At 71.8% G+C, this 55,943-nt stretch carries 55 protein-coding genes (2 of these 55 cut by a window edge); 22 read left to right on the forward strand and 33 right to left on the reverse strand.

The genetic code is table 11. The annotated features are described in order from the left end of the window. From I2501_RS14675 to I2501_RS14725, 11 genes are all read right to left on the reverse strand, one after another. Positions 1 to 784 carry the 5' portion of an MCE family protein gene (locus I2501_RS14675; RefSeq protein ID WP_196194424.1) on the reverse strand. 455 nt of this gene lie to the left of the window's left edge, so 784 of the gene's 1,239 nt are visible here — the first part of the coding sequence; its start codon is at positions 782 to 784; its stop codon lies beyond the left edge, outside the window. Further along, positions 784 to 1,848: an MCE family protein gene (locus tag I2501_RS14680; RefSeq protein ID WP_196194425.1), complete on the reverse strand. Its 1,065-nt coding sequence runs from the start codon at positions 1,846 to 1,848 to the stop codon at positions 784 to 786. Before I2501_RS14680 ends, I2501_RS14675 begins: the two co-directional genes overlap by 1 nt. After that, entirely contained in the window at positions 1,845 to 2,873 is a 1,029-nt protein-coding gene (locus tag I2501_RS14685; RefSeq protein WP_196194426.1) for an MCE family protein, read from the reverse strand. Before I2501_RS14685 ends, I2501_RS14680 begins: the two co-directional genes overlap by 4 nt. Continuing rightward, complete coding sequence (locus tag I2501_RS14690; RefSeq protein ID WP_196194427.1) at positions 2,870 to 3,988, reverse strand: MCE family protein; 1,119 nt, start codon at positions 3,986 to 3,988, stop codon at positions 2,870 to 2,872. Before I2501_RS14690 ends, I2501_RS14685 begins: the two co-directional genes overlap by 4 nt. Next, on the reverse strand, positions 3,985 to 5,016 hold the full coding sequence (locus I2501_RS14695; protein ID WP_196194428.1) for an MCE family protein: 1,032 nt from the start codon (positions 5,014 to 5,016) through the stop codon (positions 3,985 to 3,987). Before I2501_RS14695 ends, I2501_RS14690 begins: the two co-directional genes overlap by 4 nt. Further along, positions 5,013 to 6,269: an MCE family protein gene (locus tag I2501_RS14700; RefSeq protein ID WP_196194429.1), complete on the reverse strand. Its 1,257-nt coding sequence runs from the start codon at positions 6,267 to 6,269 to the stop codon at positions 5,013 to 5,015. Before I2501_RS14700 ends, I2501_RS14695 begins: the two co-directional genes overlap by 4 nt. Then, positions 6,266 to 7,141 (reverse strand): MlaE family ABC transporter permease, encoded by an 876-nt coding sequence (locus I2501_RS14705; RefSeq protein WP_196194430.1) that lies wholly within the window; start codon positions 7,139 to 7,141, stop codon positions 6,266 to 6,268. Before I2501_RS14705 ends, I2501_RS14700 begins: the two co-directional genes overlap by 4 nt. Positions 7,142 to 7,144: 3 nt before the next feature. After that, complete coding sequence (locus I2501_RS14710; protein WP_196194431.1) at positions 7,145 to 7,945, reverse strand: MlaE family ABC transporter permease; 801 nt, start codon at positions 7,943 to 7,945, stop codon at positions 7,145 to 7,147. Next, positions 7,942 to 8,907 (reverse strand): ABC transporter ATP-binding protein, encoded by a 966-nt coding sequence (locus I2501_RS14715; RefSeq protein ID WP_196194432.1) that lies wholly within the window; start codon positions 8,905 to 8,907, stop codon positions 7,942 to 7,944. The genes I2501_RS14710 and I2501_RS14715 overlap by 4 nt, the downstream gene beginning before the upstream one ends. A gap of 1 nt (position 8,908) precedes the next feature. Then, positions 8,909 to 10,618, reverse strand: a complete 1,710-nt coding sequence (locus I2501_RS14720; protein WP_328806370.1) for a DUF6801 domain-containing protein — start codon at positions 10,616 to 10,618, stop codon at positions 8,909 to 8,911. A gap of 208 nt (positions 10,619 to 10,826) precedes the next feature. After that, on the reverse strand, positions 10,827 to 11,444 hold the full coding sequence (locus tag I2501_RS14725; protein WP_196194434.1) for a hypothetical protein: 618 nt from the start codon (positions 11,442 to 11,444) through the stop codon (positions 10,827 to 10,829). A 428-nt stretch (positions 11,445 to 11,872) separates the two neighbouring features. Here I2501_RS14725 and I2501_RS14730 point away from each other — a divergent pair, with 428 nt between their 5' ends. Together I2501_RS14730 and I2501_RS14735 are read left to right on the forward strand one after the other, a co-directional pair. After that, entirely contained in the window at positions 11,873 to 13,093 is a 1,221-nt protein-coding gene (locus I2501_RS14730; protein WP_196194435.1) for a helix-turn-helix domain-containing protein, read from the forward strand. Positions 13,094 to 13,538: 445 nt separating this feature from the next. Further along, entirely contained in the window at positions 13,539 to 14,705 is a 1,167-nt protein-coding gene (locus I2501_RS14735; protein WP_215909626.1) for a hypothetical protein, read from the forward strand. 21 nt (positions 14,706 to 14,726) lie between these two features. Here I2501_RS14735 and I2501_RS14740 read toward each other — a convergent pair whose 3' ends face one another. Further along, entirely contained in the window at positions 14,727 to 15,374 is a 648-nt protein-coding gene (locus I2501_RS14740; RefSeq protein WP_196194436.1) for a TetR/AcrR family transcriptional regulator, read from the reverse strand. Between the two features lie 179 nt (positions 15,375 to 15,553). Here I2501_RS14740 and I2501_RS14745 point away from each other — a divergent pair, with 179 nt between their 5' ends. The 4 genes from I2501_RS14745 to I2501_RS14760 all read left to right on the forward strand — a co-directional run bounded on the left by I2501_RS14745 (position 15,554) and on the right by I2501_RS14760 (position 18,262). After that, positions 15,554 to 16,081 (forward strand): cupin domain-containing protein, encoded by a 528-nt coding sequence (locus tag I2501_RS14745; protein WP_196194437.1) that lies wholly within the window; start codon positions 15,554 to 15,556, stop codon positions 16,079 to 16,081. 138 nt (positions 16,082 to 16,219) lie between these two features. Then, positions 16,220 to 16,507, forward strand: coding sequence for a hypothetical protein (locus I2501_RS14750; RefSeq protein ID WP_196194438.1), 288 nt, complete (start codon positions 16,220 to 16,222; stop codon positions 16,505 to 16,507). 136 nt (positions 16,508 to 16,643) lie between these two features. Then, positions 16,644 to 17,015: a YciI family protein gene (locus I2501_RS14755; protein ID WP_196194439.1), complete on the forward strand. Its 372-nt coding sequence runs from the start codon at positions 16,644 to 16,646 to the stop codon at positions 17,013 to 17,015. Beyond that, positions 17,012 to 18,262, forward strand: a complete 1,251-nt coding sequence (locus tag I2501_RS14760; protein ID WP_196194440.1) for an RNA polymerase sigma factor — start codon at positions 17,012 to 17,014, stop codon at positions 18,260 to 18,262. Before I2501_RS14755 ends, I2501_RS14760 begins: the two co-directional genes overlap by 4 nt. Here the strand turns inward: I2501_RS14760 and I2501_RS14765 are convergent. Continuing rightward, positions 18,220 to 19,110 (reverse strand): MerR family transcriptional regulator, encoded by an 891-nt coding sequence (locus I2501_RS14765; RefSeq protein ID WP_196194441.1) that lies wholly within the window; start codon positions 19,108 to 19,110, stop codon positions 18,220 to 18,222. The two genes, I2501_RS14760 and I2501_RS14765, sit on opposite strands and share 43 nt — an antisense overlap. A 139-nt stretch (positions 19,111 to 19,249) precedes the next feature. Between I2501_RS14765 and I2501_RS14770 the strand changes: the two genes are divergently transcribed. Then, positions 19,250 to 19,696, forward strand: a complete 447-nt coding sequence (locus tag I2501_RS14770) for a nuclear transport factor 2 family protein (RefSeq protein ID WP_196194442.1) — start codon at positions 19,250 to 19,252, stop codon at positions 19,694 to 19,696. Positions 19,697 to 19,752: 56 nt separating this feature from the next. On the opposite strand, the gene I2501_RS14775 is transcribed toward I2501_RS14770, so the two are convergent. Continuing rightward, positions 19,753 to 21,171 (reverse strand): purine-cytosine permease family protein, encoded by a 1,419-nt coding sequence (locus I2501_RS14775; RefSeq protein WP_196194443.1) that lies wholly within the window; start codon positions 21,169 to 21,171, stop codon positions 19,753 to 19,755. Positions 21,172 to 21,269: 98 nt separating this feature from the next. Next, the gene (locus I2501_RS14780) at positions 21,270 to 22,508 is read right to left on the reverse strand and encodes a M20 metallopeptidase family protein (RefSeq protein WP_196194444.1); all 1,239 of its coding nucleotides are present in this window, start codon (positions 22,506 to 22,508) and stop codon (positions 21,270 to 21,272) included. A 128-nt stretch (positions 22,509 to 22,636) separates the two neighbouring features. Here I2501_RS14780 and I2501_RS14785 point away from each other — a divergent pair, with 128 nt between their 5' ends. Continuing rightward, positions 22,637 to 23,686: an Lrp/AsnC family transcriptional regulator gene (locus tag I2501_RS14785; protein WP_196194445.1), complete on the forward strand. Its 1,050-nt coding sequence runs from the start codon at positions 22,637 to 22,639 to the stop codon at positions 23,684 to 23,686. A 7-nt stretch (positions 23,687 to 23,693) separates the two neighbouring features. On the opposite strand, the gene I2501_RS14790 is transcribed toward I2501_RS14785, so the two are convergent. Next, the gene (locus tag I2501_RS14790; RefSeq protein WP_196194446.1) at positions 23,694 to 25,553 is read right to left on the reverse strand and encodes an alkyl/aryl-sulfatase; all 1,860 of its coding nucleotides are present in this window, start codon (positions 25,551 to 25,553) and stop codon (positions 23,694 to 23,696) included. A gap of 160 nt (positions 25,554 to 25,713) precedes the next feature. Between I2501_RS14790 and atpF the strand changes: the two genes are divergently transcribed. After that, a complete protein-coding gene (gene atpF / locus I2501_RS14795) occupies positions 25,714 to 26,220 on the forward strand; it encodes a F0F1 ATP synthase subunit B (protein ID WP_196194447.1) in 507 nt (168 codons plus the stop codon). Positions 26,221 to 26,387: 167 nt separating this feature from the next. Beyond that, positions 26,388 to 27,221 (forward strand): ArsR/SmtB family transcription factor, encoded by an 834-nt coding sequence (locus I2501_RS14800; protein ID WP_215909664.1) that lies wholly within the window; start codon positions 26,388 to 26,390, stop codon positions 27,219 to 27,221. A 24-nt stretch (positions 27,222 to 27,245) separates the two neighbouring features. Here I2501_RS14800 and I2501_RS14805 read toward each other — a convergent pair whose 3' ends face one another. From I2501_RS14805 to I2501_RS14815, 3 genes are all read right to left on the reverse strand, one after another. Then, a complete protein-coding gene (locus tag I2501_RS14805) occupies positions 27,246 to 27,659 on the reverse strand; it encodes an HIT family protein (RefSeq protein WP_196194648.1) in 414 nt (137 codons plus the stop codon). Positions 27,660 to 27,741: 82 nt separating this feature from the next. Beyond that, on the reverse strand, positions 27,742 to 30,498 hold the full coding sequence (locus tag I2501_RS40595; protein ID WP_196194449.1) for a choice-of-anchor P family protein: 2,757 nt from the start codon (positions 30,496 to 30,498) through the stop codon (positions 27,742 to 27,744). Between the two features lie 186 nt (positions 30,499 to 30,684). After that, positions 30,685 to 31,035 (reverse strand): hypothetical protein, encoded by a 351-nt coding sequence (locus I2501_RS14815; protein ID WP_196194450.1) that lies wholly within the window; start codon positions 31,033 to 31,035, stop codon positions 30,685 to 30,687. Position 31,036: 1 nt separating this feature from the next. On the opposite strand from I2501_RS14815, the gene I2501_RS14820 reads away from it, so the two are divergent. Continuing rightward, positions 31,037 to 31,363: a hypothetical protein gene (locus I2501_RS14820; RefSeq protein ID WP_196194451.1), complete on the forward strand. Its 327-nt coding sequence runs from the start codon at positions 31,037 to 31,039 to the stop codon at positions 31,361 to 31,363. Positions 31,364 to 31,562: 199 nt separating this feature from the next. Next, a complete protein-coding gene (locus I2501_RS14825) occupies positions 31,563 to 32,531 on the forward strand; it encodes a hypothetical protein (protein WP_196194452.1) in 969 nt (322 codons plus the stop codon). Positions 32,532 to 32,649: 118 nt separating this feature from the next. On the opposite strand, the gene I2501_RS14830 is transcribed toward I2501_RS14825, so the two are convergent. The 3 genes from I2501_RS14830 to I2501_RS14840 all read right to left on the reverse strand — a co-directional run bounded on the left by I2501_RS14830 (position 32,650) and on the right by I2501_RS14840 (position 35,423). Next, on the reverse strand, positions 32,650 to 33,951 hold the full coding sequence (locus I2501_RS14830; protein ID WP_196194649.1) for an RNA polymerase sigma factor: 1,302 nt from the start codon (positions 33,949 to 33,951) through the stop codon (positions 32,650 to 32,652). A 43-nt stretch (positions 33,952 to 33,994) separates the two neighbouring features. Beyond that, positions 33,995 to 34,387 carry a YciI family protein gene (locus I2501_RS14835; protein ID WP_196194650.1) on the reverse strand — a complete coding sequence of 131 codons (393 nt, stop codon included), beginning with the start codon at positions 34,385 to 34,387 and terminating at the stop codon, positions 33,995 to 33,997. A 175-nt stretch (positions 34,388 to 34,562) separates the two neighbouring features. Continuing rightward, on the reverse strand, positions 34,563 to 35,423 hold the full coding sequence (locus tag I2501_RS14840) for an SAM-dependent methyltransferase (RefSeq protein WP_328806371.1): 861 nt from the start codon (positions 35,421 to 35,423) through the stop codon (positions 34,563 to 34,565). 154 nt (positions 35,424 to 35,577) lie between these two features. On the opposite strand from I2501_RS14840, the gene I2501_RS14845 reads away from it, so the two are divergent. Next, on the forward strand, positions 35,578 to 36,861 hold the full coding sequence (locus I2501_RS14845) for a M48 family metallopeptidase (RefSeq protein WP_196194454.1): 1,284 nt from the start codon (positions 35,578 to 35,580) through the stop codon (positions 36,859 to 36,861). A gap of 42 nt (positions 36,862 to 36,903) precedes the next feature. Here the strand turns inward: I2501_RS14845 and I2501_RS14850 are convergent, their stop codons facing one another. From I2501_RS14850 to I2501_RS14870, 5 genes are all read right to left on the reverse strand, one after another. Further along, positions 36,904 to 38,172 (reverse strand): nitric oxide synthase oxygenase, encoded by a 1,269-nt coding sequence (locus I2501_RS14850; protein WP_328806372.1) that lies wholly within the window; start codon positions 38,170 to 38,172, stop codon positions 36,904 to 36,906. Further along, positions 38,169 to 39,407: a globin domain-containing protein gene (locus I2501_RS14855; protein ID WP_328806373.1), complete on the reverse strand. Its 1,239-nt coding sequence runs from the start codon at positions 39,405 to 39,407 to the stop codon at positions 38,169 to 38,171. Before I2501_RS14855 ends, I2501_RS14850 begins: the two co-directional genes overlap by 4 nt. A gap of 477 nt (positions 39,408 to 39,884) precedes the next feature. Next, the gene (locus I2501_RS14860; protein WP_196194455.1) at positions 39,885 to 40,952 is read right to left on the reverse strand and encodes an NAD(P)H-dependent flavin oxidoreductase; all 1,068 of its coding nucleotides are present in this window, start codon (positions 40,950 to 40,952) and stop codon (positions 39,885 to 39,887) included. A 79-nt stretch (positions 40,953 to 41,031) separates the two neighbouring features. Continuing rightward, positions 41,032 to 42,081, reverse strand: a complete 1,050-nt coding sequence (locus tag I2501_RS14865) for an alcohol dehydrogenase catalytic domain-containing protein (protein WP_196194456.1) — start codon at positions 42,079 to 42,081, stop codon at positions 41,032 to 41,034. Positions 42,082 to 42,146: 65 nt separating this feature from the next. Continuing rightward, complete coding sequence (locus I2501_RS14870) at positions 42,147 to 42,716, reverse strand: redoxin domain-containing protein (protein ID WP_196194457.1); 570 nt, start codon at positions 42,714 to 42,716, stop codon at positions 42,147 to 42,149. Between the two features lie 132 nt (positions 42,717 to 42,848). On the opposite strand from I2501_RS14870, the gene I2501_RS14875 reads away from it, so the two are divergent. After that, complete coding sequence (locus I2501_RS14875; protein ID WP_236046342.1) at positions 42,849 to 43,796, forward strand: aminoglycoside phosphotransferase family protein; 948 nt, start codon at positions 42,849 to 42,851, stop codon at positions 43,794 to 43,796. Here I2501_RS14875 and I2501_RS14880 read toward each other — a convergent pair. Beyond that, on the reverse strand, positions 43,771 to 46,041 hold the full coding sequence (locus I2501_RS14880; protein WP_196194458.1) for a DUF4185 domain-containing protein: 2,271 nt from the start codon (positions 46,039 to 46,041) through the stop codon (positions 43,771 to 43,773). The two genes, I2501_RS14875 and I2501_RS14880, sit on opposite strands and share 26 nt — an antisense overlap. A gap of 252 nt (positions 46,042 to 46,293) precedes the next feature. Between I2501_RS14880 and I2501_RS14885 the strand changes: the two genes are divergently transcribed. Genes I2501_RS14885 through I2501_RS38805 form a run of 4 tightly spaced genes read left to right on the forward strand, consistent with a single transcriptional unit; the run spans position 46,294 to position 49,311 of the window. After that, on the forward strand, positions 46,294 to 46,659 hold the full coding sequence (locus tag I2501_RS14885) for an antibiotic biosynthesis monooxygenase family protein (RefSeq protein ID WP_196194459.1): 366 nt from the start codon (positions 46,294 to 46,296) through the stop codon (positions 46,657 to 46,659). A 37-nt stretch (positions 46,660 to 46,696) separates the two neighbouring features. Continuing rightward, positions 46,697 to 47,512, forward strand: a complete 816-nt coding sequence (locus tag I2501_RS14890) for an alpha/beta fold hydrolase (protein ID WP_196194460.1) — start codon at positions 46,697 to 46,699, stop codon at positions 47,510 to 47,512. 39 nt (positions 47,513 to 47,551) lie between these two features. Beyond that, entirely contained in the window at positions 47,552 to 48,490 is a 939-nt protein-coding gene (locus I2501_RS14895; RefSeq protein WP_196194461.1) for a hypothetical protein, read from the forward strand. After that, a complete protein-coding gene (locus I2501_RS38805) occupies positions 48,487 to 49,311 on the forward strand; it encodes a hypothetical protein (RefSeq protein ID WP_215909627.1) in 825 nt (274 codons plus the stop codon). Before I2501_RS14895 ends, I2501_RS38805 begins: the two co-directional genes overlap by 4 nt. Before the next feature lie 34 nt (positions 49,312 to 49,345). On the opposite strand, the gene I2501_RS14905 is transcribed toward I2501_RS38805, so the two are convergent. The 5 genes from I2501_RS14905 to I2501_RS14925 form a co-directional block, all read right to left on the reverse strand. Further along, positions 49,346 to 49,774: a TlpA family protein disulfide reductase gene (locus tag I2501_RS14905; protein WP_196194462.1), complete on the reverse strand. Its 429-nt coding sequence runs from the start codon at positions 49,772 to 49,774 to the stop codon at positions 49,346 to 49,348. Beyond that, complete coding sequence (locus I2501_RS14910; RefSeq protein WP_196194463.1) at positions 49,771 to 50,226, reverse strand: DUF4395 domain-containing protein; 456 nt, start codon at positions 50,224 to 50,226, stop codon at positions 49,771 to 49,773. The genes I2501_RS14905 and I2501_RS14910 overlap by 4 nt, the downstream gene beginning before the upstream one ends. Positions 50,227 to 50,418: 192 nt before the next feature. After that, a complete protein-coding gene (locus I2501_RS14915) occupies positions 50,419 to 50,832 on the reverse strand; it encodes an ACT domain-containing protein (protein ID WP_196194464.1) in 414 nt (137 codons plus the stop codon). Between the two features lie 84 nt (positions 50,833 to 50,916). Next, positions 50,917 to 51,987: a sigma 54 modulation/S30EA ribosomal C-terminal domain-containing protein gene (locus I2501_RS14920; protein WP_196194465.1), complete on the reverse strand. Its 1,071-nt coding sequence runs from the start codon at positions 51,985 to 51,987 to the stop codon at positions 50,917 to 50,919. A gap of 134 nt (positions 51,988 to 52,121) precedes the next feature. Next, on the reverse strand, positions 52,122 to 52,436 hold the full coding sequence (locus I2501_RS14925) for a hypothetical protein (RefSeq protein ID WP_196194466.1): 315 nt from the start codon (positions 52,434 to 52,436) through the stop codon (positions 52,122 to 52,124). 145 nt (positions 52,437 to 52,581) lie between these two features. On the opposite strand from I2501_RS14925, the gene I2501_RS14930 reads away from it, so the two are divergent. From I2501_RS14930 to I2501_RS14945, 4 genes are all read left to right on the forward strand, one after another. Then, positions 52,582 to 53,349 (forward strand): response regulator transcription factor, encoded by a 768-nt coding sequence (locus I2501_RS14930; RefSeq protein ID WP_196194467.1) that lies wholly within the window; start codon positions 52,582 to 52,584, stop codon positions 53,347 to 53,349. Further along, positions 53,346 to 54,821, forward strand: a complete 1,476-nt coding sequence (locus I2501_RS14935; protein WP_196194468.1) for a HAMP domain-containing sensor histidine kinase — start codon at positions 53,346 to 53,348, stop codon at positions 54,819 to 54,821. The genes I2501_RS14930 and I2501_RS14935 overlap by 4 nt, the downstream gene beginning before the upstream one ends. A gap of 147 nt (positions 54,822 to 54,968) precedes the next feature. After that, entirely contained in the window at positions 54,969 to 55,454 is a 486-nt protein-coding gene (locus I2501_RS14940; RefSeq protein WP_196194469.1) for a hypothetical protein, read from the forward strand. Beyond that, positions 55,451 to 55,943, forward strand: the 5' portion of a protein-coding gene (locus tag I2501_RS14945) for an FAD:protein FMN transferase (RefSeq protein WP_215909628.1). It continues 458 nt past the right edge of the window; the window shows 493 of its 951 coding nt (coding positions 1-493); it begins with the start codon at positions 55,451 to 55,453; the stop codon falls past the right edge of the window. Before I2501_RS14940 ends, I2501_RS14945 begins: the two co-directional genes overlap by 4 nt.

Genomic DNA, 55,943 nt, shown 5'->3' on the forward strand with positions numbered 1-55,943 from the left:
CGAGGTCCTGCAACAGCCCGGTGATCTGGGTGTCGGCCTCCGGCACGGCGGTGATCAGCCGCCGCAGATCGGTGTCGGACGCGTCGAGCTGCGCGGCGAGCTGGTCGGCGGAGGTGGCGAAGCTGGTGATCGCGCCGCTCTCGGCCTGCTGCGTGGCCAGCACGCTCGAACCGTCCGTGATCAGCTGGGTGGTGGCCGGAGCGGCGCGCTGGGCGGCGGTGAGGAACTGGTGGCTGGTGTCCAGCAGCGCCTGGAGGTTCGATCCCTGCCCGGAGAAGCCCTTGCCCAGCTCGTCGACGACGGTCTGCAGGGACTGCAGCGGCACGGACTGGGCCAGGGCGTTGACGCTGGTCAGCATGGTGGAGACCGGGGGCGGGGTCTGGGTCACGCTCTGCGGGACGACGGAGCCGTTGTGCAGGTAGGGGCCGGAGCTCGTGTTCGGCTGCAGGTCCAGGTACTGCTCCCCCACCGCCGACAGGCTGGCGACGACGGCGTGCAGCTGGTCGGGGATGTGCGGGGCGGAGTCGTTGATCCGCAGGTCCGCGTCCACGCCCTGCGGCGTGAGCGTGATCGGGCCGACCCGGCCGACCGAGACGCCCCGGTAGGTGACGTCCGCGTCCTGGAACAGCCCGCCGGTCTGGGCGAGTTGGACGTGGACATCGTATGTGCCGCTCAGCCCCACGTCGTGGCCGAGGTCGGCGTAGCGGATGCCGATGTCGCCGAGCGCGAGGACCGCGACGGCGAGGAAGGCAAGGTTCTTGATCTTCGTGGCTGCGGTCAGCATCACTGGCCTCCCGGGGACGACGCGGTTCCGGGCGCACCGCTCGGCACCGGCACGATCGGACTGACCTGCGTGCCGTTCGCGGCGGTGACGCTGAGGTAGGCGTTGAGGTAGTCGCCCTTGATGCCTTGCAGCACCTGGTCGGTGAACGGATACGTCGCCAGCACCTGGAGCGAGTTGGGCAGCGCGCTGCCCGCGTCCGCCAGCTGTTGCAGCGTCGGCGCGAGCGACTTCAGGTCGGCGACGATCGCGTCCTTGCTGCGGTTGACGGTGTCGTCGGCGACGGTGGAGAGCGTATCCAGGGACTGGAGCATGGTGACGAGCTGGCCGCGCTGCTGGCTCAGCACCTGGAGGCCGGGGGCAAGGTCGTTGAGCACGGTGCCGATCTGCTGGTCGCGGGCGGCGAGGGTGGTGGAGAGCCGGTCGACGCCGTCGAGGGCGTTGGTGAGGTCCTGCCGGTGGGCGTTCAGGGTGGAGACGAGGGTGTCGAGTTGCGGCAGCAGGTCGCGGATCTGCGTGGTGTTGCCGGCCAGCGCCTTGTTCAGCTCGACGGCGATGCTGTGGATCTGGTTCAGGCCACCGCCGTTGAGCAGCAGCGACAGCGCCCCGAAGATCTCCTCGACCTCCGGCGCCCGGTCGGTGCGGGAGAGCGGGATCTGCGCGCCGGGCTGGAGCGTGCCGGTGGCGGGGACGTCGGCGGGCGGGTCGGTGAGCTGGACGAACTTCTCGCCGAGCAGGCTGGACTGCGCGAGCTCGGCGTAGGCGTCCGCCGGCAGGTGGACGTCGCCGTTGACCTCCATGGTGACCTCGGCGGTCCAGCCGTCGGGGGCCAGCGCGATCGAGGTGACACGTCCGACCGGCACGTCGTTGACCCTGACGTCCGCCTGGGCGACCAGGTTGAGCGCGTCGGCGAACTGGGCGCGGACCTGGTACGGGTGGCTGCCGAGGGCCGCCCCGCCGGGCAGCGGCAGGTCCTGGATGGTCGTCATCGGCGCGGAGCAGCCCGCCAGCAGCAAGGACGCGGTACCGAGGGCCCCGAACAGAGCGAGGCGCGAGGGCTGTCTCATCCGGCGCCTCCGGTGTTGGGCAGCGGCAGCGGTGGGGCGACGCTGCCGCCGAGGCTCAGTTCGTTGAGGTCGCCGCGGCCGTCGAGGGTGCCGTGCTGCGGGTCGTAGGCGTTCAGCAGGTTGCCCGCGGCCAGGGGCGCGGTGTCCAGCAGTTCGGCCAGCGAGGTGCGCTGGTTGACCAGGGTCTGGGTGATCGGCACCAGCGAGTCGACGGCTTTCTTGAGCTGGGCGCGGTTGTCCTGGATGAACTGCTGCACCTGCGTGAGCGCGGTGGCCAACTGCTGCAACGCCGACCCCAGGTCCTGCCGGTCGGCGGCCAGAAAGCCGCTGACGCTGGAGAGTTGGCTGAGCGCGGTGCGGACGCCGCTGTCGTTGGTCTTCAGCATGGCGGTGAAGGACTCCAGCGACGTCAGCGTCGAGAACAGGTCGTTGCTGTCGCCGCCCAACGTCTTGGAGGCCTGGCCCAGCTGGTTGATGGTGTTGCCGAGGTCCGCGCCGTTCCCGGCGAGGTTGGCCGCGCCGACGTTGAGCAGGTCCGACAGCGCGCCGCTGGAGTTGGCGCCGTTCGGGCCGAGATCCTGGCTGAGCTGGGTGATGCTCTGGTAGAGCTGGTCGATCTCGGTGGGCGTGGCGGTGCGGGCGAGCGGGATCGTGGCGCCGTCCGCGAGCTGCGGCCCGCTCGTCCAGGCGGGGGTGAGCTGCACGTAGCGGTCGGCGACCAGCGTCGGCGCGACGACGACGGCCCCGGCGTTCGCCGGGATCCTGACGTTGCCGTCGACGCTGAGGCCGGCCACCACCATGGTGCCGTCGGGTCGGACGGAGTCGACCGTGCCGACCTTGACGCCGAGGATCCGCACGTCCGAGCCGGGGTAGACGCCGACGGCACGGGTGAAGTCGACGCTCAGGTGCTGCTGCGGCGGACCGGCCGCCTGGCTCACGCCCACGGTGACGCCCGCGGCGACCAGGACGAGCACGGCTCCCCAGGCGACGGCGAGGGAACCCCGTCGGTGACGCGGAAGGTTCATCGTCGGCTCCCGCTCTGTGTCGTCGAGGGCGTCGAGGGCGTCGAGGGGCTCGCGGTCGAGGTCGTCGGAGTCGCACCGGCCTTGGGCGGCATGCAGCCGGTGGCGGGCGGCGTCCCCGGCGGCAGGTAGCCCCTCGGGACCAGCCCGCACAGGTAGGCGTCGAACCAGGGGCCGTTGCCGAGCGTGTTGGTGACCAGCCGGTAGTAGGGCCCGGCCAGGGCCAGCACCTGGTTCAGCTGACCGAGGTTGGCCTGGAGCACGCTCACCACTTTGTTCAGCGCCGTCAGCGTCGGGGCGAGCTGCGCCTGGTTGTCCTGGACGAGCCCGGTGAGCTGGGTGCCGAGCGCCGTCGTCCCGACCAGCAGCTGGTGGATCGCGTCGCGGCGCTGCTGGATCTCGCCGAGCAGCAGGTTGCCGTCGCTCAGCAGCGTCTGGAGGCGGGAGTTCTGGTCGGCCAGGGTTCCGGTCAACGCGCTGGTGCCCTGGAGCAGTTGGGAGAGCTCCGCGTCACGGCTGGAGATGGTCTGCGACAGTGATGACAGCCCGGTCAGCGCGGTGCGCACGGACGCGGGGGTGTTGCGGAACGTGTCGGAGAGCGCCTGGAAGCTCTGCGCCAACTGCTTCTCGTCCAACTGGCCCAGCGTCTGGCCGAGCCCGTTCAGCGCCACCGCGACGTCGTAGGGCGAGGTGGTGCGACTGCTCGGGATGGTGTCGGCCGGGTTCTGCGCGGCCGTGCCGAGCGGGTCGACGGCCAGGTACTTGGCACCCAACAGCGTCTTGATGGCGATGGAGAGCCTGCTGGCGTTGCCCACCCACGCGCCGCTGACCTGGAAGTCGACCCGCACCTTGGCCCCGTCCAGCGCCACGCCGGTGACCTTGCCGACGGTGACCCCGGCGACGCGGACCTCGTCCCCCGAGGTCAGCCCGGCGGCCTCGGTGAAGTCGGCGGTGTAGTGGGTGCCTCCGCCGACGAACGGCAGCGCGTCGGCGTTGTACGCCAGCAGCCCGACCAGCAGCAGCACCACCAGCCCGACCACGCCCACGACCACGGGATTGCGTTCACGCAGCGGCCGGAACAACGGTCCCCGACGGCGCGACATCTGACGGATAGTCATGATCTGCACCTGGCCTCGTCGACGCTGACCCCGGTCGGCGCCTTGCTGCCGTCGGTGGTGGTGACGCCGCTGACGGTGGCCTGGCACAGATAGAGGTTGAGCCAGGACCCGTACGAGGCGGTGCGGCCGATCGCCGTCATCTTGGCGGGCGTCTGTTGCAGGAAGTCCTCCAACTGCGGTGTCCCGTTCGCGAGGTTGGTGGAGAGCCGGCCGAGCTGGGCGATCGAGGCCGCAAGCGGCGCCCGGCCGTCGGTGAGCAACCCGGCGGTGCTGGTGGTCAGTTGCGAGAGCGCGGAGACCGAGTCGCCGATGGCGGTCCGGTCCTGGGCGAAGCCGCTGACCAGCTCCTGGAGGGTGGCGACCAGGGTGGTGAAGCCGCTGGTGTTGTCGTTGACGGTGCCGACGACCTGGTTCAGGTTGTCGATCACCTGGCCGATGACCTGGTCCTTGGCGGCCAACGTGGTGGTCAGCGAGCCGATGGTGGACACCAGTTGGTCGACCGTGCCGCCCTCGCCCTGGAGCACCTGGACGATCTCGCCGGTCAGCTGGTTGATCTCGTCCGGGGCCAGGCCCTGCAACAGCGGCTGGAAGCCGTTGAACAGCTCGGTCAGGTCGACGGCGGGGGTGGTGTCCTGCTCCGGAATCGTGCCGCCGGGCGGGAGGCTCCGGTCGACCGGGCCGGTGCCCTGGCTGAGCTCCACGTAGCGCTGGCCGACCAGGTTCTCGTACTTGATGGTGGCCTGCACCGACGCGGGCAGGGTCTTGCCCCGCTCCACGCTGAAGTGCACCTGCGCGACCCGGCGTTGGACCAGGGTGACATCCTGCACCTGGCCGACCTGGACGCCCGCGATCCTGACGGCGTCGCCGGGCGCGACGCCGGTGGCGTCGGTGAAGTCGGCGTAGTAGCTGACCGTGTTGCCCACCGTGGTGTCAGCGATGCTGAGCGCCAGTCCGGTGGTCGCCAGCGCGGTGACGGTGACGAAGACGAAGGACTTGGCCAGCGGTCCGGCCAGACTGCGTCGGCTCATCGCAGCGTCACCTCCGTCCCGCGCAGCAGCGGCCCGGCCAGCAGGCTGCTCCAGTCGGGCAGGCCGGTGTGCTGCGCCGTGGCCGGCAGGCCCGGGGTGAGCAGCTCGCCGACCAGCTCGTTCTCCTGCGGGGAGTTGGCCGGGCCGAGGGTCGCGGCGCTCTGCGCGGTCGCGGAGACGGTGTGACCGGTGTAGGGCGCGCCGTAGCAGGAGGGTCCGCTGTTCGCGTTGTACACGGGCGTGTCCTTGCCCGCCACGTAATCGGCGCGCGCGGGGACGACGGTGAACTGGACGTGCAGGCCGGGCTGGTCGGTGCCCTTGCCGAGCGCCTTGTCCATCACCGGCACGAAGTCCGCCAACGCCCTGAGCGTGCACGGGAACTCGGGCGCGTAGCGGCTCAGCACGCCCAGCGTGCCGGTGCTGTCGACGGCCAGGCTGATCAGGTTCTGCCGGTTGGCCTGCAGCCACGAGGTCAGCTGGGCAGAGGTTGCCGTCGTGGTGCCGTAGAGGGTGTCGAGTTGGCTCTGCTCCTGGGCGATGGTGCTGCTTGTCCTGGTGAACTCGGTGAGCGCCTGCACGAGGTCGGGCGCGGCCTGGTTGTAGGTCGCGCTGACCTGCACCAGCTGCTGCACGTCGTCGACGAGGGCGGGCAGCTGCGGGTCGAGGGTGTGCAGGTACGAGTCGAGCTGACGCAGCGTGGACCCGAGCTCGGTGCCACGTCCGCTGAGCGCGTCGGCCACGGCGTTCAGCGTCGCCGCGAGCTTCTGCGGCTGGACGGCGGTCAGCAGCGGCATCAGGTTGCTGAAGACCTGCTCCAGCTCGACCGCGCTGGCCGACCGGTCCTGCGGGATCGTGGTGTCGTCGGCCAACGCCGTGGCCGACGCGTCGGCGGGCGCGACCAGGTCGACGTAGCGCTCACCGAAGAGCGTGGTCGGCAGCATCTGCGCGCTGACGTTCGCCGGGATCTGCGCCATCCGCGTCGGGTCGATCGCCAGCGTGAGCCGCGCGCCCTGCCCGTCGGCGGTGATCTGCCGGACCTGGCCGATCACCACGCCGCGCAGTTTGACGTCCGCGCCCAGGTGCATCTCGTTGCCCACGCTGTCGGTCATCACCGTGACGGTGTCGTCGTGGCTGAAGTCCTTGTCGTAGACGGCGATCGCCAGCCAGGCAAGCAACGCGGGCACCAGCACGAAGACCAGTCCTGCGGTGCGCCGCAGCAGCGGGGAGGCGGACGCCGTCCGGCGGGGGCTCATCCGGTCACCCGCACGGTCGTCGTCGCGCCCCAGAGCGCCAGGCTGATGAAGAAGTCGGTGACGCTGATGACCACAATGGCGTTGCGCACCGACCGTCCCACCGCGATGCCGACACCCGCCGGGCCGCCCTTGGCGTGGAAGCCGTAGTAGCAGTGGGCCAGGATCACCGCCACGCTGAAGATCAGCACCTTGAGCGTGGAGAGCAGCACGTCCGTGGGCGACAGGAAGAGGTTGAAGTAGTGGTCGTAGGTGCCCGCGGACTGGCCCTTGAAGTAGACGGTGACGACGCGTGAGGCGAAGTAGGAGCTGAGCAGTCCGACGCCGTAGAGGGGGATGATGGCGACCACGCCCGCCACGATCCGGGTGGTGACCAGGTAGGGCACGCTGCGGATGCCCATCCCCTCCAGCGCGTCGACCTCCTCGTTGATCCGCATCGCGCCCAGCTGCGCGGTGAAGCCCGCGCCGACGGTGGCGGAGAGCGCGAGGCCCGCGACCAGCGGGGCGATCTCGCGGGTGTTGAAGTAGGCGGAGATGAAGCCGGTGAAGGCGGTGGTGCCGATCTGGTTCATCGCCGCGTAGCCCTGGAGGCCGACGACGGTGCCGGTGGCCAGCGTCATGCCGATCATCACGCCGACGGTGCCGCCGATGACGCTGAGTCCGCCGCTGCCGAAGGAGACCTCGGCGAGCAGTCGCAGGATCTCCTTGAAGTAGCGGCGTATCGCGCGCGGCAGCCAGAGCAGGACGCTGAGGTGGAAGATCAGCTGCTCGCCGGAGCGGTCCAGCCAGCGCAGCGGCGCTACGGCGCGGCGCGGATGTGAGCGCTTCACCTGCGGCTCAGCCTGCGCAGCGGGGTCCTTCTCGGTCAGTGCCATCGGTCAGACCCCCTTCGGCGGCACGAGCTGCAGGTAGAGAGCGGTGAGTACGACATTGGTGACGAAGAGCAGCAGGAAGGTGATGACCACCGACTGGTTGACCGCGTCGCCGACGCCCTTCGGTCCGCCGCGCGGGTGCAGGCCCCGGTAGGCGGCGACGATCCCCGCGATGAAGCCGAAGATCACCGCCTTGATCTCGCTGATGTACAGGTCGGGCAGCTGGGCGAGCGTCGAGAAGCTGGAGAGGTAGGAGCCGGGCGTCCCGTGCTGCATCACGACGTTGAAGTAGTAGCCGCCGAGCACCCCGACCACCGACACCAGCCCGTTCAGCAGCACCGCGACCGACATGGTGGCCAGCACCCGGGGCACGATCAGCCGCTGCACCGGGGAGATGCCCATCACCTCCATCGCGTCCAGCTCCTCGCGGATCTTGCGCGAGCCCAGGTCCGCGCAGATGGCCGAGCCGCCGGCGCCGGCGATCAGCAGCGCCACGATCAGCGGGCTGGCCTGCTGGATCACGGCCAGCACACTGGCCCCGCCGGTGAACGACTGCGCGCCCAACTGCTGGGTCAGCGAACCGACCTGAAGCGCGATCACCGCGCCGAAGGGGATCGAGACCAGCGCCGCCGGAAGGATGGTGACGCTCGCGACGAACCAGAACTGCTCGACGAACTCCCGCAGTTGGAACGGCCGCCGGAAGGTGTCCCGGACCGTCTGCGCGCCGAGTGCGAAGAGCTGCCCGCTCTCCCGCAGCGCCGCGACGGGCGCCTGCGCGATCCGGTCGCGCGTTCTGACGGCCGTCACGACGGCTCCCCGGCTGCTCCGGCCGGGAGGTGGACGACCGGCAGCGTCGCGGTGGTCGCCGTCGCCAGGCGAGGGTCGGCCGCGGTTTCCGAGGCGCGACGCGGCGGCAGTCCGGCCGAGGGCTGGAGCAGCGGCGGCAGCTCGGGCGGAGGCGGCAGCACAGCGCCCTCGGCGGCCTCACCGGCCAGGTCGGCGGCGTCCTTCTCCTCCGACATGCCGATGGGACCCGTCACGCGGCCGGAGAGGAACTGCCGCACGGCCGGGTCCCGGCTGCCGAACAGCTGCTCTCTCGGCCCGAAGCCGACCAACTCGCCCCGGTAGAGCATGCCGACGTGGTCGGGCACGGTCGAGGCGATGTCGAGGTTGTGAGTGACGATCAGCATCGTCGCGTCGATCTGCGCGTTGAGGTCGACGAGCAGCTGGGAGAGGAACGAGGTGCGGACCGGGTCGAGTCCGGAGTCCGGCTCGTCGCAGAGGATGATCTGCGGGTCCAGCACCAGTGCGCGCGCCAGCCCGGCGCGCTTGCGCATGCCGCCGGATATCTCCCCGGGCAGCTTGTCCCCGGCCCCGCCCAGCCCGACGCGCTCCATCTGGTCCGTGACGATCCCTCGGATGTCGCGCTCGCTGCGCCGGGTGTGCTCGCGCAGCGGGAAGGCAATGTTGTCGTAGAGGTTCATCGACCCGAACAGCGCGCCGTCCTGGAACATCACGCCGAACAGCTTCCGGGCCCGGAACACGTCCCGGTCCGGGCTGTTGACCATGTCGACCCCGTCGACCATCACCCGCCCGCGCTCGGGGCGGACCAGCCCGATGACGGACTTGAGGAACACGGTCTTCCCGGTCCCCGACGGCCCGAGCAGCACGCTGATCCGCCCGGCGGGCAGAGTCAGACTGACGTCGTGCCAGACCATCTGGGACCCGAAGGACTTGGTCAGTCCTTCGACGACGACTTCGATGCCCATGTCACCTCCTGGCCTTGGGCGTGATGGCGGGCTTGGAACTGGTGGCGCTGGGCAGCGACGGAAGACCGATCTCCGGCAGGCACTGGTAGTGGGCCTGCGGGAGGCAGGCCGGCCCCTGCTCGAAGTAGAGGGAGTTGTCCGAGCCGGAGACCGCCGCTGTGAAGAGCGAGTCGTAGTTCTGGCCGTTGGAACCGCAGCCCGTGAACGGCGGGATGTAGAAGCCTGTCTCGTAGAGCGGGCCACCCGCGGTCACGACATAGTCGGGCAGACCGTCACCACCGCCGGGCAGATAGCTGTCCGCACGGCCATGCAGCTCCAGATGCACCGGAGTTGAGGTCCGGCAGTCCGGGCCGACGTCCAGCGGTACGCCGTTGACCTTCACATTCGAGATGGTCATCTCCTGGTATCCGCTGATGGTGGTGATCGACGGCTGCTTCAAGGACGACCATCCGGTGGTGACGACCGTCAGCGGGCTGAGGGACTGGAAGGCGAGGGTCGCCGACGTCGGCATGAAGCCGAAGGTCAGGAAGGTCGTCTGGGACGGCGGCAGGTTCAGGTTGCCGAGCGAGTCCAGTTCGAGATACGGGTTCGGCTTGCTCGGCAGCACCTCAACGACTCGGACCGTGGAGAGGGACGCCAACGTCGGGTGCTGGTTCGGATCATTGACCGCGGTCGCCTCGCCCTGCTTGCCGATGTTCGCCCACCCGACCGCGAACGCACACTCCTCCTGCTCCGGGAAAGTGTGGACCAGCGCGCCAGGAGGCACCGGGGGCAACTGCCGGGGGTCCAGCGACCCCGTCGGCAGCGGCGGGCAGGTGCTGACATGGGAGTCGACCCCGGGAACGGTCAACTGCCCGACCCGGCCAACTCCCCCTCCGACGACCGGGACGGCACCGATGGTGCCTTGCTGACCCGGGTCGAGCGTGCAGCCCACCTGGGTAGTCACCGGCCCGGTCGGCGGCGTCGAAGCAGGAGGCGAAGCGGGCGGCGAACCCGGAGTGGACCCGGGTGCCGACACCGTCGCCGAGGGCGTCCCGGACGGCGAGGCCGACGCACTCGTCGCGGCACTCGCCGACAGCGAAGGCGTCCCAGCAGCAGCCGACGAAGCCTCAGCCGGGGCGGGCAGCGTCGAGGCAGCGGGAACCGGTGCCTTGGCGGGTGTCGCCCCCGTACCGGCCGAGGTCGATGCGGGCGCACTGGTCACGTCGAGGCTGAGGGTCCCCGCGGTGAACAGCACGGTGCCGCCTTCCCCTGCGGTCACCGTGGGCGGACGACCGGACACCCCGAGCGTCACCTCGCTGCCGCTGCCCGCACCGACGTTCGCGGCCGGGCCGGTCAGCCCGCTCCACTGCGTCTGGCTGCTGTCGCTCCCCTGGACCACGCCCACCGCGAGGTCCGCGTCGACAGCCACCGCAGCGGCACCGCTCCCCGGCACGACCGCCGACCGGGGCAGCGTCAACTCGACGTCGACGCTGTCCGGTTGCACCGCAGTACCCGGATGTCCCTGCTCCGGAAATTGCGGCCGAACGACGGCGGTGACCGGAACAACCCCTGTCGGAAAGCGACACGAATAACGCAAGGAAGTCACGTAATTCGGGGATCCGGCCGAGGAATTCACACTGGGCACGAGTCCGGCGAGGAGCGCCGCCGCGGCGACCCCCGAGAGGCGCAGCACCCTCCGACCGCTCCCGCGTCCCGGTCGCCCTCGCATGCCGCCTCCCTCTCCGGTGCACTGGCTGTTGAGGTGGTCGTTGACGGGTGATCAGCTCGGTGGCGCGGGACACTATGTCCCGCGCGCACCTCGCGACAAGGGAGGGGAGCAGGAGACTCCGCGCGACGTCCCCCGCGTCCCGCCCCTTGTCATCGGGTGACAAGCGCCGTCACCGGCGTTTGTCACGACCTGCGTCGTGCGGTGGTGATCACGGCGAGGTGACCTGCAGGGTGGCCGGCGAGAGTGCGTAGTCGCCGGTGAAGGTGTTGGAGTCGCCGTTGTTGATCAGGCCGAGGCAGAGACCGCTGACGTTCTCGGCGATGAGGGTGCCGCCGGTGATGCTCAGCGTGTGGGTGGAGTTGGTGTAGGTCCCGGTGAGGGTGGCCGGTCCGCCACTGGTGGTGCCGCCGAAGGTCGCGTTGCACGCCCCGGAGATGCTGGCCTCGACGCCGGTCAGCGTGCCGGTGGTGACCCCGTTCGCGTAGCTGGTGGCGTTGAACTTCCACGGCAGGTTGCTCGCGCTGACGGTGAAGGTGATCCCCGCCGGTCCGGTGCAGCTGGTGAACGTCGCGCCGCTGACGGTGGCGAGGGCGGTGCCGGACAGGCCGGTGCCGTTCGCCGCGCTGCCGCTCGCCGATGCGGTCGTACAGGTCAGCACGGTGCCCGTGGTGGTGTCCGTCAGCAGCGTGTCGGTGGAGGTGCCGGTGAAGCTGCCACCGCCGGACACGGTGTAGGTGCCGGCCGCGCTCGCCTCGGTGGTTCCCAGACCCACGACGGCAGCCGCCATGGTCGCCGCAACGATGGTCGCCTTGGTAAATCTGTACACGTTCTCTTCCTTCCCGAGCCTGCGGAAAAGACAAACGGATGCATACGCCGCCATGGTGCGGGACGGCGCGAACCAATTCCCGGAATTCTCCTGACAATTCGTCGGGCGATTCCTCGTGCCGAGTGACGCTACGCACGGGTAACCGACACCGCAACCGTCCGCGTCGAGATCTGCTCAGTCATCTCGCCCCGAGGCCCCGTTCTTGTGCCCGGCAGCAGGGGGACCGTCACAGAATTTGTCGGCAAGTGAGCATGACCGGCCGGTAAGCATCGCTCCACACGAACTTCCGGGTTCCGAGGTGCTGCGCCGCACACACACGGTGGTCTATGTTTCAAGGGCCAACGAAGTCACCGGCGTTCTGCCTGCTCCCGCCCACCACATCCGGCGCGGCGGAACTGCGGCGCGCCCTGCCCACGCGAGGGAGAGGCATGACGGCGCCGGGTCAGCACTCCGCTCCACGCGTCTCCGCGCTCAGCGCGATCCCGCGCGAGCTCACCACCATCATGCGTCCCGAACTCCCCAGCCTGCTCAAGGAGATGCTGGAGGAGATCGTCGGCGCGATACCGGAGTACGCCGACCTGCTGGACGGTCAGGGCGCCCGGGTGATCCGGCGCGGCATCGAGCAGAACGTCGTCGCCTTCGTCGAACAGGTCGGCCTGCCGCCGCAGCGCACCACCGGGACCATGCCGAGCCGGGACGAGATCTGCCGGCAGTTCGGCCGCTTCGAGGCCTACGAAGGCCGCAATCTGGACCGGCTGTTGGAGGCCTACCGGATCGCCTGCCAGGTCGCGCTGCGCCGGGTCCGGGTGGTCGGCCGCCGCTACAACCTGTCCGCGGCGCTGCTGATGACCTTCGCGGACGCGCTCTTCGCCTATATGGGCGAGATCGCCGAACTCTCCCGCGAGGGCTACCGGCAGGCCCTGGTCGAGCTCGGCGAGGAGCCCGACAACCGCAGACGCCGCCTGCTGCGCCGCATCCTGGCCGGCGCGCCGATGAGCCGCGCCACGCTCAAGGAGCTTGCGCAGCAGGCGAACTGGACGCTCCCCGAGGAAGTCACCATGGTCGCGCTGCATCCGGGCAGCCGACCCAAGCGCTCCGAGCTGGACGGCGAGATCCTCGCCGACCTGTCCGACCCCGAGCCGCACCTGCTGGTCCCCGGCCACCTCGACGACATGCGCCGGATCTCGCTCAGCCTGGCGCTGACCGGCTGCCGCGCCGCCGTCGGGCTGACCACGACGCTCAGCGAGGCGCCCGACTCGCTGCGCTGGGCGCGGCAGGCGCTGGCGCTCTCGGAGACCGGCGTGCTCACGGACCTGCCCGTGGTCTTCTGCGAGGACCACCTGCTGCAGCTCTGGCTGCTGGGCGACCCGGCGCTGCTACGACAGTTCGGCAAGCGCTACCTGCGCCCGCTCGAAGGCCTGACGCCTACTCAGCGTTCGCGCCTGAGCGACACGTTGCGCAGTTGGCTGTCCACCCGCGACACCGCGCCGCAGATGGCCGAGGAACTCGGCGTCCACCCGCAGACGATCCGCTATCGCCTGCGCGTTCTGGAGCGGATTTTCGGCCCGCGCCTCAGCGATCCCGACGAGCGATTCGGTATTGAGATCGCCCTTCGCGCACTGCGCCTTCAATCGCGCAACCGGATCTGACCCTGTAAGGGGCAGGACCGAATCGGCGTAACATTTCAGCAGGCGTTTCCCCGACGCGGAACGCATCAGTCCGATTTTGTTTTCACCCTTCGCGACGTCAGACGTTCCGGGCAGGCATCGAGAACATCTGCTTCTGCCCAGGTGCGCGCGCTGACATATTGCCCCGCGGAACATGACGGGACATCATCACCCCGCCGGTTGCCGACGAGAGGGGAATTCCGTCGCGGGCTCCTGATCACGTCTCCTGCGGGCCGTTACGCCCTGGTTCCGCCAGGTTCCGCGTTACGTGTCGTTACGTGTTACGCCGGACCCATTGACCTGACACGAACACGTCTGGTTCGCTACCACCACGACCAGTGGTGCACCGGTCGTTCACACTCCGGACACTTCCCCACGCACCGTTCCCTACACGCCATTTGGCGAGCGAAGAGAGGATCGGACTCCCATGGGTCTCTCCAACCAGCGCGGCTCGCGCCGCAAGATCGTCACCGGGGTCGCTTCGTTGACCCTGATCACCGCCGGTGCGCTTGTCGCGGCGCAGTCCACCACGGCGGTGGCGGCGAGCGGCGCGCACCCGGCGCCGATGGCGAACCCGTACAACCCGCAGACCGGCCACACCTACCGGCACGGCGTGATACCCACGCGTACCGAGACCACCGAGATGCGCGCCTGGGCGAAGACCCACTCCGCCGCCACCACCGGCCCGGAGACGCTGTCCTACGGCGGCGGCATCGACGGCATCGGCGTGCTGAGCGGCCACGCCAAGGTCTACCTGGTGTTCTACGGCACCCAGTGGGGGACCAAGACCACCGCCTCCAACGGCGACGCCGCCTTCTCCAAGGACCCCGACAAGGCCGCGGGCGCCGCGCAGCAGATGTTCAAGGGCATCGGCACCAACGGCGAGAAGTGGTCGGCCGACCTGACCCAGTGGTGTGACGGCCCGAACGTCAAGGCCGGGGCCACCAGCTGCCCGAGCAACGCCGCCTTCATCCCCTACCAGACCGGTGGCGTGCTGTCCGGCGTCTGGTACGACAACTCCAAGGCGGAGCCGACCAACGCCACCGGCCACCAGCTCGGCGTCGAGGCGGTCGCCGCCGCGGCCCACTTCGGCAACAAGACGGCCGCCGCCAACCGCGACGCCTACTACATCATCCTGTCGCCCCACGGCACCGACCCGGACGGCTACCAGAACCCCAGCACCGGGTACTGCGCCTGGCACGACTACAACGGCGACACCACCCTGACCGGCGGCCCGGTCTCCTCGCCCTACGGCGACATCGCCTTCTCCAACCAGCCGTACAACATGGACCTCGGCGCGAGCTGCGGTGTCGGCTTCATCAACTCCCCCGGAACGCTTGACGGGTACACCATGACCCTCGGCCACGAGTGGCACGAGATGATGTCCGACAAGAACCCGGCGGGCGGCTGGACCAACAACACCGGCAGCTCCTACAACGGCGAGGAGAACTCCGACGAGTGCGCCTGGCTGAACCCGGGCACCGCGGGCGGCGCGGCGAACATCAAGTTCGGCTCCTTCGGCACCTTCGCCGAGCAGGCCAGCTGGTCCAACGACACCAACTCCTGCGCCATCTCCCACGCGATCCTGCACTGACGCCTGATCGCTGACGGAACGTCAACCGGGGGTGGGCCGAGTGCCCGCCCCCGGTTCGCGGTACCGGTAGTACGCCAGGAACATCTCCACGCCGCTGCGGATCAGATCCTCCGTGGTCCTCGCGCCGATCTCGGCGCCACAGGAGCCCTGCACCAGGTGCGGGTAGAGCACCAGCGCGAAGAGCTGCGTCGCCCCCAGTTCGGGATCGGGCATCTCCAGGCGGCCCTCGGCGGCCAGCCGACGGAACGCGGCCGCCAGCGCGGGGTGGGCACGGTCCGGGCCGCTGCGCCGCCAGGCCGCGCCGAGCTCGGGGAACGTGCGCACCTCGTCGGCGACGAGCCGACGCAGACCGGCCACCTTCGGCGCGGTCAACCCCTCGACCCACGCGCGCGAGGCGAGCACCAGCGCCTCCCGCAGGTCCGCCGACGCGGCCAGCCGGGCCTCGGCGCGCGCGACGGCTGCGCCCAGGGCATCCTCCAGCGCCTCGGTCACCACCTCGACGAACAGGGCTTCCTTGCTGCCGAAGTGGTTGTAGACGGTCACCTTCGAGACGCCCGCCTCGGCGGCGATCCGGTCCACCCCGGCGGCGTAGCCGTCCTCCACGAAGACCTCCGCGGCGGCGCGCACGATCGCCGCGCGCTTGCGCTCGGCCCGGTCACCCGCGGGCATCGTCGTTCCCTTCCCCAGCGGTTTCAGGGCATCAGCCGGTTTCAGGTCATCATCAGGCGGTTTCAGGCTAGCAGTGACTGAACTGAACGGTTGAGTTCACCTGAACGCGTCGGTACAGTTCCTTTCGCTTTCGCTCGTGAACGACCGATCCGTCCTGCGCCTCCCAGAAGGGCTGCACGATGTCCCTGCCGAACGACGCCGAGCTCAACGCCGTGACCTCCTACCCGCCGATCCGCTACACGGGCGAGGGCGAGGTGTCCGCCGTGCACCGCCCCGGCGCGGAGACCCCCGAGCTGACCTACCCGAACGGCAACCAGGTCAGCTACCTGGCCAAGGGCACGCTCACCGAGGGCAAGTTCGGCCTCTACCGCTGGGACTTCAGCGGCTCGCCGAGCGGTCCCGCCCCGCACATCCACCGGACCATCTCCGAGTCGTTCTTCATCCTCGAAGGCACCGTCCGGCTCTTCAACGGCGAGAAGTGGATCGACGCCACGGCCGGCGACTTCCTCTACGTGCCCGAGGGCGGCATCCACGCGTTCCGCAACGAGTCCGGCGAGGCGGCGTCGATGCTGCTGATGTTCTCGCCGGGCGCGCCGCGCGAGGAGTACTTCGAGGAGCTGGTGGCGCGCGCCGCGCAGGACCGCCCGCTGATGACCGAGGAGGAGCGGATGGAGTTCCTGCTCAAGCACGACAACATCTTCGTGTGAGCCGTCGCCGGTGACCCGTCGCCCAGCGAGCCCTCGCCCATCGAGCCTCGCGTAGCGCCGACCGGCGGAACATTCCTCGGCACTCCGCCCTCCCTCGGGATCACAATGGGATTCTCGGGAGCCCGGAAGGAGCGAGCCGTGAGTGAAAGCTGGGGCGACGAGGTCTACCGGCCCGACGGGGACGAGCCGCCGGACTTCGAGGGGCTCCTGGACCCGGAGGACACCCTGGTCGGCGGGGAGAACCCGCTGGAGGAGGGCTACGTCCCGCGCGGGCGCCCGCTCGGGGCGCTGCGCGACGGTGTGACGGTCGGCGAGGGCCGGTCCGGCGAGAGCCTGGACGCACGGCTGGCGCAGGAGCGCCCCGATCCCACGCTGGGCGAGCTTCCCGAGGAGAGCGAGGACGAGGAGGACGCGGAGGTGCCCTGAGGCTCGGGCCGGGCCGGGACCGGACGGTTCGGGCAATCAGCAAAAGTTTCCGCGAGCGGTGTCAAGATGCGGGCGTCGGCTCCGACCACTGGTCGAAAGGGCCCGACCGGGGCCCGCGCACACCGAGGAGCACACCATGAAGTTCCTGATCAGCATGCACATCAACCCCGCCGTGCTGGACGCGCTGACCGAGGACGAGCAGGCCGCCGTCGGCGCCGGACACGGCCGGTTCATGGAGGCGCTGAAGCAGTCGGGTGAGCTGATCACCACGCAGGCGCTGGTCGACCCGTCGCAGGCGGCGGTGGTGACGGTCCGCAACGGCCAGCCGGTGGTGACCGACGGGCCGTTCCTGGAGGCGAAGGAGTTCCTGGGCGGTTTCTACCTGGTCGACTGCGAGAACAAGGAGCGCGCGATCGAGCTGGCCGCGCAGATCCCGGACGCCGCGATCCCCGGCCTGGGTGTCGAGGTGCGGCAGGTCATGTTCTCCGACGGACAATTGGAGGCGTGAGCGAAGCGCCTGAACCCACCGTCGAGGACCTGCTGCGCGAGCTGGCGCCGCAGGTCCTCGGCACACTCGTCCGCCGTTACGGCGCCTTCGAGGACTGCGAGGACGCCGTGCAGGAGGCCGTCCTCGCCGCGGCCGTCCAGTGGCCGGAGCAGGGCGTACCGGACAACCCGCGCGGCTGGCTGCTGACGGTCGCCCAACGGCGCTTCGTGGACCAGCTCCGCAGCGACCAGGCCCGCCGCGCGCGGGAGTCGGCCACCGCCGCGGAGCTCGTGCCGGAGCTCATGCCGGAGGAGGAGCCTGCGCAGGTGCCGCAGACCGACGACACCCTCGTCCTGCTCTTCCTCTGCTGCCATCCCGCGCTGACACCGGCCTCGCAGACGGCGCTGACGCTGCGCGCGGTCGGTGGGCTGACCACGGCCGAGATCGCCCGTGCGTTCCTGGTCCCTGAGGCGACCGTGGCCGCCCGGATCAGCCGCGCCAAGCAGCGGATCAAGGCGGCGGGCAGCACGTTCGTCCTGCCGCAGGGCCCAGAGCGTGAGGAGCGGCTCCAGGTCGTCCTGCACGTGCTCTACCTGATCTTCAACGAGGGCTACACCGCCTCCTCCGGCCAGGACCTACAGCGCACCGACCTCGCCCGCGAGGCGATCCGGCTGACCCGCGCCGTGCACGCCCAACTGCCGGACGACGGCGAGGTGACCGGCCTGCTCGCGCTGATGCTGCTCACCCACGCCCGCCGCGAGACCCGGACGACCCCCACCGGCGACCTCGTGCCGCTGGCCGAGCAGGACCGCTCGCGCTGGGACCGCGCGCTGATCGACGAGGGTCTCACTCTGGCCAAGTCCTCGCTGGCGAGGCCGACCCTCGGCCCCTACCAGCTCCAGGCCGCCATCGCCGCCACCCACGCCTCCGCGGACACGGCCGAGGAGACCGACTGGTCCCAGGTCCACGCCCTCTACCTGATCCTGGAGCGGATCGCGCCCAACCCGATGGTCACCCTCAACCGCGCCATCGCCCTCGCCGAGACCGAGGGCCCGCAGGCCGGTCTCGACCTGCTGGCCACCCTGGACGACGACCCCCGCATGACCGGCCACCACCGCCTCCTCTCAGTCCGCGCCCACCTGCTGGAAAGCTCCGGCGACACCACCGCCGCCCGCGACCACTACCGCCGCGCCGCCAAGGCCACCGCCAGCCTCGCCGAACAGCGCTACCTCGACTCCCGCGCCCGCCGCCTGTCGCCGCCGGGCTGAGCCGCAACGGGGGACCTGTCGTCGACCCGGGTGCGGAAGACCGGCCAGCCGACCTCGGTGCGCCAGTGGGCGCTGTCCGGGGTGTCGCGGTGGCCGACCAGGTAGTACTCACGAAGCGGGCCGTCGACGGCGAGTTCGTGGCGGGCGACGTAGGTCGCCAGCGCGCCGTAGGCGCGGTCGACCTCCGAGGGCGGGCCGACGTGTTCGAGGACGGCGAGTTCGGCCGCAGGCACCCGCAGCGGCTCGACCCTCCCGACCGGCCGTACCGGGCCGTCGCAGGGCACGAAGACGGTGGCCTGCCCTCGGTGCAGGGTGAACAGCTCGTCCGCGTACACGCCGCCCGCCGGGCCGGTCTCGCGGAGCCCCTGGCCGGCCACGGTGGCGAACAGCTCTCCCAACGCGCCCTGGAACCACGCCCCGACGTCCTCGACCCCGACCGTCGCCGTGACCGCCGCGGCCCGTACCTCGCCGACGCTGCGCAGCTCGATCGCGGGCCCGTCCCCCGCTGCCGTCGGCGGCCCGAGGAGGTCCCGCAGCGCCGCGACCGTCCGCCGGGTGCTCTCCAACTCGTCCTCCAGGCGGCGCAGATGAGCGCTGACGTGCTCGTTGCGGGTCCGCACGTCGGCCGCCGTGAGCACGGAGCGGATCTCCTCCAACGGCATGCCCAGCTCCCGGAAGCGCCGGACCACCTGGGCGACGGGGATCTGCTCGGTCGAGTACCGCCGGTAGCCGGACTGCGGGTCGATGTCGGCCGGCTCCAGCAGGCCGATCTCGTGGTAGTGGCGCAGGGTCTTGACGGTCATGTGGGTGGCTCGGGAGAAGTCACCGATCGTCAGATAGGTCGTCACCCCTCGATTGTGGGGCCTCCCCCAGGGGGAGGGTTGCGCGTCGCCGTCCCCTTGACCCTCCCACTGCAGCCGCCCGGAGTCTGAGCGCACAGCACAGCACTGCACCACATCGAACCGGGAACCAAGGGAGTCGACCACCATGTCCCAGACCACCACCACCTCCGCCTCCGCCACCACCACCGCGGACGTCGACGCCACCGTCGACGTCGACCGGATCGTGGAGCGCTACATCGCCGTCTGGAACGAGCCGGACCCGGCGGCACGCAGCCGCGCCGTCGCCGAGCTCTGGGCCACGGACGGCGTGGAGTTCGTCGAAGGCGTCCAGTTCCGCGGCCACCACGGCCTGGTGGACCGGGTCGCGGAGGCGCACGAACTCTTCGTCGCCTCCGGCACCTACCGCGTGACGCACGACGAGCACGTCACCGTCCATGACGACATCGTCGTGCTCACCATTCAGCTGACCCACGCCACCGGCCCGAGCAGCGGCGAAGTCGCCTGGGCCGCCCGGGTCTTCCTCGTCCTGGACCCGGACGGCCGGATCCGGCAGGACTACCACCTGACCGTCGAGCCGTTGCCGCAGGCGTGATCGGCCGCCGGTGGGACCGCCGTCGCGGTCCCACCGGCGAGCTGCACCGTCATCTGTCAGTGCGTCACGGCCGCCTGCCCCGCTGGCGCTTCGTCGCCCTGCCGCCCAACTCCGGTGCGGCGTGCGCGACGCACCGCGTACGCGTAGTAGACCGCGCAGCCGAGGAGCAGGGCCACGATCCACGAGATGTCCGCGCCGCCCAGCGCCTTGGCCAGCGGGCCCTCGTAGACGGGGCTGTTGACGAACGGCACCTCCACCGCGATACAGCCCAGGAAGATCAGCACCGAGCCCCAGTCGACCCGCCCGTACGGGCCGTCGATCCGGAAGAAGGACTCGACGTCGTAGTCGCCGTGCCGGACCAGGTAGTAGTCCGTCAGGTTGATCGCGGTCCAGGGCACCAGCAGGTAGAGCAGGATCAGGATGATGTTCTGGAACAGGTCCATGGTGTGCGAGTCGGCCAGGATCGCCAGGACCGTGGTCACCGAGACGAAGCAGACCGCGAACAGCATCCGGGCGCGCGGGCCCGCGCCCACGCGGCCGGTCGGCGAGATCGCCGTCAGCGCGGTGAGGAAGGCGCCGTACGGGCTCTGCGCCGAGCCTGGCACGCCGCCCAGGATCAGCGCGGCGACCAACAGCCAGGAGACGGCCGGGAACTGGTGCGCCAGGAAGCCGATGGAGTCGTTGCCGAGCGCGTCGCCGCCGACCACCGCCGCGAACGCGCCGATCACCATCACCCACGAGCCGCCGACCGCCGCGCCCAGATAGGTCCACCAGAACGTCGCCTTCGGCGGGGTGTCCTCGGGCAGGTAGCGCGAGTAGTCCGAGACGTAGGGGGCCCAGGTGATCTGCCAGGACGCGAAGATGGAGACCGCCAGCAGCACGGTCCCGACGTTGACCGAGGTGCCGTGGTAGTGCGCCGGGAGGTGCCGGGCCAGCTGGACGAAGAGGGCCAGGAAGACCACGCCCGAGACCACCGAGAGGTACTTGCTGACCGCGTGGATCAGCTTGTAGCCGACCACCGCGACCACCAGCGTGACCAGGTTGGTGGTGATCACGCCTGCGGCGTACGGGAGATGGAGCCAGTCGGCCACCGCGTGGCCGTTCACGACGCTGCCCTCCAGCGAGAAGCCGAAGTACATCACCACCACGATCGCGACCGGCACGACCGCGCCGTAGAAACCGAACTGCGCCCGGGACTGGATCATCTGCGGGATGCCCAACCGCGGCCCCTGGACGGAGTGGTAGGCCATGAAGAGGCCGCCCACCAAATTGCCGACCAGGATGGCCGCGATCGCCCACGGCAGGTCGAGCCCGACGGTGACGGCCAGCGCGCCGTTGACCAGGCCGGTGATCTGCACGTTGCCGGCGAACCAGAGGGTGAACAGGTGCCACGGCTTGCCGTGCCGCTCCTCCGGCGGCACGTAGTCGATCGCGCGCTGCTCCAGCGCGGGGGCTCTGCGGGAGGTGTCGCTCATCGGTGGGAAACCAGCCTTCCGTCAGGACAGCTCAGGGGTGGGGGTGGTGACGTCGCGTGCCGGTGGCGTCAGTTGCTGTGGCGTCAGTTGCTGTGGCGTCAGTTGCCGTGCTCGGACAGGCGTTGCAGCGCCAGCCCGGCGTAGAGGGCCGCGCCGTCGGCGACGAGGGAGTCGTCGAAGACGACGTGCGGCGAGTGGTTTCCGGGGGCGGACCGGTGGTCCTGCCCCTCCGGCGTCGCGCCGAGCTGCACGACCGTGCCCGGGACGCGCGCGAGGACGCGGGAGAAGTCCTCGGCGGCAGTGAGGGGTTGGCGCATCTCCTCGTACCGCTCCTCACCGAACAGCTCGCGGGCGACGTCGGCGGCGAACGCGGACTCGGCGGGCGTGGCGATGGTCGGCGGGTACTCGCGGAGGTAACGCACCTCCGCCGTCACGCCGTGGGCCTCGGCCACGCCCCGGCACAACGTGGTGACAGCGGCCGCGAGTCGGTCCCCGGCGTCCTGGCTGAAGGTCCGCACGGTGGCCTGGAAGGACGCCGTCTCCGGGATGATGTTGGCCGCCGTGCCCGCGTGGATCGCGCCGACGCTGAAGGTGACCGGCTCCATCGGGTCGAGCGAGCGCACCATCACTCCGGACAGTTCGCCGACCATCGCGCAGGCGGCGGGGATGGGGTTGCGGGCGTGGTGCGGGGCGGAGCCGTGGCCGCCGGTCCCGTGGACGGTGACGACGAGCCGGTCCGAGGCCGCCATCACCGCGCCCGGCCGGGTGGCGAACTGGCCCCGCGCCCAGTGCCGCGAGCTGACGTGCAGCGCGTAGGCGGCCACCGGCAGGCTGCGCGATGTCTCGGGCCCGTCCACCGGCACGGCCGCCTGCCCCGCCTCCAGCACACCCTCGTCGAGCATCAGCCGCGCCCCGTCCCCGCCCTCCTCCCCCGGCTGGAACATCAGCACCACCTGTCCGGCCATCCGGTCCGCGCGGGCGGCGAGCAGGTGGGCGGCGCCGACGAGCATCGCCGTGTGCAGATCGTGCCCGCAGGCGTGCATGGCCGAGTCGTCGCGCGAGCGGTAGGGGACGTCGGCCCGCTCCGTCAGCGGCAGCGCGTCCATGTCGGCGCGCAGCAGCACGGTCGGGCCGGGGCGGCTGCCGCGCAGCACGGCGGTCACCGAGGAGAGGGCACGCCCCGTCGTGACCGTCGTGCCGGGGACGCCCTCCAGACCTTCCAAGATCCGCTCCTGCGTGCGGGGCAGGTACAGGCCCACCTCCGGCTCCTGGTGCACGGCGCGGCGCAGCGCGACCAGTTCCGGCGCCATCGCCCGCGCGTCGTCCAGCAGTCCCATCCGCACTCCTCATTCACTCGGCCGCTCGGCTCATTCGCCCGGCGTTCCCGATCCGGTGGGAACGATGATGCGAAGGCGGGCACAATGGGGATCCAGATGACAGGAATCCATCACCGAGGCGTATTCCAGTGAACGAATCGAGCACAGCCGCCGCGGCGATCAGCGAGGACGAGCTGGCACTGGTCCATGCGCTCCAGGTCCAGCCACGGGCCACCTGGACGGACCTCGCCGACGCCCTCGGCTGCACCACGGTGACCGCGTCGCGCCGCTGGCAGCGGCTGCACGAAGAGGGGATCGCCTGGGTCACCGCGGTCCCCGGCGCGCACTGCGCCGCGTTCACCGCCTTCGTCCGGCTGCGCTGCGCGGCGGGTCACCGCGAGGAGGTCGCCGCCCAGCTCGCGCAGGACCCGGAGGCGGTGACCATCGAGCTCACCGCGGGCAGCTTCGACCTGTTCGTCGAGGTCATCACCGCCGACCTGGCCGCGTTCACGCGCTACCTGCTCGCTCGGGTCGAGCAGATCCGCGGTGTCACGCAGGCGTCGGTCGCGGTGGCCACCCATGTCGTCACCGAGGCCAGCCGCTGGCGTCTGGACGCGCTCGAACCACGCGCGAGCTCCGCGCTGGCGGACACGGCGCAGGCGAGGTCGTCGGAGCGCCCGTCGGCCCGTCAGCTCACCGACCTGGACCTGCGACTGCTCACCGCGCTCGGTGCGGACGGACGGCAGCCGTGGGACCGGCTGGCCGGGACGGCGGGCACCAGCGCGGCCACCGCCCGCCGCCGGATCGAGCGCCTCCTCGCCACCGAGGAGGCCGCGCTCCGCTGCGACATCGCCGCCCCGCTCTTCGGACGGCCGGTCACCCTGTCACTCCACGCCGAGGTCCCGGCGACCGACCTCGCCGCGACGGCGCGCTCGCTGACCGCCCTGACCAGCGTCCGCCTCGTCGCCACCCTCGCCGGGCCGGACAACCTGCTGGCCACCTTCTGGCTCCGCTCGGTCGAGGAGGTGCACCGCATCGAGTCCGAGCTGGTCGCCCGTCACCCCGCCGTCCGCGTCACCGACCGCGCGCTCGCGCTGCGCGCGGTCAAGCGCATGGGCCACCTGCTCGACCCGTCCGGACGCAGCACCGCCTCCGTGCCGCTCGGGCCCTGGGCGACCCAGGGCCCGGAGCCCGACTGACGCCGGCTCAGGGCGTGACGATCGGGAAGAGCTGGTCCGGCGTCGTCACCAGGGACAGCAGGCGCTGCACCAGGCCGATGTCGCCGACGTGCTCGACGGTGTCGAGTGCCGCCGCGCCGCCCAGCAGGGCGAGGAGCTGCGGCTTGGTGAGCGAGAGGGTCAGCCCGGCGGGGGTACGCGGGGCCGCCTCCAGCCGGGACGCCCGGTGGGTCAGCACACCGTTGCGCAGCGTCAGCCGGTGCCGCCGACGCAGGTCGCTCAACTCCAGGTCGACGGTCAGGTCCTCGTCCCAGGCGCGCGGTCCGTCGATGCGGATGGCGATCGAGTCGAGAAGCTGCTCGACCGTCAGGGCACCGGTCACGTCGGACCCCGCGGTGTCGGCGACCTCTCCGCCGGGGCCCCGCCGCAGCTCGACGGCCGCGGTGAGGTAGAAGTTGCGCCAGGTCCCGTTCTCACTGCCGTGGCCGAGGCGGGTGTAGACCTCGGCCAGGGTTTCCTTGGCGTCCTTGGTCACCGGTTCCACGGCGGCCGGGTCGGCGAAGACCACGTGGTTCAGCAGTGTGGCGGCGAACCGCAGGTCTTCCGTGGTCCCGGAGTCCGCGTAGGCACGGGCCTTGGCCAGCGCCGCCTCCGCTCCGCCCGCCACGTCCACGTAGCGCGCGGCGAGCTCGGTCGGCGGCAGCTCCCACAGGCCCGCCGGATTCCCCTCGAACCAGCCGAGGTAACGGTGGTAGATGGCTTTGACGTTGTGGCTGAGCGAGCCGTAGTAGCCACGGCTGTGCCAGGCCCGCTCCAGCGCGGGCGGCAGCTGCATCTGCTCGGCGATCTCGGCGGCGACCAGGCCCTCGTTGAGCAGCCGCAGCGTCTGGTCGTGCATGTAGGCGTAGAGGTCGCGCTGTTCGGCCATCAGCTCGACGACCTTGTCGTGCCCCCAGGTCGGCCAGTGGTGCGAGGCGAAGGCCACGTCGAACGTCCCGTGGAACAGCTCGATCGCCTCGTCGACGTACCGGGACCACATCCGTGCGTCGCGGACCAGCGCGCCGCGCAGGGTCTGGATGTTGTGCATGGTGTGGGTGACGTTCTCCGACAGGCAGAGCACCCGCAGGTCGGGAAAGAGGAAGTGCATCTCCGCCGGGGCCTCGGTGCCCGGCGTGAGCTGGAAGACGATCCGCACGCCGTCGATCGTCTCCTCCTGCCCGGTCTCCGTGACGTCGACGGTCGGCGGGACCAGGCTCACCGCGCCGGTGGACGGGGTCATCCCCAGCCCCGAACTGACCTGCCCCTCGGGGCTCTTGGGCAGCCGGTTCCCGTACATGAAGATCGCCCGTCGCGACATCGCGTTGCCGGCGTAGACGTTCTCGCTGACCGCGTGCTCCAGGAACCCCGCCGGGGCGACCACCGGAACGCCCCGCTCGGTGCCCTCGGGCAGCACGCCGCGCGCGCCGCCGAAGTGGTCGACGTGCGAGTGGGTGTAGATCAGCCCGGTCACCGGGCGCGGGCCCCGGTGCTGCCGGTACAGGGCCAGCGCCGCGGCGGCGGTCTCGTTGCTGACCAGCGGGTCGATGACGACGACGCCGCGCTCGCCCTCGACCAGCGTCATGTTGGAGAGGTCCAGCCCACGGACCTGGTAGACCCCCTCGGCGACCTGGTACAGCCCTTGCCGCGCGACCAGCTGCGCCTGCCGCCACAGGCTCGCATGCGCGGTCGGCGGGCATTCCGCCCGCAGGTAGGCGGCGTAGGCGTCGTTGTCCCAGACCACGCGCCCGTCGGCGGCCCTGACCACGCCGGGTTCGAGCGCGGCGACGAAGCCCCGGTCGGCGTCGGCGAAGTCCGAGGTGTCCTCGAAGGGCAGCGCTTCCGTGGTCATCGACTCGCTCCGTTCCCCGGCCCGGCCACCGGTCCGGTCCGGGCATCGGGACCTATCGGAACATTCCGGACCGGAATACGCATGTCGGCGCGCCGGTGACCGACCGGAACTTCGTGGGCGCCCATGGTCAACACCGGTGCCGCACAGCTAGGTTGATCGCATGGGCCCACTGAATCCGAGCAAGACAGAACTCGTCGTCGCCCTGATCTGCTTTTTCACCATCTACGGAATCCTGGGACGCGTCCTGCTCCCGCGCGCCCGGCGCGTGATGGACGAGCGCGCGGACGCGATCGAGGGCGGCATGGAGCGCGCCGGGAACGCCCGCCGGGAGGCCGACGCCGCACTGGAGGAGTACCGGCTCCAGCTGAGCGAGGCGCGGCGCGAGGCCGCGCGGATCCTCCAGGACGCCAAGGAGGAGGGCGCCCTCCTGGTCGACGAAGCCCGACAGCAGGCGCTGGAGGAACGCGAGCGGATGATCGCCGCCGCCGAGGCCGAGTTCGCCGCCGACCGCGCGCTCGTGGAGGCCTCGTTGCGCGTCGCGGTCGCGGACCTCTCCACCGAGCTGGCCTCCAAGATCGTCGGCGAGCCGCTGGCCGAGCTCGCCCCCGGCAGCCCCGCGATCCGGTCCTATCTGGACGACCTGGGCGACCTCACCACCACCGACTAGCCCGCTCCCCGCGCCCCTCGCGCCCCTCGCGCCCTTACCCGAACGCGCCCCTGACCTGCGGCATCACCGCAGCTCAGGGGCGTTTTGCTTGGGACCGAACGGTCCGCCGTTGACAATAGGCAGGCATTTGCCTGCATAATGAGGACATGAGCATGGACGCACGCACCCTGGACTCGGTCTTCAAAGCGCTGGCCGATCCCACCCGGCGCCTGCTGCTCGACCGCCTGCGCGAGCAGAACGGCCAGACGCTGCGCGAGCTGTGCGACCGCCTGGAGATGGCACGCCAGTCCGTGACCCAGCACCTGGACATCCTGGTGCAGGCCAACCTCGTCGCCGTCGTCCGTCGCGGGCGCGAGCGACTCCACTACCTCAACCCGGTACCGATCCACGAGATCGAGGAACGCTGGATCTCCGGGTTCGACAGACCCCGCCTGCAAGCGATCAGCGCGATCAGGAGCCAGGCAGAGGAGTACGCGATGACCAACCAGCCGACCGACGAAACGACCGACGGAACGACCGACGCAGCGGGACCCGAGACTCCCGTGCCGTCCTACGTCTACGTCACCTACATCCGCGCCACCGCCGAGCAGGTCTGGCAGGCGCTCACCGACGCGGACCTCACCGCCCGCTACTGGGGCCACGCCAACGTCTCGGACTGGCAGCCGGGTTCACCCTGGGAGCACCGCCGGACCGACGGCTCCGGCGCCTTCGACGTGGTGGGCCGCGTGCTCGCGGCTGAGCCGCCGACCCGGCTGGCCATCACCTTCGAGGACAAGCCCGAGGCCGAACTCGACCGGGAGCCCTCGGTGGTCACCTTCCTCGTCGAGCCGCACCAGGACATCGTCCGGCTCACCGTCACCCACGAGAACCTGCCCAACCTGGAGATGCTCGGTGGCATCTCCAGCGGCTGGCCGGCCGTGCTGGCCAACCTCAAGTCCCTGCTGGAGACCGGCGAGACGCTGCCGCAGGCCCCGTGGGAGATGGCCCCCGCCCACAGCTGAACACCCACTGAACACCCACGCAGATCACTCAGGGAGCGCGTCCCGCACCCGCGCCGCCGTGGCCGCCGCCTCGGCGGCGTCGGCGTAGCGGCCGCGCGGCCAGAAGAACCCGCGCAGGCCGTCGCGCGGATTGCGCGGCACGACATGGACGTGCAGGTGCGGCACGGACTGGCTGACGCGGTTGTTCTCCGCGACGAAGCTGCCGCGCGCGTCCATCCCGCGCTCGACGGCGACGGTGATCCGCTGCACCTGCCGGAAGTAGGGGCCGACCTCCTCGGCAGCCAGATCCGTCAGGGTCTCGACATGGCGGCGCGGGATCACCAGCACATGGCCGGGGAAGAGCGGCCGGTGGTCAAGGAACGCGAGCACCGCGTCGTCCTCGTACACCCGCTGCACCTCGACGTCCCCGGCCACCACCGCGCAGAAGAGGCAGTCCACCCGACGATTCAACGCCACGGGCACCCCGACCGCGCGCAGGCGCGCGGCCGGAGTGCCCGCAGTCGCAGCGATCAGCTAGCGATCAGCTGCAGTTGTGCGCGTCGCTGGTGGCCGAGCCGAGGACCACGTCGACTGTGTTCGCCCCGCCCAGCAGGCCGGGCACGATCAGGTGGACGGCGTTGACCGTGGTGCCGAAGTCGGCGCCGGGAACCGGCGTCTGCTCGTTCACCACCAGCCGGGCCCCGCCCGGCAGACCGATCACGCTGTCGGGCGCGGTCGGCACGGTCACCGGAACGCCCGCGAGGGTGAGCGTCAGCGTGGCGGAACCGCTGGTCCCCGTGCAGGAGCTGACCGAGGTCGCGGTGAGACCGGAGATGCCGATCACCGGCAGGCCGGGGATCCCGATCGTCGCGTCCTTCACCGTCGACGTCGTGGTCGACGTACCCGGTGCCAACTTGGTGGTGTTGCTGACGCAGAGCGCGTCGGCCGAGATCAGCAGCGTGCTGACGCTCGCCGCGCAGGGGACGTCGGTGGTGGACGCCTGCGCGGTGCGGATCGGGCCGGTGTCGGGCGTCGGCGGGATCGTCAGCTGCGCCAACGTGAGGTCGACGTTCGCGGAGAGCCCGTAGGCGCGCCCGGTGTAGTACTCCAGCCGGACCGTCGCCGAGGCGGCGGACGGCAGGTAGTAGCCGTCACCGGCGAAGGTGACCGCGACCGGCACGGTGGCCGTATCGTTCAGCGGCTGGTCCACCGAGGCGATGGTGCAGCTGGCCGTGCCGTCGGCGCCGGTGGTGCCGGTGCAGGACTGCTGCGTCGTACCGGTGCCGAGAGCGATCTGGACGCTGCGCCCGGCGATCGCCGTGGTGCCGTCCTCCTTCAGCACCCCCGAGAGCGTCGCGGGCACGCCGTTGGCGACGTGCGCGGGACCGGTGTAGGCGAGCGTGGTCTCCTCCCTGGTGATGGTGAACGCGGCCGTGGTCGAGCTGGCCTCGTGGGTGGCGTCACCCGCGTACGCGGCCTGCAGGGTCACCGTTCCCGCCGGATCGACCGGGGTCAGCGAACAGGAGGCGTTGCCCGAGCCGTCCGTGGTTCCGGTGCAACTCGCACCGCCGAGGGTGAACTTGACCGCTCCGCCGGAGACCGGCGCGCCCTGTCCGCTCACGTTGGCACTGGCCGTGAAGGCGTCGTGGTAGTCGGCGGTGACAGCCCCGGTGTACTTCACCGAGGTCGGGATCTTGCCCGGCGTGGTGCCGCCGCACGGGCTGGACTGGATCGGCGTCAGGGCGGTGCCCAGCAGGTCGGCGAACGAGACCGTCGAGCAGGCCAAGGCGGGCTGCCCCACCTGGTTCGGCACGGTCGCCGTCACGGTGACCGTCTCGGACGAGTGGACCGGCAGGGTGTCGTAGGCGACGGTGAACGAACTCGACGTGTTGCTCGACGAGGTCGACCCCGGTGCCTGCAACCCGGTCACGACATAGCCGCTGGGCAGCGGGCCGTTGACGGTGACGGCGGTCGCCGCCGCGGTGTCACTGGTGTTCTGCACCTTGACCGTGTAGGTGACGGTCGACCCGATCACGGGATTCGGGTTGTCCACCGACTCCACCGCCGAGACCTGCGGCGCGCAGACGGCGTCCTTGGCCGCGCTGGTCGGGCAGTAGTCCATGGCGCAGGTGCGCGCCGCGTTGCTCCACTCCTGCTGGATGAAGTACGGGTCGCCGTGCAGGTAGACGTCGGCGCCCTGGGCGTTCTTGGGCGTGTAGTTGTACGCGCACTTGTCGCCGATCTCACCGCCGGTGTTCGGTGTGGGGTCCGTCCACGCCTGGTTGGGGATCGGGTCGGTCACCGACTCCATGGTCTCGTGCGAGACGATGCTCACCTGGGCGTCGGCCGTCGGGTCGCCGCTCGGTGTGGGCGCGCTCTGCATCCCGCAACTTGTGCCGGGATCGTCGAAGAGGTACTCGAAGCGGATGTCGCCGTCGTTCCCGTGGTAGCCGCAGAACGTCTCCGAGGAGGCCGACGGCGAGGACGCGGGGGCGGGGGTGCACCCCCCGTTGTTGGGCATGCACTCCTGGATGCCGCTGGCGGTGAGGACTGCGTAGATGTGCGAACCGTCCACCGGCCAACCGTTGACGGCCGCCGCGTGCGAGACCTCGGCCGTGATGTCGGACTGCTGCAACGGGTCGGCGGCGGTCCCCGCCCGCGGGTAGGCCTGGGTGTCGACCCAGGAGCCGCCGTAGTTCAGCGAGTTGGTGATGTTGCCGGTGCTGTCGTAGTACTGGGTGGCGATGTTGAAGTACGGCGTGCCGCCCGCGTCCTTGACCCACTGCGTCAGCACGTTCTCGTACGCGGCGTCGGAGGTCCCGTCCGTCGCGTAGTGCAGTCCCTGCGGCAGCCAGAAGATCAGCGCGAGCGACTGGTTGTGCATCACCGGTCCTTGGCCCGGAGGCAGGTTCCCCTCGCTGCCGACCCCGGGCTGGTGCGTATAGCCCGCTGCCGTCGTGTTCTGACGGGTCACGCCGCCCGGCGGAAGCGCCCAGGAGACCCCGTACTTGCCGTTCGCCGCCGGGTGGGACGGCACCACCGGTCCGTCGGCGGCCGTCGCCCCACCGACCGTGTGCGCGGGGCGCTGGGCCGAGCGCTGGGACGCGGCCTGCGCCGCCGACCCGTGCGGCGCCGCCCCCGCGCCCGTGGCCGTGCCCGTCCTCACCGTCGGCAGGTGCGGGACCACCGCGGTCGGTCTGTTCGCGGCTGACGCGGCCGAGGCCGCGGAACCGGCCGGCGCGGTCGGCGCCGGGGTGGTCTGGACGCCGATCAGCAGCATGGCCGTCGACGCGAGCACCCCCACCGCAACCCGTCGGCGCGATAACCAGGTCTTGCGCATGTGGAAAGGTCCCCCTCCTCCAAATGCCGTACCGCGCACGGCGGTTGCCGAGCAGAACGGCACAGCCGGGATGACACGCTAGGGCAGCCGGGTCTTGTCGCCCAGAGGTCACGTCGTGAACGATTCATCACCCGATCTCCACATTCACGGCGCATCGGAACCCGAGTGAGCCCGGCCCCGTCGGAGCAGAGAACAGTGGCCGACGGCCGTCGTCACCGACGGCCTCCGATCGAACAGGACGGACCCTCCCATGGACAGAAAGCTGCGCCTTCCCTTGGTCTGTTGCGCGGTCACGGCGGCCCTGGCCATGGCCGGATGCAGTTCCGCCGCGAAGCCCAGTCCGGGCCCGAGCACCTCGCCGTCGACGTCGCCGTCAATCCCGCCGTCGACGGCCTCATCTCCGGCCTCCCCCTCGGCCTCACTGTCCGCGAGCAGCTCGCCCTCGGGTGGCGCGACGGGTTCGAGCAGCCCGAGCGGCGGAGGGACGGCGGGCACGGTGAAGGTGACCTTCGCCGCGAACGGCAAGTCCGTCACCCTGCATGTGGGCGAGCACCTCCATGTGGACCTGGTCTCCCCGTTCTGGACCTTTCAGCCCGTCGGCTCACCGCAGCTGCTCCACACGGACGCCACCGGCGTGGCGACGCCGACGTCCAGCTGCCCCCCGCCCATGGGCGGGGCGGGATGCGGCGACAAGACTGCGGACTACACGGCGGTGAGCGCCGGTCAGACCACGGTCGTCGCCACCCGCATCATCTGCGGCGAGGCCATGCGCTGCACCGGCGCCAACGGCCGCTTCGACCTGGAGGTGACCGTGACCCCCTGACGGAGCGTCAGCGCGATCAACTCCGACGGTCGGTCAACTGCCAGCTCACAGGCTCCTGTTACGCCGCGGTGACGCGGCGTGCACACAATCCCGACGCCATCCCCCCACCATGGTCACACGCCGCCCGTCGTCCCAGTCCACGGGCGGTTTCACCGCTCCGTCGCAAGACGTTCCACCGCGTTCCCAGGGGGGATCCGCCATGTCCGTGCGTCGTCCGCACGTCCGTCGTCGTCCACGTCTCGTCGCCGCAACCGGCGTCTCCGCACTGGCGCTCGCCGGTGCCGCGGCCACGGTGCTCCCCGCGCAGGCCGCGTCCGCCGCGCCGCCGCTGACCACCACAGTGACCGTGGGCAACCCGGTCGCCAGCGGCCCGCTGCAGCCCGGCGGCAGGGCTGAGTCGTTCACCGTGACCGTCAAGAACATCTCCAACATCACCGCTCCGTTCTCCGGATCGGTCTACGTCACCCCGCAGGGCGTGCTCTCCCTCGGCCAGGCCGACGTCTCGGTGACCGAGACGCCGATCCACGCCCCGGCCACCGCGCTCGCGCTGGGAACCGACAACGGCGGCCTGACCGGCAGCTTCACCGCGAAGACCGGGGGCGAGTTCCGCATCCCCGCCCACGCCAGCTACTCCTGGAAGTTCACCCTCTCCGCGACGAAGGCGTGGCCGGTCAACGACAACGGCTTCACGGTGGCCTTCGGCGGCTCGAGCAAGGTCCTGGACTTCAAGGTCGGCGGCGCCCGCACCGGCGGTCCGCTGACCGCCACCCTGAGCGGCGGCGACTACCTGGCCGCGAACCACCCGATGTACGAGACCCTGACGGTCGTCAACCGCACCGGGGCCGCGCTCAAGGCTCCGATCTGGGAGAACCTCTACCTCTCCAACGCGGGCTCGGACTACCAGACCGTGGGCCGCACCGACATCCGCCTGTCGACCTGGCAGAACGGGCACTGGGTCGCCTGGAGCCCGAACAACCTGCCCGGCCTGCCGTACGGCCTGGCGGCCGGCGCGAGCGCCTCGATCACGGTCCGGTTCCAGCTGGTGGGGCAGACCATGACCACGCCGACGGGCCACATCGAGCTCCACATCGCGGGCGGCGTCAACGGCGCGGTCCCGAACGGCGCCGGGACCTTCGACGCGACCCGGACCTTCCTCGTCCGTCGCTGAGGTCCGTCCGCCACTGAGGTCCGCTCGCGCGTGCGGAGTCACCAACCCCTGCAGGGCCCCGACCGAGGCACGACGGTCCGGGTCCTGCAGGCTGTCAGGTCAGATTTGTGACGGCATGTCAGTTATCCGACTCCGCCAACCGGGCTGCGCGCAGGCTCAGGTGGTGGCGCTCCGGGAGGCTGGCGGTGCGCCGGGCCGCGGCGCGGTAGTCGGCGATCGCGGCGTCCCGCTCCCCCGCGAGCTCGTGCAGGTGTGCCCGGACCGCGAAGAGCCGGTGGTGCGAGGCCAGTTGGGGCGGCGGATCGGCCAGCAGGGTGAGCCCGGCCGCGGGGCCGTCCACCATCGCGGTGGCGACCGCGCGGTTGAGGGTGATCAGCGGGTTGTCCGAGATCTTCGCCAACACCCCGTAGAGGGCCAGGATCTGCGGCCAGTCCGTCTCGTCCGCGCTGGGCGCCTCGTCGTGGACGGCCGCGATCGCCGCCTGCACCTGGTAGGGCCCGACCGGGCCGCGCGGCAGGGCGGCGGTGACCAGCGCGACGCCCTCGGCGATCGCCGCCGCGTCCCACCGGCCGCGGTCCTGCTCGGCAAGCGGGACCACCTCGCCGTCCGGGCCGGTGCGGGCCGGGCCGCGGGCCTCGGTCAGCAGCATCAGCGCCAGCAGGCCGGTCACCTCGGCGTCGTCCGGCAGCAGCGCGTGGACGGCCCGGGTGAGCCGGATCGCCTCACGGGAGAGCTCGACCCGGCGCAGTTCGGCACCGGTGCTGCTGGCGTAGCCCTCGTTGAAGATCAGGTACAGCACGTGCAGGACCGCGTCCAGCCGGGCCGGGAACTCCGCCGTGTCCGGCATCCGGAAGGTGCCGCCCGAGGCCTTGATCCGCTGCTTGGCCCGCGAGATCCGCTGCCCCATGGTCGCCTCCGGGACCAGGAACGCGCGGGCGATCTCGCCCGTGGTCAGCCCGCCGACCGAGCGCAGCGTCAGCGCGATGGCGGACGCCGGGGAGAGGGCGGGGTGGCAGCAGAGGAAGAGCAGCGCGAGCGTGTCGTCCTGCGCGCCGTCGTCCACTCCGCCGGTGTAGCCCTCGTACACCGCGTCGGCGCCGGGCGCGGAACGGCGGTCGCCCGGCTCGCGCGCGGCCACCAGCTCCTCGCGCCGACGCCGTGCCTGCTCGCTGCGGACCTGCTCGGTCATCCGCCGGTTGGCCACCTGGACCAGCCAGCCGCGCGGGTTGTCCGGCAGCCCCTCCTTCGGCCACTGCGTCGCCGCCGCGAGCATCGCCTCCTGCACCGCGTCCTCAGCGGCGGCGAAGTCCCCGTAACGGCGGGTCAGCACGCCGACGACCTGCGGCGCGAGCGTGCGCAGCAGGTCCTCGGCAACAACAGCCGGGGCGGCCGGTTCCGCTTCGTCAGTCGGCTCGGCCAGATCGGCGGGTTCGGCGGGTTCGCGCGGGGTCACCCCGCCATGCTCACACCTCGACGGGCGGGGCCGCCATCACCTGACGCACCTCGATCGGCATGTTGAGCGGCTTCCCGCCCGGGCCGGGCGCGGCCGAGACCTCTGCGGCGATCTCGATGGCCCGCTGCTCGGTCTCGCAGTCGACGATCCACCAGCCCGCGACCCACTCCTTCGACTCCGGGAACGGGCCCTCGGTGACCACCGGCGCGCCGCCGCTGTGCGAGCGGACGATCCGCGCGGTGTCCGGCATGGCCAGACCCTGCGCGTCGACCAGCTCGCCGGAGCCGGCGAGGGCGGTGTTCGTCTCCTGCATGAACCGGATGTGCGCCTGGATCTCCTCCGGCTTCCACTCGAAGATCGCGGGGAAGTCGGTGTTCTTCTCGCTGAACTGCATCAGCAGCATGTACTTCACGGTTCTGCTCCTCGGTCGTCGTGCCCACCCCGACGGGGCGGGCTCTCACGGGTAGGTAGAAGCACGACCCGTGCTTTCGACATCCTCGACGAGGATCCGCGAGAAATCTTTCTACGACCCTCGGAGTCCCGGGCCCGGACTGTCGGACGCCCGGACGCCCGGCCGGCTAGGCCTTGCGGCCGAGACCCGCGTAGGCCATGGTCTCGTCGTCCGGCAGGACCGGCTCGTCGTCGAGCTCCGGGTGCCAGTGGTTGATCAGCGCCACGCCCGGCTCGTCCAGCTCCAGACCGGTGAAGAAACGTTCCACCTGGGCGCGGGTGCGCAGGTGGTTCTCGATTCCCGCCTCGGTGTAGCGGCGCGAGGCGATCTCCGCCCGCTTCGGCGCGGCGTCGGCGGTACCGGCGGTCAGCGCGAGGAAGCTGCCGGGGGCGAGCGCGGACAGCAGCCGGGGCACCAGGTCCTGGACGGCGTCGTCGGAGTAGAAGTGGACGAGGTTGATCAGCGTCAGCGCGACCGGCTGGGTGAAGTCCAGCGTGCCGCGCCGCTCCACCTCGGCCAGGATCGCGTCGGGCTCGCGCAGGTCGCCCTCGACGTACGCGGTGCGGCCCTCCGGCGTACTGGCGAGCAGGGCGCGCGCGTGGGCGAGGACGATCGGGTCATTGTCCACGTAGACCACGCGACTGCTCGGGTCGACGGACTGGACGATCTCGTGGACGTTGGGCGTGGTCGGGATCCCGGTGCCGATGTCGAGGAACTGCCGGATGCCGTGCGTCTCGGCCAGCCGGCGCACCATCCGGTGCATCACGGTGCGGGCCCCGCGGGCCGAGTCCCGGGCCTCGGGCCACTCGGCGAGGATCCGGTCACCGGCCTCGCGGTCGGCCGCGAAGTTCGTCTTGCCGCCCAGCAGGTAGTCGTACACCCGGGACGAGTGCGCGACGTCCGTGCGCAGGTCGACCTTGGGCCTCGACTCGTGCTCCGAGTCCTGCTGCGAAGGGAGACTCCACGCCTCGACCTTGGGACTTTCCACCCGTTGCCCTCCCGTTGCCACGCTGCCGACCCAACTGAACCACAAAGCATGGCTGTGCGTCAGCTTTGCCTTCGGCGTGCGGGATCGGGCCCGTTTCGCACACCGTTCGGGCACCGGATTTCCGCACGTCGGCGCGACACTCCACACTGGAGCCATGCCTGGTTCCGAGCCCGATCCCACGCCTGGTTCCGTGCCTGATCCCGTGCCCGATCCGGTACCTGCTGCCCGCGTGCTCGGCCCGGAGGGCGACTTCACCCCCGAGCAGATCGACCGCTCCCGCGCGCGCAAGCGCGAGGTGATGCCGCTGCGCTACGCCTCGGCGGCGCTCGGCCTGGCGGTGCCGTGCGTGCTGGGCTTCAGCCCGCTCGGCGCGGGGCTGGTCCACGCCGCCGGACGGCTCGCGGGCGGCGGCTGGATCGCCACCGCCGCGCTCGGCGCGGTCGCCCTGCACCTGGTCTCGTGGCTGCTCGCGCTGCCGGTCTCCGTCCGGACGGAGCGGGTCAACCGGCGCTGGTCGCTGTCCACGCGCTCCTGGCGGCTCTTCGCCGCCGACGCGGCCAAGTCCTTCGCGATCGGCGCGGTCCTCTTCGCCGGGCTCGCGCTCGCCCTCTACGCGGCGATGCGTGCGCTGCCCGCGAGTTGGTGGATCCTGGCGGCGGTCGGCGCGGCGGCGCTGGTCTTCCTCTTCTCGTTCCTGCTGCCGGTGCTGGTCGAGCCGCTCTTCAACCGGTTCACGCCGATGCCCGACGGCGAGCTGCGCCACCGTCTGACGACGCTGGTGGCGGCGTCCGGGGTGCCGGTGCGGGACATCCTGGTCAGCGACGCGTCCCGCCGGACGACCGCGACCAACGCCTACGTCTCCGGCATCGGGCGCACCCGGCGCGTGGTGGTCTGGGACACCACCGTCGAGCAGGCGCCGCCGGAGGAGGTCGAGGCGGTGACCGCGCACGAACTCGGCCACGCCGCCCGCCGCGACGTGCTGGTCGGGACGCTGCTCGGCGCGGTCCACGCCGCCGCCACCGTCGCCGTCGTCGCGGGCGCGCTGCACTGGCACACGCTGCTGGGCGCGGCCGGCGTCGACCGGGCCGACGATCCCCGCTCACTGGCCCTGGTGCTCGCGGTGGCCACGGTCTTCGGCACTCTGGTGGGGCCGCTCCACCTGGCCTTCAGCCGCCGTGTGGAGACGCGCGCGGACGCCTTCGCGCTGGACCTGACGCACGAGCCGGGGACGGTCGTCGCCATGCAGCGCAGGCTCGCGGTGCTCAACCTCGCGGATCTGGAGCCCCACCGGCTGGCGGCGCTGCTCTTCGGCAGCCACCCGACCACCGTCGCCCGCATCGCCCACGCCCGCGCCTGGGCCGCCGCCCACGGGATGCCCGAGCCCCCGCCGTTGCTCCCCCCGCCGCCGTTGCAGCCCCCGCCGGACCCGGCGGGCTGACCGTGTCCGCCCGGGGGCAGCCGGGCGGACACGGGGTCTGTGTCACCAGCCCGCCGGCCGGTCGCCCATGCGGAAACCGTCACCGAATCCGTCGCCGCGGGCGTCACCAAAACCGGCACCGTCGCCCACTCCGTCACCGAAGGCGCCGTCACCGAAACCGCCCCGGCCGTGACGACCGCCGCCGCTCGGGGACGGGCGCGGGCCCGTGAACGGGCACGCGTCGGGGCGGGCCGTCGCCCACGGCGTGGGCCGGTGCAGGAAGGCCGGGCGGACGGACGGATCCGGCGGGTCGTAGTAGCGGTGGAAGACCGCCGTCGAACCGCTGGACAGCGGCGGCACAATCCACGTCCAGTCGGCGGGCACCCGCCGTCCGTGGCGCTCCTCGCGCTCGATGTGGGCCAGGAACCGCTCGGACTCGCTGTGGTGGTCGGCCAAGGTCACCCCGGCCTCCTGGAACGAGTGCAGCACCGCCAGGTTCAGCTCCACCAGCGCCCGGTCGCGCCACAGGGTGCGCTCGTTGCGGGTGTCCAGGCCGAACAGCCCGGCCACCGTCGGGAGCAGGTTGTAGCGGTCGGTGTCGGCCAGGTTCCGGGAGCCTATCTCGGTGCCCAGGTACCAGCCGTTGAAGGGCGCGGCCGGGTAGGTGACGCCGCCGATCTCCAACGTCATGTCCGCGACCGCGGGCACCGCGTACCAGCGCAGGCCGAGCTCGGCGAAGCCGAAGTGGGTCGGGTGCGAGAGCGGCACCTCGAGTACCGCGTCCTCGGGGACCTCGTAGAACTCCGGCGGCTGGTCCGGTGCGGCCTGGACCAGCAGCGGCAGCACCTCGAACCGCTCGCCGCCGCCCTTCCAGCCCAACTCCCGTGCCAGTGCCCGGCGTTGCACGCTCTTCGGGTCGTCGGCGTAGCGGACCAGCTGCTCGCCCAGGATGCGGGCGGCCGGACGGCCCGGCAGGTCCGGCGCGAAGACGCTGATGACGGGCCGGACCCGGCCGCCGTTGGTGGCCATGCGCAGGTGCTCGAAGCACTCGCGCGCGATGTCGTCGGGGTGGCTGAGATGGCGCAGGTCACGCACCATCAGGTTGTTCCAGTAGAGCCGCCCGATGCAGCGCGCGGAGTTGCGCCAGGCCACGCGCGCGCCGTAGGCGAGCTCCTCCGGCGTGTGGCTGTAGGTGCCGTAGGCGGCGATCGACGACTCGATCTCGCGCAGCCGGACCCGGGGGTCGACGGCCCCCGGGTACTCGCGGTCGAAGTCGCGCACGAAGGAGGCGGCGGCCGTCAGCACGTCCCCGCCCGCAGCGGTGGTCGTCACGCCGGCGCCCCCGAGTGGATACGGCCAGGAAGCAGCGCGGCCTCCAACGCGGAGACGTCGAACGGGTCGTGGTGGATCCGTTCGCGCCGCACACCCCCACGGGTCAGGCTCTGTGCCGCGACGGTGACCATCTCCGTCGGCCCGGCCAGGTAGACCTCGTGCCGGTGGAACGGGCCGAACTGACGCAGCACGTCGGGCAGCGAACCGTTGAGACCGGCGATCGGCTCGTCCGAGACGGCGGCGCGCACCGACAGCCAGTGGTTGCGCTGCGCCAGCCGCAGCATGTCGTCGAAGCCGTAGAGCTCGTCGGCGGTGCGCGCGCCGATGAACACGTCGACGAAGCGCTGCACCTCGCTCTTGGCGACCTGCTCGACCAAGGCCTTGATCGGGGCCAGCCCGGTGCCCCCGGCGACGCAGAGCACGTCGCGGTCCAGCCCCGGATCCAGCGTCATCTCGCCCTGCGCCGCGCCGAGGCGCAGCACGTGGCCCGGCTGTGCGTGGTGCACCAGCGGCGGGCTGACCTGTCCGCCGTCCACGGCACGCACGTGAAACGTCAACGTGCCGTCCTCGCGCGGGGCGTTGGCGAGCGAGTAGTGCCGCCACATCCGCGGCTGCCACGGCGTCTCCACGCTGGCGAACTGCCCGGCGACGAACGGGTAGGGCGCGCGCGGCAGCAGGGTGATCTCGGCGATCCCCGGCCCGCGCATGCGGTGGGCGATGATCTCGGCCTCCCAGACCGCCGGACCGAGCGCCGCGTCGTCCTCGGCGGCCTGGTTCATCACCTCGGCGACCACGCCGTAGGCGCGCGCCCAGATGTCGCCCAGCTGCGGCGTCCAGCGGTCCCCGGCGAAGCGGGCCAGGGTGTCCAGCAGCGCGTCGCCCACGGCCGGGTAGTGACCGGCCAGCGCGCCGAACTTGCGGTGGTCGCGGCCCAGTCGGCTGCAGAAGCGCACCAGGTTGTCCGGGTCGTCGACCAGGTCCACGATCCGCAGCAGACCGCGGAGCAGTCGGTCGCGCTGGACGTCCATGTTGGCCGGGAAGAGCTGCCGCACCTCGGGGTGCCGCTGGAACAGGATCGCGTAGAAGTACACGGTCAGGTCGGACGCGAGCGGCTTGACCAGCTCCAGGCTGGCGCGCAGCTGCGCGACCTCGCGGTCCGCGAGCGGTGGCGGCGTGGCGGGTTCGTCGAACTCGTACGCGTAGAGCGGGTCCGGCATGAACTGCGGGGGCACCACGGGCTGAAACCGGTCGTCGGGCCGCGTCCCCAGGCCGAGCGGGTTCAACTCCTCCGAATCGGACCAGTCGTCGACAACTCCCGACCTGGCCCTGCGCCGTCCGATTCTCACCGGGATCCCCCGGCGTTCGGAGTGCGGTGCATGCGGTGGGATCCCACACCGTGGGGGTGGAGCAACAAGACGTTCACGCCTGGAGGTCCTTCGGGAACAGACTGAGGGTTTGCCTCATGCGCCGAAGGCCGGTCGACACCTGAGGGGGGGGCTGGGGTGCGGGGGTTCGCTCACCCTAGTTCAGGCGGTGGGCACGTCAACGCGCCGTGGGCACATGTGTTCCCTTCTGCGAAATACCTTCACTCGGGGGTGAACTGGCACCTTTTCCGTGGAGGTTCTGCGAAGCAGGCTCAACCACGCCGTGAATTGCGCCACTTCAGCGGTAATGCGATTTCCGGCGCAACCGGGCAACCAGGGAGGATCCGGTCAGACCTGCTCCGCCAGCCGGGACAGGATGCGCGCGGCGGGCTCGTCCGTCGCGTGGCGGTGTCCGGTGCCCGCCCAGAGGTTGATCCGCTCGCTGTCCCCCGCCGCCGCGGCCGCCCGGCGGAGCGGGCTGGTCAGGTGGTGCAGCGCGGGATAGCCGTCGGGGGCGATCACGGTGAACCGGTCGGTGAACCGGTTGCTCAACGCCCGCGCGGGACGCCCGGTGAACGCCCGGGTCACCAGCGTCTCCTGACGCGCCGGATCGGCCAGCGCCGCCCGGTAGGGCGCGGAGGTCCCCGCCTCGTCCGCCCGCAGCAGCACCGTGCCGACGGCGACCGCCACGGCACCGGTGGCGAGCGCCTCGGCCACCCCCTCCGGCGTCGCCACACCGCCGGCGGCGATCAGCGGCAGCGCGGTCACCGCGCGCACCTGCCCGACCAGCTCCGCCAACGGCGTGGTGGCGGGCAGCAGTTCGGGCGTCAGCGTGCCCGAGTGCCCGCCCGCCGCGGACGCCTGGACGACCAGCAGGTCCACCCCGGCCGCCGCCGCCAGCTCCGCCTCCGGCGCGGAGGTGACGGTCTGTACGACGACGGTGCCCGCCTTCCGCAGCGCGGCGACGACCCCCGTCTCGGGGATCCCGAAGGTGAAGCTCACCACCGGCACCGGTTCGGTGAGCAGCAGGTCGATCTTCTCCGCCCACCAGTCGTCGTCCTCGACGATGCGCGCGGCCAGGGTCTCCGCGTCCCACGCCGCCGGGTCCCACGCCTCCGGGTCCAGTCCGACGGCGCGCGCCTCCGGGGCCAGCGCCTGCGCGTAGCGGCGGAAGGCGGCCGGGTCGACCGGCACCGGGTTGGGCGCGAAGACGTTCACCCCGAACGGCACGCCCTCCGAGCGCACCTTCGCGACCTCGTCGGCGACCGCCTCCGGCGTCTTGTACCCGGCGGCCAGGAACCCCAGCGCACCGGCCCGTGCGGCGGCGACGACCAGCCCCGGCGTGGTCGGCCCGCCCGCCATCGGCGCCGCGAGGATCGGCAGGTCGGCTCCGAGCGCGGCCAGGGACGAGGTCATCAGCGGTCTCCCAATCACAGTGCTGCACGGTTCCGGTCCGGCACGGCTCCGGTTCTCCGCACGGCCGAGCGCCCCCGCCCTACCGCACGCCCAGCACCATCCGGAACCGGGCCGCGCCCGAAAGCATCCTGTCGTAGGCGGCCTGCGCCTCGTCAAGCGGCATCAACTCGACCATCGGCCTGATCCCGTGGAGCGCGCTGAACCGCATGGTGTCCTCGACGTCCTGCGCCGTGCCGGACGGGTGGCCGCGCACGACCTTGCCGTGCAGGACCAGTTGCACCGGCGTGATCCCGAGCGGCTCGTAGTCCACGCCGACGACGATCAGCTCACCGCGCGGGGCGAGCCCGTCCATCGCCGCGGCGATGGCGGCGGAGCTGGTCGCCGTCGCCAGCACCGCCGTCGCCCCGCCCAGCGCCTGCAGCGCCTCCGCGACCGGGGTGTCGCCGGTGCTGTCGACGTAGTGGTGCGCGCCCAACTGCCGGGCGAAGGCCGCCTTGTCCGCGCCGCGCGCGATGGCCACGGTCTCGAAGCCCATCGCCGCCGCGTACTGCACGCCCAGATGGCCCAGGCCGCCCAGGCCCAGCACCGCGACCAGGTCGCCCGGCCGGGCCGGGCTCTCGCGCAGCGCGTTGAAGCTGGTCACCCCGGCGCAGGCCAGCGGCGCGGCCTCGGCGGCGCTCAGCGCGTCCGGGATCCGGGCCAGCGCGTCCACGGGCACCACCACCTCGTCGGCGTATCCGCCGTCGTAGGCCCAACCGGGTACCTGGAGGCGGCTGCAGACGATGAAGTCGCCCCTGCGGCACGCCGTGCAGAAGCCGCAACTGCCGCCGAACCAGCCGACGGCGACCCGGTCGCCGACCCGCCAGACCGTCTCCTGCCCGCCCGGACCCTGCGGCCCCTCGGCGCCCTCGCCGAGCTCCGCGATCCGTCCGGCGATCTCGTGGCCGGGGACGACGGGGAACGACAGCCCGGGAAAGGCCCCGCTGACGAATCCGGCGTCGCTGTGGCAGATCCCGCAGGCCTCGACGGCGACCCGGACCTGCCTCGGCCCCGGACGCGGCACCTCCCGCTCCACGAGCTCCAGCGGACCGCCCGGCTTCACTGCCTGGACGACTCGGTAGGTGGTCATCAGTGCTCCTTCTCGGGGCTCACCGGTCGGGGTGCGCTCACTTGCTCGGTCAGTTGCTCACTTGCTCACTTGCTCGTGTACGGATAGTGCCTGCTGTGGTCGCCCGCCTCCCACGCGGCGCGCAGTTCCGGCAGGTTCGGGTCCCAGTCCGGCCGGATCTCGCGGGTCACCTCGCGCAGGTCGCGACGGAGGTCCTCGATCGACGGGCGTCCCCAGTACCAGTAGCCGTTGTAGACGCTGTGCACGACCAGGCCCGGCTTGAGCACCAGGGTGTGCGGCACCATCGGGTCGTGGTGGCTGTCGGTGTACTCCTGGATGTCCAGGTCCTGCTGCACCTTGCGCCCGGCGTCGGAGAGGAACGTCCACTGCGCGCCGACCGAGGCGCGGAACTCGTTGAGTTCGAAGAGGTTGTCGGTCGCGATGGTGACGACCTTGGTGTAGGCCACGGCGATCTCCGGATAGTGCGCCGCCAACTCCAGGTGCTGCTGGTGGTCCTTGGGGCAGAAATGGCCCCGGGACAGGATCAGGATCATCGGATCGATGCCCTGGATCTCGCTCAGCCTGCGACGGGCCTTGGTGTGGTCGGTCAACTCGTAGTCGGGGAAGACCCCGCCGGGCACGATGTCGGCTCGCATGTCAGGATCCCTCGCGTCGTCGGGACGGGCCACTCGGCAGTCTGCCCAGTGGACGCCTCCCCCGCACGGCGTGCGGCCGCCCGTCCCCCGAAATGAGTTGCCCCGTTCCCGGACGAACGGTCGGATGGCCCCATGACCACCAGCGCCCAGGGCCGGACCAGGATGCACGCGGACGAGACGGAGATCGACCTGCCGCTCGTCCGTCGGCTGGTCGCCGAGCAGTTCCCGCAGTGGGCCGCGCTGCCCGTCGAGCGGGTCGACTCGGCGGGGACGTCCAACGCCATGTTCCGACTGGGCGAGGAGATGGTCGTCCGGCTGCCGCGGATCGCCGGGGCAGCCGCCGACGTCGAGAAGGAGCAGCACTGGCTCCGACGACTGGCCCCGCAGCTGCCCTGCGCGGTCCCGGCGCCGCTCGGCGTCGGGACGCCCGCGCACGGCTATCCGTGGGCCTGGTCCGTCTACGGATGGCTCGACGGGGTGAACCCGACCGTCGGGCAGGACGCCTTGCCGGAGTCCGAGCAGCTCGCCGACGACCTCGCTGCTGACCTCGCCGCCTTCGTCACCGCGCTGCACCGGATCGACCCGGACGGCGGCCCGGCCTCCTACCGCTCCGAGCCCCTCTCCGCCCGTGACCAGGCCACCCGCCGCGCCATCGCCGACCTGCACGAGCTGATCGACGCCGACGCAGCCACCGCCGTCTGGGAGGCCGCGCTCCGCGCGCCCGAGTGGTCGGGCCCGACCGTGTGGATCCACGCGGACCTGCAGCCCGGCAACGTCCTGGTCGCGGACGGACGGCTCAGCGCCGTGATCGACTTCGGCTGCCTGGGTCTGGGCGACCCCGCGGTCGACCTGATCACCGCCTGGTACGTGCTGCCCCGCCACGCGCGCCCGGCCTTCCGCGCGGCCGTGGCGTCCGTCTCCCCTGCCGAGGCGGACGACGCGGCCTGGGCGCGCGGACGCGGCTGGGCCCTGTCGGTCGCGGTCGCGGAGCTGCGCTACTACCAGGCCACCAACCCGGTCATGGCCACGATCGCCCGCCACGTGATCGCCGAGGTCAGTTGTGGGGATGGCCCTTGGTGATCACCGCGTGCATGATGACCGTCTGGTAGGGATCCCAGGTGGACATCACGTAGTCGATGTCGGCGGCGTAGGGGTCGCCCGGGTGGGCCCGGGTGAACCGGCTGAGGACGTAGGGGGCGTAGGGGTCGCCCTCCAGGTTGCTGTCGGCGACGGGGTCGCAGTCGCGCGCCGTTTCGTGCATGAAGTGGCAGAGCCCGTTGTCGACCCCGGGATCGAAGATCGTCGACGGCGCCGACCACGGCCCCGCGATGGAGTCGGCGAACCTCGCCTGGATCTTGCTCTGGCAGTTGTAGAGCATGAGCCAGGACTTCAGCGGGGCGACCCAGGAGATGGACGACTCACCGACGCATCTGTCGGACTGACTGTCCGTGAACATGGAGGTCGCGAGCCGGACATCGCTGACCCACGACCGGGTCCCGTTCGGATTGACGTGCAGGTAGCGCCAGTTGAGGTCGGTGGCGACGGGCCCGGGCGGCGCGTAGGCCATGATCGGGTCGGTGGAGCGGTACAGTCCGACGCCCCAGATGTAGGTGCCGCGTGCGTCGGCGGCCGGCGCTCCCGCGATGTTCTCGGTGTTCAGCGCTCCGGTGTAGGTGAACCGGCGGTTGAGCTGGAAGAGGTTCTTGTACCGGCCGAGCACCGGGTCGTACTGGGTCATCACGGCGTTGCCGTACTGGTTGACGCCCGGTTGGTGCCCGTTCTCGCAGTGGCTCGAATCGGAGGAACCGGTCCCGGCGCAGTGGTTGGTCCAGAAGATCACGTACTGGTGGCCTCCGCTGACGAAGCCACTCGACGGCACGTTGAAGTACCCCTGGTAGATCGGCGGGTTGATGACAATGGCCGGCCGGTAGGTCGGGGTGGGGAAGGTGTTCAGGATCGGGTAGGTCAGATGCAGGCAGGAGGCGTAGCTCGGCGGTGCGGTGTCCCGACTGGTCGCGACCGAGTCGTCGTAGCCCTCCTCCTCGTGGTTCTCGACGGCGGCGGGGCGGGTGTCGCCGAACAGCAGCGTGAGTGTCGTGCCGTCGTCCACCGGGTAGCCGAGATCAGTGCCCTGCGCGTTCGCCCGGATCCCGGTGAGGTTCGTGGTGAGCATCCGCTGCTCGGCGTCGACGTTGCCGGTGAGCTGACACACCTTCTCGCTGCGTCCCCGGTAGGCGATCTGCTGGGAGCCGGGCTGCCAGGGCTTGTTCACGTCCGAGTTGTCGTGCCACCAGTGTTCGAGTCCGTTGCCCGAGAAGCCACCCGCGACCTGGGCGTTGTCCGGGGGCTCGGGCGCTGCCGGTCCCGGCACGACGACCTCGAAGTTGCCCGGCCGGTCACCCGCGCCGAAACCGCTCTCGATCAACGACGGCGACCCGGTCACACCTGAGGCGAACGACCCTCCGAACTGCCACGGCTTGTTCACGTCGGAGTTGTCGTGCCACCAGTGCTCAAGATGGTCACCGACCGCCACCGCGACCTCGAAGTTGCCGGGCCGGTCACCCGCACCGAAACCGCTCTCGATCAACGACGGCGACCCGGTCACTCCCGAGGCGAACGACCCTCCGGACTGCCAGGGCTTGTTGACGTCCGAGTTGTCGTGCCACCAGTGCTCCAGATGGCCGCCCACCGGCACCACCACCTCGAAGTTCTTGTGGTCTCCGCCGAAGCCGCCCTGGATCATGGCGGGTCCGCCCGACACCCCGGCTGCGAACGTCTGTGCCGGGTGCCAGGTGGCGGTGTCCCGCCAGAAGGCCGCCAGGTGGTCGCCCTGCCGTGCGAGGACTTCGAGGTCACCGTGCCCGTTGCTGTGGAAGTCGCTCTGGATGACGGCGGGCCGGTCGTCGGAGATGCCCGAGCCGAAGACTCCGCCCTGCTGCCACTGGCCGCCCGTCGCGGCCCGCCAGTAGTGCACGAGCCGCCCGCTCTCGGGCACCACGACCTCCAGGTTCGGAAAGCCCGCCGTGGTGTAGTCGCTTTCGATCAGGCACCCGGGGCCGGTGGCGCGGTCGGTGATGACCGGACCGCGGGTCCACGCGTAGTTCACGTCGGCGTTGTCGTGCGAGTAGAAGACCAGATCGTTGCCCTGCAACACGACCAGGTCGAAGTCGCCCTGGGTCCCCGGCGTGCGCGGGCGGCCCTGGATCAGGCACGGGTCTCCGGTCACCAGCGGCTCCACCACGGTCTGCGGAGGAGCCGGTGCGTCCGCCGCGGTGGACCGCGCGTACGGCGCCGACCCGGCGACCAGCAGGCACCCCAGGGCCACCGTGAGCCCTCGCCACCACATCCCCACTGCGCCTCCCGTCCGCGCCGGGCCCGTCCGCCCGGCAGTCATCGCTCGCCCGCCGCCCGCCACCCGCCGATCACCCATCCACTGACGGGGCGTCAGGAGTCGCCTCATTCTCGCCGAGGCCCAGGTCGAACCGGCCGCCGCCTCGCCGAGGCACGGTGCGCGGAGATGAACTCCGCGCCCATGCCCGAGTCCTCTCGCGGCTCGCGCGGATGGCAGGATGGCCCCATGAGCATCGTCAAGATCAACGCCCTCACGGTCCCGTCGGAGATGCGGGAGACCCTGGAGAAGCGCTTCGCCGCCCGTGCCGGTGCGGTCGAGAACTCCGACGGCTTCGAGTGGTTCGAGCTGCTCCGCCCGGTCGAGGGCACCGACCAGTACCTCGTCTACACCCGCTGGCGCAGCGAGGAGGACTTCCAGAACTGGATGTCCGGCCCGATGCAGGCCGCCCACGCCGGCCAGGGCCAGGGCGGCGGCCAGGGCGGGCAGGGCGGTGCCCACGGTGGCGGCGACGACAAGCCGAAGCCCGCCGCGACCGGCTCCACCCTCTGGTCCTTCGAGGTCGTCCAGCAGGCCGCCCCGAAGTCCGCCTGAACCGAGCGACAAAGCTGAGCCGAGCGACGACAGCGCCATGCCCCACGCGACCGCCCTCGACGGGACCCGCATCGCCTACCAGGTCCACGGCGAGGGCGCGCCGCTGGTGCTGCTCTCCGGCCAGGCCAACAACCACCACTGGTGGGACGCCGTCCGCGCCGACTTCCACGCCGCCGGCAGCACCGAAGGCCGCCCGGCCCGCAGCACGATCACGCTCGACTGGCGCGGCACCGGCGACAGCGACAAGCCCGACGAGCCCTACACCACCTCCGGCTTCGCCGAGGACGTGGTCGCCGTCCTGGACGCCCTCGGCATCGAGCGCGCCGACGTCTACGGCACCTCGATGGGCGGCCGGGTCGCCCAGTGGCTGGGCGCATGCCATCCGGAGCGGGTCCGCAGGCTGGTCCTCGGCTGCACCACGCCCGGCGACGTCCACGGCGTGGCACGTGACCGGGCGGTCTCGGCGGCGCTCGCGTCCGCCGAGACCGCGATCGCCAAAGCCACGCTGCTCGACCTGATGTACACCCCTGCCTGGCTGGCCGACCACCCCCACGGTCCCTGGAACGTGCTCGGCGACCGCGACATGCCCCCCTACGCCCGACGCCGCCACCTGCTGGCCAGCCGCCGCCACGACGCCTGGGACGTGCTCCCCGAGATCACCGCGCCGACCCTGGTCGTCCACGGCACCGCCGACCGGTTCAACCCCGCTGAGAACGCGCCCCTCCTCGCCGCCCGGATCCCCGGCGCCAGGCTGCACCTGATCCCGGACGCGCGGCACGCCTACTTCGACGAGTTCCGCGAGGTCGCCTCCCCGCTGGTGCTGGACTTCCTCGACGCGCCGTCAGGGGCCTGACCCCGGCCGGACGCTTTGTCCGGTGTTGTACTGGTTCCCATGGCCACCGGAGAGAACCTGGGGAGCAGGGGAAGCAGGGGGAACAAGCGGAGCCGACGGCGCAGCCGGGCCGCCCGGGCGGAGACGGCCCGGCGGACCGCCAACCTGCGCACCCGGATCCGGCTGCTGATCGAGCTGACCGCGCGGGCCGGCGCCTACCGCCGGGGCCTGGTCGCCGCCGCGTCCGGGCTCAGCCCGGAGGAGGCCGAGATCATGGCCGACCTGGAGTCCCACGGCCTCCAGGTCCCGCAGCTGCACGACGTGCTCTGCGGCGGACACGTCCTGGTGGACGACCCCTCCCTCTACGAGGCGTGGCAGTTCCCCTCGGCCAGCCATCCGCGCATCTCCAGCCACCACAAGGACATCGACAAGAAGCTCTACCCGGACATCGGCATGCGCGGCCGGGTGGTCCGCGAGAAGCTGCACGGCCGCACCGCCACCGGCACCTGGATGCAGCTGGAGAAGACCCCGGCCGCGTTCGGCAAGAACAAGCTGCCCAGCCTGGACGACCTGCGGCACCTGATGGACTACGTGGTCTACCGGATCACCCGGAGCAACGTCGGCCCGTGGGGGCTCTCCCGGCTGACCGAGCGCCGTCCGCTGTACCTCACCCCGGCCCTGGCCCAGCCGACCGAGCTGACCCCGCCCGTCGCCGAGGCCCTCGCCGGGGCGCTGCGCCGGATCGAGGAGGAGGACGACACCACCTCCGTCTCGCAGGACCTGGCGACCCGCTTCCCGCCGCCCGAACGCCCCGACCCCTCGGACGAGCTCGGCCGCGCGCTGAGCGGCCGCAGCGGGCGCGGGCTGTTCGGCAACTCCGACGTGTGGATCAGTGAGACGGCGCTGCCGACCACCGCGTCCGTCCTGTCCGCCGCCGCGACGGCGAGCCCGCCACGCGGCACCCGATGGTCGACGGAAACCGAGGAAGGCTCAGCATGACCGAACCGACCCCAACCCCCGAACCCGAGCCACAGCCCGAGCCGCAGCCGACGCCGGAGCCCCAGCCGACGGCGGAGCCGGAGGCCGGCGACACCCAGGTCCCCTCCGGGCTGGTGTCGGCGGTGGTCAACCTGGTGGGCACCGGCGCGGTCGCGCTCGGCGCGTACACGATCGCCGAACTCACCGCCGTCGACGCGGTGGTGGACTTCCTGGAGTCCCGGCCCTCGGACGAGGTGCTCGCGGAGGCGGTCCGCTCGCTGGCCGCCCGCCAGCTGCTGCTGGCCGGGGACGGACCGGGGAAGATCGAGGTGCGCGGCGACCTCGGCATCGCCGTCACCTTCCAGCGCCGCGCCCGGCTGGTGCTGGACGCCCGGGTGGCGGGCACCGAGTCCGGCGAGGCGTGGCGGATGCTGGTGCTGCCGCAGCCCGAGCGGATCTGCATGATCGTGCGCATCGACGCGCTCGGCGTCCATGAACTCTCCCTGCACACGCTGGACGAGACGCTCGGCATGGTCGCCGACTGGCTGCCGCGCGGCTCCTGGGCCGACGCGGACGGCCACGCCGACCCGGACGCGGTCCTGGCCGCGGCCGAGCGCTCCGCGCTGCTGACGGCCGTCCACTACTCGGCGGTGGGCTCCGCCGAGACCGCCGAGTCCAGCACCGACCTGGTCCTCGCCCGTCGCGGCGGTCGCCTGTACGCCTTCACCCGCGACCCGCAGGACGCCACCCGTCTCGTCCCCAGCACGCGGGGACGCGGCCAGGGCCTGCGCGAGATCGTCGCCGCGCTGCTGGACCAGCCCATGACGAAGGTGGCGAAGTAGCGTCCCAGCACAGCGAGTTCAGAGAGAAGTCCCGTCAGGACGCGGCGGCGAGCTCCAGCGCGGCCAGCACCTCGGACCGGCTGGGCGCTCCGGCGGAGCGGCGGGCGACCCGGCCGTGCCGGTCCAGCACCAGCACCGTCGGGGTGCGCATGACGTCGGCCCGGCGGACCAGGTCCAGCCGCTCCTCGGCGTCGATCTCGACCAGCCGGACGCCGGGACGGTCCGCCGCGACCTCGCCGAGCAGCCGCCTGGTGCCCGGGCAGTTGGCGCAGAACTCGGTCGAGAACTGCACCAACGTCGCCTGGTCGCCCAGTGGTTGGCCGAGGTCGGCGCCGGTCAGGCGCAGCGCGGGGCCCGGCTTGGCACCCCGCATCCTGCCGTCACGCGCGGCCCGCACCAGGCCGAAGCCCGTCGCGGCGGCCAGCACCACGACGAGGACGAGCACTCCGGTGAGCTCGCTCATGACAGCCGCGCCCGACTCCGGACAGCCAGCAGGTAGACCTCGCAGCCGAGGCAGTAGCCGAAGACCGCGTTGAGGAAGGCGGCGGCAAGCGCCAGCGCCGTCGCGGCGACGCCCAGCCACAGCGCGCCGGAGAGGTAGCCGACCGTGCCGACCAGCGCGAAGGCCAGGCCGACGGCCTGGGCGAACCGGGGCGGGCGCTCGTCCTCCAGCTCGGTCGGCGGCCCGAGGCGCGGGCGCACCAGACGCCGGAAGAGGTAGCCGTAGGGCGAGAAGCGCAGTCCGAGGAGCGCGCCGAGCGCGAAGACGACGCCCTGCGCGGCGAGCAGCGCACCGCTGCTGGTCACCAGGGCGACGGCGAGGACCACCGTGGTCAGGGACGCGGCGAAACGCGGGCCGCGTGGATCGATACGTGGCGGATCGATACGGGACGTGCCGGAGCTGCCGAGAGGCATGCGGGACTCCGAGAGGTTCGAGGGTTCCTGGGGTTCCTTGGGGTCGGGATCAGGAACGACGACACGCCGCGGACCACACCCGACCGAAGTCGATGTGGTCCCGGGTCACCAGGAACGTCTCTACAGGCACACCACCATTGGAACAGCCGCCCCCGCCGCAGGTCAACGGAGCGCAGCTCAACGCAGCGCAGGTCAACGCGCGTGCGACGGGCTCCGGCGGCGGGTGAGGTCCTCCAGCAGTGCGACCGCGTGGCTCGCCTGCCCGTAGGGGACGAAGAGGTGGTCGTGGTGGAAGCCCGCGACGACGTTGCAGCTCAGCCCGGCCTCGGCCAGCACGTCCGCGACGGCCGCCGTCATGCCCACCGCCTCCAACGCGGAGTGGACGCGCAGCGTGATCCAGCCCGCGACGTAGTGGTACGCGAGCTGGGCGGCGTCGGCCTCCTCCTGCGCCACGACCACGGTCAGACCCTCCGGCTCCTGCACCGACACCACGGGGCGGACTCCCTCGGGCACCGGTCCGGGCAGCGTGCAGAAGACGTACGCGCCGGGGTTGAGCTCGGGCTTCATGTCGGCCAGCAGCTTGTCCAGCCTGGTCTCACCGGTCATGGCTCAAGGCTAGGTGCGGACGCGCCGGTGCGCCTGCGGGCACCGGCGGCTCGAAGCCGGCCCGCTCACGCGAAGCCGGCCCGCTCAGCTCGAACTCGGCCGCACCCCGCGTACCAGCCCCGCGCCGAGCAGCGCCTCGTGCGCCTGGCGGACGCCGCGGCGCACCCGCTGCGGGTCAGGCGGGCCACCGGGGGTCTCCTCCAGGCCCGCGACGAGTTCGAGCAGCGCGTCGCCGAGCGCCTGCATGCCCGTCTCCAGCCGGGCGACCCGGTCGTCCAGCGTCGCCGGTTCCGCCGCCGTCGGCTCCGGCGCCTCCTCCGCCACCTCGGAGCCGCCCTCGCCGATGCCCGAGCCCGCCGGGCTGATCAGGCCGTAGTGCCCGTCGTAGCGCGCATACAGGACGGCCCCACGCCCGGAGGCCGGGTCGGCGAAGAAGAGGAAGGGGTGGTCCGAGGCGTCCAGGCTCGCCTTGGCCTGCCCCACCGTCAGCACCGGCGCGGGGCTCTTGAGCACCGTGACCTGGACCGTCGGCGGGACCAGGCCCTCCGGGTCGGGGACGAGCTGGGCCAGCCGGAACGGGCCGGGCCCGAAGCGGTAGAGCACGCTGTCCTGGCCGCTGCCGGACTCGGTGAAGAGGTGGAAGTCGAAGTCCATCGTCTCCAGCGTGAACGCCGCCTGGTCGGTGGACTCCCGCACCAGGGCGACGTCCTTGTGGCGGCTGATCACGCGCTGGTCGGCGGGCAGTTGCACGCGGGTCGGGCGGCGCAGCGGCTCGACCCCCTGGCGCCAGTCGGTGATCCCGGAGCGGTCGCTGTCCGGTGCGGTGTGGCCGCTGCGGGCCCACTCCATCCGGGAGAGCTGGATGTCGAGCCGGCTGCGCAGCACGGCGATCGCCTCGGCCATGGTGTCGGCGGCGACCTGCGCGCGGACGATGCCGCCCTCGACGGCCAGCACCGCCTCAGCCATCGCGGGGCGGCCGACGGCCTGCCGGGTCCGGCTCAGCCGGACATCCGCGGCCCGCGCGTGCTCGCCGGTGTCGTCGAGCAGCTGCTGGACGGTCGCGCGGGCCAGTTCGGTCGTGGCCGGGGACAGCTCGCCGCCCAGCACCGTCACCTGCAGATCGGGCGAGAGCCCGGTCGGAACGTCAGTGGTCATGGTCTCTCGCTCCGCTCGTCGCCAGGGCCGTCACCTTCGACGGTAAGACGGGTTGGCCCCCACGTCGCACCGGCAAGTCGCTAAACCGGCCATTTTCCTGCGGCGACCCCCGGGACGGAGCGGTCACCAGGGCCTCAGGACGCCCCGGTGTTGGTCTGCGCCGGACCGCCGTTGCCCTGCGACGGCGCCTGCACGCTGCCTCCGCCCGTGCTGCCGACCCCTCCCACACCGGTGCTGCCGCCCCCGTCGTGCGAGGGGACGAGCTTGCCGAGCGCCGAGAGGTTCGGCAGGTCATGGGCGTAGCCGAGGCCCAGGAGCAGCGCGGCGGCGGTGGATCCGATCGCGGTCCAGCGGGTCACCCCGCTCACGCGGTGCAGCCCGACGGTGCGGCGACGTGCCCGCTCGCTCGCGGACCTCGCGGGTACTGGCCCAGGCACGGCTGCGTTCATCGCGGCCCCCTCACCTCTGCTCTCTTCCCAGTGTGCTTGAGTGACCGTCAAGCTGAGGTTCGAACCGTCTTCAAATCCGGTTAAGAAGCCCCGGCCGCTGCCACCGGGGGCACTCACGCCACTGCGAGCGCTCTACGCTGAAGCAATGGCACAGGTAACCGATCCGGCAGCGACGGCGGCGGCGCCTCTCTCCGTGCTGGTGGTCGAGGACGACCAGGGCATCGCCGACTCACTGGTGCGCGGGCTGAGCAGGGACGGCTACGCGGTCCGGTGTGTCGGCACCGGCAACGACGCGCTCGCAACACGGCCGGTTCCCGACGTCGTGCTGCTCGATCTGGGCCTGCCGGACCTCGACGGCGTCGAGGTGTGCCGACGGATGCGCCGCCAGTCCGACGCCGCGATCATCGTGGTCACCGCGCGCGGTGAGGAGGCGGACCGGGTCGCCGCGCTGGACGAGGGCGCGGACGACTACCTGGTCAAGCCCTTCGGGCTGGCCGAGCTGCTGGCCCGGCTGCGCGCCGTGCTGCGGCGCACCCGCCCCACCGGCGCGGAGCTGATCGTCCACGGCCCGCTGACCGTGGACCCGCGCACCCGCCGGGTGACCGTCGGCGGTGAGGAGATCGCGCTCACCCCGAAGGAGTTCGACATCCTGCACTGCCTGGCCGTCGACCCGGGCCGGGTGGTCACCCGTCAGGAGATCCTGGAGCGCGCCTGGGACGCCCACTGGTACGGGCCGACCAAGGTGCTGGACGTCCACATCGCCGCGCTGCGCCGCAAGCTGGGCGCGCCGGGCCTGGTCGAGACGGTCTACGGACGCGGCTTCCGGCTGGGCACCGACCTCTCCGCCGACTCCTCCCCCGGCATCTCCCCCCAGACCGACGCCGACGCCGACGCCGGCAGCGCGACGCCGTGACCCGGCGGATCGCGCTCAGCGTGCTGGCCCTGGTGGTCGCGCTGCTGGTGCTCGCGGTCGTCCCGCTGGGCATCTCGATGACGCAGCGGGAGAACGACTCGTTCCGCGAGGAGACCGCCGCCAAGGCGCGGACCATCGCCTCCGCCGCCGAGGAGCACCTGTCCGACAACCGCCCGGACACCGACGCCCGCGAGCAGATCGAGGCCGCCACCGACGCGGGCGACTGCGCCCAGGTCTACGACGCGCACGGCGCGCTCTTCCTGACCACCCCGTGCAAGGCCGGGCCGGTGCCCGCCGGCGCGGTCGACGCGGTGCTGCGCACCGGGCAGCCGCAGACCGCCCAGGACGACAGCCGGATGGCGATGGTCGTCCCGGTCGGCGACTCGGTGCCCGCCTCGGGCGTGCTGGTCTTCTCCCGGTCGACCGACGACCTCAACGACCAACTGCTCGCCATCTGGGGCTGGCTGGGCCTGTGCGGGCTCGGGGCGCTGGCCGCGTCGATGCTGGTGGCCACCCGGCTGGCCCGCTGGGTCGGCCGCCCGCTGGTCTCGCTGGACGACGCGGCGGCCCGGCTCGGCGAGGGCGACCTCGCCGCCCGCGCCGAGGTGACCCAGGGCCCGCCGGAGGTCCGGCGGCTCGCGGCGACCTTCAACTCCATGGCCGCCCGCACCGAGAACCTGATCCACGGCCACCGCGCCGTGATCGCGGACGTCTCCCACCAACTGCGCACCCCGCTCACGGCGCTGCGGCTCCGGCTGGACCTGCTGGCCGCCGACGCCGCCGCCAACCCCGAGGGCGAGGACGACACCGCGCAGGAGCTGGCCGGGGCGCAGGAGGAGATCGCCCGGCTTTCCCGGATGGTCGACGGCCTGCTCGCGGTCGCGCGCGCCGAGAACGCGGTGCCGCACCAGACGTCGATCCGGGTCGACCGGGTGGTCGCCGACCGGATCGCCGCCTGGCAGCCGGTCGCCGACGAGCGCGAGACCCGGCTCCTGCCGCGCGGTGGCGAGGGCGTCACTGTCTCGCTCGGCGCGGGCGACCTGGAGCAGATCCTCGACAACCTGATCGCCAACGCCCTGGACGCGGTGCCGGCCGGCGGCTCGGTCGAGCTGGTCACCGCACGGGACGTGGAACGCGGCGAGGTCCGTCTCTCCGTGGTCGACCACGGCCCCGGGATGGATGAGGCGGCCCGCGAACGCGCCTTCCGCCGCTTCGACTCGGGCCGGGAGAGCGGAACCGGGCTGGGCCTGGCGATCGTCCACCGTCTGGTGACCGCCAACGGCGGCAGGGCCGAGCTCGCCCGGACGCCCGGCGGCGGGCTGACCGTGCACCTGCTCCTCCCGGCCGTGCCGCCCGAGACGCGTGCCCCGCGCCGCGACCGCCGCCCGCCGCGCAGCGGCCCGTCCCGCAGCAGCCCGTCCCGGAGTGCCCCGCCCCACCAAAAGCCGTCAAATCCGGATCCGAACGGATGATCCCCGTCACACGCCGGGCCGCCCCGGAGCTGCGACGACGCGGACCCTTGCCAGTTCTTAGTAATTCCTGAACCGGAATCCGACATCCCCCTGGGCACGCTGGAGCGACAGACTGCGACACCCCCACCTGTCCAGGAGGAGTCAAGGATGGACTCGACCGAACATCCGGCCGCCGCCGAACGGGCCCGATCCCATCGGCGGGACCGCTCCGTGCGCCGGGTCGGCGCCACCACGCGCTGGGTCACCGTCGCCGCAGCGGCGGGTACCGTCGCGCTCGCCACCGGCTACGCGCAGGCGTCCACGCCCTCCGCGTCGCACCACGGCACCACGGCCGCGCCGAGCCCGGACGCCTCCCGCGCCGCCCAGGTCCCGAAGCCCTCCGCACCGGCCAAGCCGTCCGCGAAGCCGAGCCCCAGCCACACGGTCGCACCCAAGCCCAAGCCGAAGCCGGTCACCCACACCGTCGCCCCGGCCCCGGTCCCGGTGCAGCAGCCCACCTCCGCACCGGCCCCCGCGTACACGCCGCCCGCTCCGGCGCCCGTACCGACGCAGGCCGCCCCGGTGCCGACCCAGGCGGCCCCGCCGCCGGCCCCCGCGCCCGCGCCGTCCCAGACCACGACGGGCGGTTCATGACGATGCTCGCCCAGGAGCCCGGCCAGGCCGTCTTCCCGGTCTTCGGTACCAGCGGACATCTGCTGGTCAGCGACCCGGGGCTGCTGCCCGACGCCCTGGTCAGGCTCCAGTCCGAGCTGGCCGCGATCGACGCCGCGTGCAGCCGCTTCCGTCCCGACGCCGAGCTGGCCCGGGCCAACGCCATGGCCGGACGGACGGTCGTGGTCGGCCCGCTGCTGGCGGAGGCGCTGGACGTGGCCTGGCGCGCGGCCGAGGAGACCGGCGGGATCGTCGACCCCACCGTCGGGGCGGCCGTCCGCGGTCTCGGCTACGACCGCACCTTCGCCTCGCTCCGCCCCGAGCAGGTCGGCGCGCCCGCGACCGCACCCGCCCCCGGGCCGGCGAGCGTCGAGTGGGAGCCCGCCCGGCGGCGGCTGCGGCTGCCCGCGGGCGTCGCCCTCGACCTGGGCGCGACCGCCAAGGCCTGGGCCGCCGACCGGTGCGCGGCCC

The sequence above is a fragment of the Streptacidiphilus fuscans genome (assembly GCF_015690355.1).
Lineage (GTDB): Bacteria > Actinomycetota > Actinomycetes > Streptomycetales > Streptomycetaceae > Streptacidiphilus > Streptacidiphilus fuscans.

Coding starts and splice junctions, on each gene's coding strand:
- I2501_RS14865 (WP_196194456.1), bottom strand. CDS start 42,081: ATGACCACCTACCGAGTCGTCCAGGCAGTGAAGCCGGGCGGTCCGCTG.
- I2501_RS14740 (WP_196194436.1), bottom strand. CDS start 15,374: ATGCCCGCGGGTGACCGGGCCGAGCGCAAGCGCGCGGCGATCGTGCGC.
- I2501_RS14940 (WP_196194469.1), top strand. CDS start 54,969: ATGGACTCGACCGAACATCCGGCCGCCGCCGAACGGGCCCGATCCCAT.
- I2501_RS14905 (WP_196194462.1), bottom strand. CDS start 49,774: ATGAGCGAGCTCACCGGAGTGCTCGTCCTCGTCGTGGTGCTGGCCGCC.
- I2501_RS14695 (WP_196194428.1), bottom strand. CDS start 5,016: ATGAGCCGACGCAGTCTGGCCGGACCGCTGGCCAAGTCCTTCGTCTTC.
- I2501_RS38805 (WP_215909627.1), top strand. CDS start 48,487: ATGACCGAACCGACCCCAACCCCCGAACCCGAGCCACAGCCCGAGCCG.
- I2501_RS14720 (WP_328806370.1), bottom strand. CDS start 10,618: ATGCGAGGGCGACCGGGACGCGGGAGCGGTCGGAGGGTGCTGCGCCTC.
- I2501_RS14680 (WP_196194425.1), bottom strand. CDS start 1,848: ATGAGACAGCCCTCGCGCCTCGCTCTGTTCGGGGCCCTCGGTACCGCG.
- I2501_RS14700 (WP_196194429.1), bottom strand. CDS start 6,269: ATGAGCCCCCGCCGGACGGCGTCCGCCTCCCCGCTGCTGCGGCGCACC.
- I2501_RS14895 (WP_196194461.1), top strand. CDS start 47,552: ATGGCCACCGGAGAGAACCTGGGGAGCAGGGGAAGCAGGGGGAACAAG.
- I2501_RS14780 (WP_196194444.1), bottom strand. CDS start 22,508: ATGGGACTGCTGGACGACGCGCGGGCGATGGCGCCGGAACTGGTCGCG.
- atpF (WP_196194447.1), top strand. CDS start 25,714: ATGGGCCCACTGAATCCGAGCAAGACAGAACTCGTCGTCGCCCTGATC.
- I2501_RS14755 (WP_196194439.1), top strand. CDS start 16,644: ATGAAGTTCCTGATCAGCATGCACATCAACCCCGCCGTGCTGGACGCG.
- I2501_RS14860 (WP_196194455.1), bottom strand. CDS start 40,952: ATGACCTCGTCCCTGGCCGCGCTCGGAGCCGACCTGCCGATCCTCGCG.
- I2501_RS14845 (WP_196194454.1), top strand. CDS start 35,578: ATGCCTGGTTCCGAGCCCGATCCCACGCCTGGTTCCGTGCCTGATCCC.
- I2501_RS14790 (WP_196194446.1), bottom strand. CDS start 25,553: ATGACCACGGAAGCGCTGCCCTTCGAGGACACCTCGGACTTCGCCGAC.
- I2501_RS14915 (WP_196194464.1), bottom strand. CDS start 50,832: ATGACCGGTGAGACCAGGCTGGACAAGCTGCTGGCCGACATGAAGCCC.
- I2501_RS14690 (WP_196194427.1), bottom strand. CDS start 3,988: ATGACTATCCGTCAGATGTCGCGCCGTCGGGGACCGTTGTTCCGGCCG.
- I2501_RS14875 (WP_236046342.1), top strand. CDS start 42,849: ATGACCACCAGCGCCCAGGGCCGGACCAGGATGCACGCGGACGAGACG.
- I2501_RS14705 (WP_196194430.1), bottom strand. CDS start 7,141: ATGGCACTGACCGAGAAGGACCCCGCTGCGCAGGCTGAGCCGCAGGTG.
- I2501_RS14930 (WP_196194467.1), top strand. CDS start 52,582: ATGGCACAGGTAACCGATCCGGCAGCGACGGCGGCGGCGCCTCTCTCC.
- I2501_RS14770 (WP_196194442.1), top strand. CDS start 19,250: ATGTCCCAGACCACCACCACCTCCGCCTCCGCCACCACCACCGCGGAC.
- I2501_RS14885 (WP_196194459.1), top strand. CDS start 46,294: ATGAGCATCGTCAAGATCAACGCCCTCACGGTCCCGTCGGAGATGCGG.
- I2501_RS14825 (WP_196194452.1), top strand. CDS start 31,563: ATGTCCGTGCGTCGTCCGCACGTCCGTCGTCGTCCACGTCTCGTCGCC.
- I2501_RS14730 (WP_196194435.1), top strand. CDS start 11,873: ATGACGGCGCCGGGTCAGCACTCCGCTCCACGCGTCTCCGCGCTCAGC.
- I2501_RS14835 (WP_196194650.1), bottom strand. CDS start 34,387: ATGCTGCTGATGCAGTTCAGCGAGAAGAACACCGACTTCCCCGCGATC.
- I2501_RS14870 (WP_196194457.1), bottom strand. CDS start 42,716: ATGCGAGCCGACATCGTGCCCGGCGGGGTCTTCCCCGACTACGAGTTG.
- I2501_RS14925 (WP_196194466.1), bottom strand. CDS start 52,436: ATGAACGCAGCCGTGCCTGGGCCAGTACCCGCGAGGTCCGCGAGCGAG.
- I2501_RS14685 (WP_196194426.1), bottom strand. CDS start 2,873: ATGAACCTTCCGCGTCACCGACGGGGTTCCCTCGCCGTCGCCTGGGGA.
- I2501_RS14890 (WP_196194460.1), top strand. CDS start 46,697: ATGCCCCACGCGACCGCCCTCGACGGGACCCGCATCGCCTACCAGGTC.
- I2501_RS14745 (WP_196194437.1), top strand. CDS start 15,554: ATGTCCCTGCCGAACGACGCCGAGCTCAACGCCGTGACCTCCTACCCG.
- I2501_RS14910 (WP_196194463.1), bottom strand. CDS start 50,226: ATGCCTCTCGGCAGCTCCGGCACGTCCCGTATCGATCCGCCACGTATC.
- I2501_RS14715 (WP_196194432.1), bottom strand. CDS start 8,907: ATGGGCATCGAAGTCGTCGTCGAAGGACTGACCAAGTCCTTCGGGTCC.
- I2501_RS14735 (WP_215909626.1), top strand. CDS start 13,539: ATGGGTCTCTCCAACCAGCGCGGCTCGCGCCGCAAGATCGTCACCGGG.
- I2501_RS14920 (WP_196194465.1), bottom strand. CDS start 51,987: ATGACCACTGACGTTCCGACCGGGCTCTCGCCCGATCTGCAGGTGACG.
- I2501_RS14775 (WP_196194443.1), bottom strand. CDS start 21,171: ATGAGCGACACCTCCCGCAGAGCCCCCGCGCTGGAGCAGCGCGCGATC.